51 protein-coding genes (2 of these 51 cut by a window edge) are annotated in these 57,671 nt (G+C 44.6%); 26 read left to right on the top strand and 25 right to left on the bottom strand.

Going from position 1 to position 57,671, the window contains the following annotated elements:
* Nucleotides 1-304 carry the beginning of a 1-acyl-sn-glycerol-3-phosphate acyltransferase gene (locus JRG66_RS08680; RefSeq protein ID WP_265162372.1) on the bottom strand. 839 nt of this gene lie to the left of the window's left edge, so the window shows 304 of its 1,143 coding nt (coding positions 1-304); the start codon lies at nt 302-304; its stop codon lies off the left edge, out of view.
* A 52-nt stretch (nt 305-356) separates the two neighbouring features.
* Entirely contained in the window at nt 357-1,124 is a 768-nt protein-coding gene (locus JRG66_RS08675; RefSeq protein ID WP_265162371.1) for a TatD family hydrolase, read from the bottom strand.
* A gap of 52 nt (nt 1,125-1,176) precedes the next feature.
* Between JRG66_RS08675 and JRG66_RS08670 the strand changes: the two genes are divergently transcribed.
* Entirely contained in the window at nt 1,177-1,614 is a 438-nt protein-coding gene (locus tag JRG66_RS08670; RefSeq protein ID WP_265162370.1) for a retropepsin-like aspartic protease, read from the top strand.
* A 246-nt stretch (nt 1,615-1,860) separates the two neighbouring features.
* Here JRG66_RS08670 and odhB read toward each other — a convergent pair whose 3' ends face one another.
* Nucleotides 1,861-3,147: a 2-oxoglutarate dehydrogenase complex dihydrolipoyllysine-residue succinyltransferase gene (gene odhB, locus JRG66_RS08665; protein ID WP_265162369.1), complete on the bottom strand. Its 1,287-nt coding sequence runs from the start codon at nt 3,145-3,147 to the stop codon at nt 1,861-1,863.
* Nucleotides 3,148-3,203: 56 nt separating this feature from the next.
* Entirely contained in the window at nt 3,204-5,999 is a 2,796-nt protein-coding gene (locus JRG66_RS08660) for a 2-oxoglutarate dehydrogenase E1 component (RefSeq protein WP_265162368.1), read from the bottom strand.
* 113 nt (nt 6,000-6,112) lie between these two features.
* Between JRG66_RS08660 and JRG66_RS08655 the strand changes: the two genes are divergently transcribed.
* Nucleotides 6,113-6,649 (top strand): alpha-ketoglutarate decarboxylase, encoded by a 537-nt coding sequence (locus JRG66_RS08655; protein WP_265162367.1) that lies wholly within the window; start codon nt 6,113-6,115, stop codon nt 6,647-6,649.
* A gap of 5 nt (nt 6,650-6,654) precedes the next feature.
* Here JRG66_RS08655 and JRG66_RS08650 read toward each other — a convergent pair whose 3' ends face one another.
* Nucleotides 6,655-7,629, bottom strand: coding sequence for a polyprenyl synthetase family protein (locus tag JRG66_RS08650; protein WP_265162366.1), 975 nt, complete (start codon nt 7,627-7,629; stop codon nt 6,655-6,657).
* A gap of 148 nt (nt 7,630-7,777) precedes the next feature.
* On the opposite strand from JRG66_RS08650, the gene JRG66_RS08645 reads away from it, so the two are divergent.
* The 10 genes from JRG66_RS08645 (at nt 7,778) to JRG66_RS08600 (ending at nt 21,338) form a co-directional block, all read left to right on the top strand.
* Nucleotides 7,778-8,386, top strand: coding sequence for a TetR/AcrR family transcriptional regulator (locus JRG66_RS08645; protein WP_265162365.1), 609 nt, complete (start codon nt 7,778-7,780; stop codon nt 8,384-8,386).
* Complete coding sequence (locus JRG66_RS08640; protein WP_265162364.1) at nt 8,383-9,744, top strand: TolC family protein; 1,362 nt, start codon at nt 8,383-8,385, stop codon at nt 9,742-9,744. The genes JRG66_RS08645 and JRG66_RS08640 overlap by 4 nt, the downstream gene beginning before the upstream one ends.
* A gap of 22 nt (nt 9,745-9,766) precedes the next feature.
* Nucleotides 9,767-10,939, top strand: coding sequence for an efflux RND transporter periplasmic adaptor subunit (locus JRG66_RS08635; RefSeq protein ID WP_265162363.1), 1,173 nt, complete (start codon nt 9,767-9,769; stop codon nt 10,937-10,939).
* A 1-nt stretch (nt 10,940) separates the two neighbouring features.
* Nucleotides 10,941-14,393 (top strand): efflux RND transporter permease subunit, encoded by a 3,453-nt coding sequence (locus JRG66_RS08630; protein ID WP_265162362.1) that lies wholly within the window; start codon nt 10,941-10,943, stop codon nt 14,391-14,393.
* 131 nt (nt 14,394-14,524) lie between these two features.
* Nucleotides 14,525-15,721: a glutamate-5-semialdehyde dehydrogenase gene (locus tag JRG66_RS08625; RefSeq protein ID WP_265162361.1), complete on the top strand. Its 1,197-nt coding sequence runs from the start codon at nt 14,525-14,527 to the stop codon at nt 15,719-15,721.
* A gap of 25 nt (nt 15,722-15,746) precedes the next feature.
* Nucleotides 15,747-16,526: a glutamate 5-kinase gene (proB, locus tag JRG66_RS08620; RefSeq protein ID WP_265162360.1), complete on the top strand. Its 780-nt coding sequence runs from the start codon at nt 15,747-15,749 to the stop codon at nt 16,524-16,526.
* 682 nt (nt 16,527-17,208) lie between these two features.
* Nucleotides 17,209-18,957, top strand: a complete 1,749-nt coding sequence (aspS, locus tag JRG66_RS08615; RefSeq protein ID WP_265162359.1) for an aspartate--tRNA ligase — start codon at nt 17,209-17,211, stop codon at nt 18,955-18,957.
* A 49-nt stretch (nt 18,958-19,006) separates the two neighbouring features.
* Entirely contained in the window at nt 19,007-20,800 is a 1,794-nt protein-coding gene (locus JRG66_RS08610) for a chloride channel protein (protein WP_265165428.1), read from the top strand.
* Nucleotides 20,797-21,042, top strand: a complete 246-nt coding sequence (locus tag JRG66_RS08605; protein ID WP_265162358.1) for a hypothetical protein — start codon at nt 20,797-20,799, stop codon at nt 21,040-21,042. The genes JRG66_RS08610 and JRG66_RS08605 overlap by 4 nt, the downstream gene beginning before the upstream one ends.
* A gap of 101 nt (nt 21,043-21,143) precedes the next feature.
* A complete protein-coding gene (locus JRG66_RS08600; RefSeq protein WP_265162357.1) occupies nt 21,144-21,338 on the top strand; it encodes a cold-shock protein in 195 nt (64 codons plus the stop codon).
* 66 nt (nt 21,339-21,404) lie between these two features.
* Here JRG66_RS08600 and JRG66_RS08595 read toward each other — a convergent pair whose 3' ends face one another.
* Nucleotides 21,405-22,358: an NAD-dependent epimerase/dehydratase family protein gene (locus JRG66_RS08595; protein WP_265162356.1), complete on the bottom strand. Its 954-nt coding sequence runs from the start codon at nt 22,356-22,358 to the stop codon at nt 21,405-21,407.
* 130 nt (nt 22,359-22,488) lie between these two features.
* Between JRG66_RS08595 and JRG66_RS08590 the strand changes: the two genes are divergently transcribed.
* Nucleotides 22,489-23,064: a hypothetical protein gene (locus JRG66_RS08590; RefSeq protein ID WP_265162355.1), complete on the top strand. Its 576-nt coding sequence runs from the start codon at nt 22,489-22,491 to the stop codon at nt 23,062-23,064.
* Nucleotides 23,065-23,091: 27 nt separating this feature from the next.
* Here JRG66_RS08590 and JRG66_RS08585 read toward each other — a convergent pair whose 3' ends face one another.
* The 5 genes from JRG66_RS08585 to JRG66_RS08565 are packed head-to-tail and all read right to left on the bottom strand — an operon-like array spanning nt 23,092 to nt 28,116.
* On the bottom strand, nt 23,092-23,412 hold the full coding sequence (locus JRG66_RS08585) for a hypothetical protein (RefSeq protein WP_265162354.1): 321 nt from the start codon (nt 23,410-23,412) through the stop codon (nt 23,092-23,094).
* Nucleotides 23,409-24,653, bottom strand: coding sequence for a hypothetical protein (locus tag JRG66_RS08580; protein ID WP_265162353.1), 1,245 nt, complete (start codon nt 24,651-24,653; stop codon nt 23,409-23,411). Before JRG66_RS08580 ends, JRG66_RS08585 begins: the two co-directional genes overlap by 4 nt.
* The gene (locus JRG66_RS08575; RefSeq protein ID WP_265162352.1) at nt 24,640-26,250 is read right to left on the bottom strand and encodes a DUF4396 domain-containing protein; all 1,611 of its coding nucleotides are present in this window, start codon (nt 26,248-26,250) and stop codon (nt 24,640-24,642) included. The genes JRG66_RS08580 and JRG66_RS08575 overlap by 14 nt, the downstream gene beginning before the upstream one ends.
* 12 nt (nt 26,251-26,262) lie before the next feature.
* Nucleotides 26,263-26,604: a hypothetical protein gene (locus tag JRG66_RS08570; RefSeq protein WP_265162351.1), complete on the bottom strand. Its 342-nt coding sequence runs from the start codon at nt 26,602-26,604 to the stop codon at nt 26,263-26,265.
* A 6-nt stretch (nt 26,605-26,610) separates the two neighbouring features.
* Nucleotides 26,611-28,116: an FAD-dependent oxidoreductase gene (locus JRG66_RS08565; RefSeq protein WP_265162350.1), complete on the bottom strand. Its 1,506-nt coding sequence runs from the start codon at nt 28,114-28,116 to the stop codon at nt 26,611-26,613.
* Between the two features lie 136 nt (nt 28,117-28,252).
* On the opposite strand from JRG66_RS08565, the gene JRG66_RS08560 reads away from it, so the two are divergent.
* The 5 genes from JRG66_RS08560 (at nt 28,253) to JRG66_RS08540 (ending at nt 34,842) form a co-directional block, all read left to right on the top strand.
* Nucleotides 28,253-29,767, top strand: a complete 1,515-nt coding sequence (locus JRG66_RS08560) for a peptidase associated/transthyretin-like domain-containing protein (RefSeq protein ID WP_265162349.1) — start codon at nt 28,253-28,255, stop codon at nt 29,765-29,767.
* A gap of 79 nt (nt 29,768-29,846) precedes the next feature.
* Nucleotides 29,847-30,341 (top strand): nuclear transport factor 2 family protein, encoded by a 495-nt coding sequence (locus JRG66_RS08555; RefSeq protein WP_371875307.1) that lies wholly within the window; start codon nt 29,847-29,849, stop codon nt 30,339-30,341.
* A 71-nt stretch (nt 30,342-30,412) separates the two neighbouring features.
* Complete coding sequence (locus JRG66_RS08550) at nt 30,413-32,476, top strand: M13 family metallopeptidase (RefSeq protein WP_265162347.1); 2,064 nt, start codon at nt 30,413-30,415, stop codon at nt 32,474-32,476.
* Nucleotides 32,477-32,772: 296 nt separating this feature from the next.
* Nucleotides 32,773-33,996 (top strand): MDR family MFS transporter, encoded by a 1,224-nt coding sequence (locus JRG66_RS08545; protein ID WP_265165427.1) that lies wholly within the window; start codon nt 32,773-32,775, stop codon nt 33,994-33,996.
* A gap of 165 nt (nt 33,997-34,161) precedes the next feature.
* Nucleotides 34,162-34,842, top strand: a complete 681-nt coding sequence (locus JRG66_RS08540; RefSeq protein WP_265162346.1) for a transposase — start codon at nt 34,162-34,164, stop codon at nt 34,840-34,842.
* Between the two features lie 11 nt (nt 34,843-34,853).
* Here JRG66_RS08540 and JRG66_RS08535 read toward each other — a convergent pair whose 3' ends face one another.
* Nucleotides 34,854-35,216 (bottom strand): YegP family protein, encoded by a 363-nt coding sequence (locus JRG66_RS08535; RefSeq protein ID WP_265162345.1) that lies wholly within the window; start codon nt 35,214-35,216, stop codon nt 34,854-34,856.
* 352 nt (nt 35,217-35,568) lie between these two features.
* Here JRG66_RS08535 and JRG66_RS08530 point away from each other — a divergent pair, with 352 nt between their 5' ends.
* A complete protein-coding gene (locus tag JRG66_RS08530) occupies nt 35,569-36,132 on the top strand; it encodes a DUF4256 domain-containing protein (protein WP_265162344.1) in 564 nt (187 codons plus the stop codon).
* A 70-nt stretch (nt 36,133-36,202) separates the two neighbouring features.
* Here JRG66_RS08530 and JRG66_RS08525 read toward each other — a convergent pair whose 3' ends face one another.
* Together JRG66_RS08525 and JRG66_RS08520 are read right to left on the bottom strand one after the other, a co-directional pair.
* Nucleotides 36,203-37,009, bottom strand: a complete 807-nt coding sequence (locus JRG66_RS08525; RefSeq protein WP_265162343.1) for an NAD(P)H-binding protein — start codon at nt 37,007-37,009, stop codon at nt 36,203-36,205.
* A 168-nt stretch (nt 37,010-37,177) separates the two neighbouring features.
* Nucleotides 37,178-39,490: a M20/M25/M40 family metallo-hydrolase gene (locus JRG66_RS08520; RefSeq protein ID WP_265162342.1), complete on the bottom strand. Its 2,313-nt coding sequence runs from the start codon at nt 39,488-39,490 to the stop codon at nt 37,178-37,180.
* Between the two features lie 128 nt (nt 39,491-39,618).
* On the opposite strand from JRG66_RS08520, the gene JRG66_RS08515 reads away from it, so the two are divergent.
* The gene (locus tag JRG66_RS08515; protein ID WP_265162341.1) at nt 39,619-40,086 is read left to right on the top strand and encodes a CBS domain-containing protein; all 468 of its coding nucleotides are present in this window, start codon (nt 39,619-39,621) and stop codon (nt 40,084-40,086) included.
* Here the strand turns inward: JRG66_RS08515 and JRG66_RS08510 are convergent.
* The 3 genes from JRG66_RS08510 to JRG66_RS08500 all read right to left on the bottom strand — a co-directional run bounded on the left by JRG66_RS08510 (nt 40,083) and on the right by JRG66_RS08500 (nt 41,792).
* The gene (locus JRG66_RS08510; RefSeq protein WP_265162340.1) at nt 40,083-40,430 is read right to left on the bottom strand and encodes a hypothetical protein; all 348 of its coding nucleotides are present in this window, start codon (nt 40,428-40,430) and stop codon (nt 40,083-40,085) included. The genes JRG66_RS08515 and JRG66_RS08510 overlap by 4 nt on opposite strands.
* 292 nt (nt 40,431-40,722) lie before the next feature.
* Nucleotides 40,723-41,253 (bottom strand): GNAT family N-acetyltransferase, encoded by a 531-nt coding sequence (locus JRG66_RS08505; RefSeq protein WP_265162339.1) that lies wholly within the window; start codon nt 41,251-41,253, stop codon nt 40,723-40,725.
* 65 nt (nt 41,254-41,318) lie between these two features.
* Nucleotides 41,319-41,792, bottom strand: coding sequence for a hypothetical protein (locus tag JRG66_RS08500; protein WP_265162338.1), 474 nt, complete (start codon nt 41,790-41,792; stop codon nt 41,319-41,321).
* 541 nt (nt 41,793-42,333) lie between these two features.
* On the opposite strand from JRG66_RS08500, the gene JRG66_RS08495 reads away from it, so the two are divergent.
* Together JRG66_RS08495 and JRG66_RS08490 are read left to right on the top strand one after the other, a co-directional pair.
* Nucleotides 42,334-42,666: a single-stranded DNA-binding protein gene (locus JRG66_RS08495; RefSeq protein ID WP_265162337.1), complete on the top strand. Its 333-nt coding sequence runs from the start codon at nt 42,334-42,336 to the stop codon at nt 42,664-42,666.
* Between the two features lie 28 nt (nt 42,667-42,694).
* The gene (locus tag JRG66_RS08490) at nt 42,695-43,039 is read left to right on the top strand and encodes a single-stranded DNA-binding protein (RefSeq protein WP_265162336.1); all 345 of its coding nucleotides are present in this window, start codon (nt 42,695-42,697) and stop codon (nt 43,037-43,039) included.
* A gap of 139 nt (nt 43,040-43,178) precedes the next feature.
* Here the strand turns inward: JRG66_RS08490 and JRG66_RS08485 are convergent, their stop codons facing one another.
* Nucleotides 43,179-44,081, bottom strand: coding sequence for a histone deacetylase family protein (locus JRG66_RS08485; protein WP_265162335.1), 903 nt, complete (start codon nt 44,079-44,081; stop codon nt 43,179-43,181).
* Nucleotides 44,082-44,137: 56 nt separating this feature from the next.
* Nucleotides 44,138-46,252: a methionine--tRNA ligase gene (metG, locus tag JRG66_RS08480; protein ID WP_265162333.1), complete on the bottom strand. Its 2,115-nt coding sequence runs from the start codon at nt 46,250-46,252 to the stop codon at nt 44,138-44,140.
* 112 nt (nt 46,253-46,364) lie between these two features.
* On the opposite strand from metG, the gene JRG66_RS08475 reads away from it, so the two are divergent.
* Together JRG66_RS08475 and JRG66_RS08470 are read left to right on the top strand one after the other, a co-directional pair.
* Nucleotides 46,365-46,952 (top strand): hypothetical protein, encoded by a 588-nt coding sequence (locus JRG66_RS08475; RefSeq protein ID WP_265162332.1) that lies wholly within the window; start codon nt 46,365-46,367, stop codon nt 46,950-46,952.
* Between the two features lie 73 nt (nt 46,953-47,025).
* Nucleotides 47,026-47,385, top strand: coding sequence for a YraN family protein (locus JRG66_RS08470; protein ID WP_265162331.1), 360 nt, complete (start codon nt 47,026-47,028; stop codon nt 47,383-47,385).
* Here JRG66_RS08470 and JRG66_RS08465 read toward each other — a convergent pair.
* Together JRG66_RS08465 and JRG66_RS08460 are read right to left on the bottom strand one after the other, a co-directional pair.
* Nucleotides 47,382-47,915 (bottom strand): DUF421 domain-containing protein, encoded by a 534-nt coding sequence (locus JRG66_RS08465; protein ID WP_265162330.1) that lies wholly within the window; start codon nt 47,913-47,915, stop codon nt 47,382-47,384. The genes JRG66_RS08470 and JRG66_RS08465 overlap by 4 nt on opposite strands.
* 23 nt (nt 47,916-47,938) lie before the next feature.
* Nucleotides 47,939-49,198 (bottom strand): DUF389 domain-containing protein, encoded by a 1,260-nt coding sequence (locus JRG66_RS08460; RefSeq protein WP_265162329.1) that lies wholly within the window; start codon nt 49,196-49,198, stop codon nt 47,939-47,941.
* 237 nt (nt 49,199-49,435) lie between these two features.
* Between JRG66_RS08460 and JRG66_RS08455 the strand changes: the two genes are divergently transcribed.
* Nucleotides 49,436-50,686 carry a cation:proton antiporter domain-containing protein gene (locus JRG66_RS08455; protein WP_265162328.1) on the top strand — a complete coding sequence of 417 codons (1,251 nt, stop codon included), beginning with the start codon at nt 49,436-49,438 and terminating at the stop codon, nt 50,684-50,686.
* Nucleotides 50,687-50,713: 27 nt separating this feature from the next.
* Here the strand turns inward: JRG66_RS08455 and JRG66_RS08450 are convergent, their stop codons facing one another.
* From JRG66_RS08450 to JRG66_RS08440, 3 genes are read right to left on the bottom strand one after another with little or no spacing between them, the layout of a single operon-like run.
* On the bottom strand, nt 50,714-52,276 hold the full coding sequence (locus JRG66_RS08450) for an NAD(P)/FAD-dependent oxidoreductase (RefSeq protein ID WP_265165425.1): 1,563 nt from the start codon (nt 52,274-52,276) through the stop codon (nt 50,714-50,716).
* A 42-nt stretch (nt 52,277-52,318) separates the two neighbouring features.
* Entirely contained in the window at nt 52,319-53,707 is a 1,389-nt protein-coding gene (locus JRG66_RS08445) for a DUF5689 domain-containing protein (RefSeq protein WP_265162327.1), read from the bottom strand.
* 3 nt (nt 53,708-53,710) lie between these two features.
* Nucleotides 53,711-56,509, bottom strand: a complete 2,799-nt coding sequence (locus JRG66_RS08440) for a carboxypeptidase-like regulatory domain-containing protein (protein WP_265162326.1) — start codon at nt 56,507-56,509, stop codon at nt 53,711-53,713.
* Between the two features lie 93 nt (nt 56,510-56,602).
* Here JRG66_RS08440 and JRG66_RS08435 point away from each other — a divergent pair, with 93 nt between their 5' ends.
* Nucleotides 56,603-57,664 carry an endonuclease/exonuclease/phosphatase family protein gene (locus JRG66_RS08435; RefSeq protein WP_265162325.1) on the top strand — a complete coding sequence of 354 codons (1,062 nt, stop codon included), beginning with the start codon at nt 56,603-56,605 and terminating at the stop codon, nt 57,662-57,664.
* Here the strand turns inward: JRG66_RS08435 and JRG66_RS08430 are convergent.
* A protein-coding gene (locus JRG66_RS08430; protein WP_265162324.1) for a hypothetical protein crosses the window boundary here: on the bottom strand, nt 57,661-57,671 show its final stretch. Its footprint extends 427 nt past the window's final position; the window shows 11 of its 438 coding nt (coding positions 428-438); the start codon falls outside the window, past its right edge — the gene reads right to left on this strand; its stop codon occupies nt 57,661-57,663. The genes JRG66_RS08435 and JRG66_RS08430 overlap by 4 nt on opposite strands.

Below are 57,671 nucleotides of genomic sequence, written 5' to 3'. Positions count from 1 at the left end.
GAACGATATCGCGGTGGTTGGAAATATAAAGATAAGATTCGTCTTTTTTTAGTAGGTCGAAACCTGAATAACTTAAACCTTCAGAACTTTTACTCAGCACTTTTTGAACGGTGTGGTAAATAATTTCAGTTTGAAAATCCCGTATGGAGTTGCACTTTACAACCTTCTCCTCTATCTTTTCAAAAGCAACATTCGGAAAAGTGTAGTTTAAAAGCCCCTTTATCATGGGGTGCCTTATATACTCTTTAAGAGCATCCTGCACTTCATCATCCTCATAAAACCGAATATCGTCGTAATTTGTCACTGTTTCATCATTAGAGTTAGCAAAAAAACAAAATTATAAGCACAAGTCTCTGCTATATCCCAAAAATCTCCCGGGAGTTGCGGGTAGTAACCTCGGCAACCTCTTTGGGGGTGGTGTTATAAACCTCTGCCGCTTTATTAAGCACTTCTACAATGTAAAGGCTCTCATTTCTTTTGCCCCTGTACGGCACTGGAGCCAGGTAAGGCGCATCGGTCTCAAGCACAATTTCACTAAGCGGAATTTTACTTAAAAACCGGTCAATTTTGCCATTTTTGAAGGTTAATACCCCGCCAATCCCCAGCTTCATGTTGTAAGAAAGAGCTTTTTGGGCCTGCTCATAGGTGCCGGTAAAGCAATGAAAGATACCAAAAAGTCCGTCGCCTTTCTCCTGTTCCAGGACTTCAAAAACTTCATCAAAAGCCTCACGGCAGTGGATCACAATTGGCAATTTATGCTTTTTTGCAAGCTGGATTTGATACCTGAAGGCTTCCTGCTGAATTTTTAGTGTAGATTTATCCCAATATAAATCAACCCCGGTCTCGCCAACGGCATAAAATTTTCTCTCCTCAAGCTGCTTCTCAACTATGGCCAGTTCTTCCATATAATTCTCCTTCACATGAGTGGGATGCAAACCGGCCATAAGAAAAATATGTTCCGGAAATGCCTTTTCCAGGGCGTACATATCCTGGATATATGCCGAATCTATTGCCGGAATAAAGAATCTTGTAATATTGGCAGCTATGGCTCTTTCAATCATTTCCTTACGGTCGTCATCAAAAGATTCGCTGTAGAGGTGCGTATGCGTATCGGTAATTGTCATGAGGGCAAAATTAATTTATTTTATACAGCTATCTTTGTCAAAAAAGAAAAGAATGGCATCCCTTAAGAAGTTACTGAAAGAAAAAGGATATAAAAAAATTCCACTAACCTATACAGCCACTCAGCATTTAGAATTAAAAGCGAAAATAAACCAGATAGAAGGAAATTTCATTCTCGACACCGGGGCATCCAGCACCTGCGTGGGGCTTGAAGCCGTTTCCCATTTTGAACTCCTGGCCGAAGACAGCGACATCAAAGCAGCCGGTGCGGGGGCTACGAATATGATGACCCAAATCGCCCAAAAAAACATTATTGAAATTAAAGGCTGGAAAAAGAAGAAGGTAGATCTGGTGCTTTTCGACCTGCGCCATGTGAATGATGCCCTGGTTAAACACAAAGCCGAAAAGGTACAGGGAATTATTGGTGCCGACATCCTTAAAAAAGGAAAAGCGATTATTGACTACAAATCAATGAACCTCTATCTAAAATAAGTAAAAATTGGGGGATTCCCCCCATATGGGAGCGGCAGTGTTTTTTCTAACTTACAGTTACCAAAAAAATCTACCGCTATGAATTTCTTAAACCTAAAGCACCTGCCGGTGTTTCCGGCTTTGATGGCAGTATTCATAATTTTTGTGCTGTTGCTCAACATCTACACCCTGTTGGCCTATTAGCACAAAAAAGAAAGGCAATGATTTTTGAAATCATTGCCTTTCTTTTTTACTATTTTAAAGACCCTAGAGCTCCAGAGCTCTTTTCACGTCGTTATCCATCAGCAGTTCTTCAGGGTTTTCAAGGGCTTCTTTTACTGCCACAAGGAAACCTACAGATTCTTTACCATCAATGATCCTGTGATCGTAGGAAAGGGCAACATACATGATAGGACGAATCTCCACATGCCCGTCAATAGCAACAGGGCGGTCTACAATATTGTGCATTCCGAGGATTCCGCTTTGCGGAGGATTGATGATTGGCGTAGAAAGCATAGATCCAAACACCCCGCCATTGGTAATGGTAAAGGTACCTCCGGTCATTTCATCAACAGTGATTTGACCGTCGCGCACCTTGATGGCAAGACGCTTGATCTCGGCCTCTACAGCCCTAAAGCTCATATTTTCGGCATTTCTCAAAACCGGCACCATCAAACCTTTTGGCCCAGATACGGCAATACTTATGTCTTTGTAGTCATACTTTACCTGGTAATCTCCATCGATCATTGAATTCACACCGGGATAAAGATCAAGGGCTCTCACTACCGCAAGAGTAAAGAAAGACATAAAGCCGAGGCTTACCCCGTGCCTGTCTTTAAATTCATCTTTGTACTGCTTGCGAAGCGAGAAGATCGCCGACATGTCTACTTCGTTAAAAGTAGTAAGCATAGCGGTTTCATTCTTAACATCTACCAAACGCTCGGCCAAACGGCGGCGCAACATAGACATTTTCTTGCGCTCTTCCCCGCGCTTACCATTACCCGGAGTACCCATGGAGGGTTTTGCATTTGCAGCATCTTCTTTGGTGATCCTGCCATCACGGCCTGTACCTTTAACCGACTTTGCATCCATTCCTTTCTCATCCAGGATTTTCCTGGCTGCGGGTGAAGGGCTGCCTGTAGCATAAGTATCCTGCTGTTGAGCCGGAGTACTTGGTTTTGAAGACGATTCGGTTTTGGCCTCCGCCTTTTTATTGTCTTTTTCTGAAGATTCAAGCTCTTCTTCTTTAGCTGAAGTTGCCTGCTTCTCTTCTTTTACCACTTCTTTAGAATCACTCTCTCCAACTCCGGGTTTTGGAGCATCGGTATCAATAAGGCAAACCACCTGCCCTACAGCTACGGCATCGCCTTCTTCTGCCTTAAGGGTGATGATCCCGCTGGCTTCTGCCGGAAGTTCAAGGGTCGCTTTGTCGCTGTCTACTTCGGCAATTGCCTGATCTTTTTCTACATAATCTCCGTCTGAAACCAGCCACTGTGCGATTTCTACTTCGGTAATTGATTCTCCCGGAGAAGGGACTTTCATTTCTAAAGCCATGATTTCTTCTTTTTTATTTTTATACGCCAACTACTGCTGACAAATTTTCCAATTATTTAAACAGTGACCTCTGAGGTCTTATCAAAAACAGATTCTATAACTTTTTCGTGACGCTTCTTGAACCTCACAGAACTTCCTGCCGCAGGCGAACCATAGAACTTCCTGCTGCACACCCTAAAGCTCTTTGCTTCATCCAAATGTAGTAACAAATGGCTATAAGCGCCCATATTTCTTGGCTCTTCCTGTGCCCACACCACGTCTTCGGCATTTTCATACTTCGCAAGCACTGCTCTTATCTGCTCATACGGCAAGGGGAACAACTGCTCAATGCGCACCAGCGCCACGTCATCACGCCCTAATTCTTCCCTGCGCTCAAGCAGGTCATAGTAGAATTTCCCGGTACAGAACACAAGGGATATAATCTTACTACTATTGGCAGAGGCATCGTCAAGCAGAGGCTGGAAAGTGCCATTTGCGAACTCTTCTTTTGTAGAGACAACTTTTGGATGCCTCAACAAACTCTTAGGAGTAAAGATAATCAAAGGTTTCCTGTAGTTCACCTTCATTTGCCTTCTCAACAGGTGAAACATGTTTGCAGGCGTGGTAACATCGGCAACAAACATATTGTCTTTGGCGCATAGCTGCAGGTATCGCTCCATTCTTCCCGAAGAGTGTTCTGCCCCCTGCCCTTCGTAACCATGAGGCAGGAACATCACCAATCCGTTCTGAAGCTTCCATTTATCTTCGGCTGCCGAAATATACTGGTCAATCATTATTTGGGCTCCATTGCTAAAGTCTCCAAACTGCGCTTCCCAAATAGTAAGACAGTTGGGGCTTGCCATGGCATAGCCATAATCAAACCCAACCACACCATACTCAGACAAAAGAGAGTTATAGATCTTAAGGTCACAAGACGAACCTTTCTTGGTATCGCAAATGGTGCCTTTAATCTGGTTAAGCAAGATGATCTCTTCTTCGCTGTCTTCTACCTTAACCACAGCGTGACGGTGAGAAAAAGTTCCTCTTTCCACATCCTGTCCGCTCATTCTTACATAGTAACCTTCTTTGATAAGAGTACCGTAAGCCAGTAATTCGGCCATACTCCAGTCAAGGCTGTTGTTTTCAAAGAACATGGTGCGGCGAAGCTCTACCAGTTTCTTTATTTTTCTAAGGAATTTTTTATCTGAAGGAAGTTCCGATACTGCCTGGGCTACTTCAGTAAGTACCTCCATATCTATGGTAGTATCTACATCTTCCATCATTCGGGACTCATCTACATGCTCAAAACCTTCCCATTCATCCTGCATAAATGGAGTGATCCTGGTTTTTTCTTCCTTACGGGAATCTTCCAGGTTCTCTTCGAGCTTAGCTTTGTATTCTTCTTCCAGCTTTTGCACATGAGAGTCATCAATAACCCCCTGCTCCTGCAACTTCTTGGCATAAATATCCCGCGGGTTACTGTGGCTGGCAATAGCCTTGTAAAGTTTGGGCTGGGTAAATCTTGGCTCATCCCCTTCGTTATGCCCGTATTTTCTATAGCCAAGCAGGTCTATAAACACATCTTTTCCAAACTTCATCCTGAAGTCGAGCGCAAATAACACGGCGTGCACCACAGCTTCAACATCATCGGCATTTACGTGCAGCACGGGAGATTTGGTGACCTTGGCCACATCTGTACAATATGTAGACGAACGCCCGTCAAGATAGTTGGTAGTAAACCCAATCTGGTTATTTACCACAATGTGAATGGTACCTCCGGTAGTGTAGCCTTCCAGCTGTGACATTTGCACAATCTCATAAACTATACCCTGCCCGGCAATTGCCGCATCCCCGTGAACAATGATAGGAAGCACGGCATCGGCTTTATTCTGGTAGTGACGGTCTTGCTTACCGCGGGTAATTCCCTGTACTACCGCCCCAACAGTTTCCAGGTGGGATGGGTTGGGCGCAATATTTATATTGATCTCTTTCCCGCTGTCGGTTTTGCGGCAGGAAGTCCATCCAAGGTGGTATTTCACATCCCCGTCAAAAACATCCTCCTCATAATCTTTTCCGTCAAATTCGGTAAAGATGTCTTTTGCACTTTTTCCGAAGATATTTGTGAGGGTACTAAGACGACCCCTGTGGGCCATTCCCATCACAAAATCTTTCACACCCAAGTCGGCCGCCCTTTCAATGATAGCATCAAGCGCCGGAATTAAACTTTCGCCTCCTTCCAGCGAAAACCTTTTCTGCCCGACGTATTTGGTATGTAAAAAGTTCTCAAATGAAACTGCTTCGTTGAGCTTCTTGAGAATATGTTTCTTTTGATCTGCAGTAAATGCAGGCTGGTTCTCATTAATATTCAGCCTGTCCTGTATCCACTTAACCTGTTCGGGGTTTCTAATGAACATGTATTCCACCCCAATAGAATCGCAGTACACCTTGCGCAAATGCTGTACAATTTGCCTGAGGGTAGAAGGGCCTAGGCCTAGTATATCTCCCGCATTGAACACGGTATCAAGGTCACTCTCCTCGAGATCAAAATTCTGAATATCCAGCGTGGGGCTGTATTTTCTTCTTTCCCGTACCGGATTGGTCCTTGTAAAAAGATGGCCGCGACTGCGATAACCTTCAATTAGTTTTACCACCCTGAATTCTTTGAGAACCTGATCTGACATTTCTACCGGCTCCCCGCTCTCGGGGTGTTCAATATAGGTTTGCCCATTTCCTGAAGTTTCCAGACCAAAATCAAATCCCTGAAAAAAAGCTCTCCAGCTTGGTTCTACACTGTCGGGATATTGTAGGTATTGATCATAGAGCTCAGCGAAATACGCTGTATGTGCGGCATTTAAAAATGAAAATTTATCCATAAGATGAAACTACCTGTTTCTTTTTTGTAAAACGTTACAAAAGTACAATTTTTAAAAAAGAAGCACAGGAGCATTTAATATATTTACCTTATACCTTAAAAACTTTTAACATTATGAACTTCTTTCTCCTTAACAAAAAGAAGCTTTTGCTTTTAATGTTGGCTCTTTATCCCACTCATTCATATTTGGTTGCACAGGTGAGGGAGGTGCCAAAAAGGGCATTTTGGGAAGATGTTCATTTTGGGGGAAGTTTGGGATTAAATGTTAATAATGGCTACTTCAGCGGATACGTGGCCCCAAAAGCCATCTACGATTTCAACGCTTTTGCTTCTGGCGGAGTTGGCCTCCTTGGCTCCTATAATAATACTTCCCGCCACTCTTCTTACACCATTGGCGGCAGCCTTATTGGTTTACTGCGGCCCGTAAACCCTTTACAGCTTTCCGCAGAATTTGAAGAACATTATGTTTCGCGGGATTTCAAACTTGACGGGGCAAATAAGACCGATTCCTACTGGTACCCGGGGCTTTTTCTGGGTTTGGGTTATGTCACAGGCCCTGTGAGCATAGGTTTGCGGTATGATGTGCTGCATGACGACGAGAAAAGTATTTATGCAAATGCCTTAATGCCGTTTGTCACTATATATTTTTGATATTTTTAAACCTGCCGGTTCATCAAACCTTTTCCAAAATTGTAGAGCGGTTTTTTTCTTTCCTCCGAAATTTGCAATTCCTCGAGCACCTCAAATGCCTTTGTGGTGTATTTCTGAATTTCTTTACGGGTAAGTTCAGCCGCACCACTACTCTCAAAAAGGCCTTTTACGGTCTCCACTTTTGCTGAAGGATCTGGCGGATTAATAGAATACAGATGTTCCAGCTGTGTCGCTTCTTTTGAAGCTGCCTGCTGTAAGGAGGTGAGGTACAAAAAGGTCTTTTTGTTCTCAATAATGTCTCCCCCCACCTGTTTTCCGAAGGAATCGGGGTCGCCAAAAGCGTCTAGATAATCGTCCTGCAACTGGAATGCGATTCCCAGCAACCTCCCGAATTCATAGATCCTGTCGCAGTTTTCTGCGGAAGCTTCAGCAACAATAGCACCCATCTTCAGGGAAGCCCCCACCAGCACAGCGGTCTTGTATTCTATCATTTTAAGGTACTCCTCAATGCTCACTTTTTCCCGCAGCTCAAAATCCATATCATACTGCTGCCCTTCACAAACCTTTATTGCAGTGCTCGAAAACAACTCGGCAAGCCGCCTGAAGGTTTCCCCGGGATAATTTTCGAACAACTGGTAAGCCTTGATGAGCATGGCATCACCCGAGAGTATCCCGGTATTGATATCCCAGCGCTCGTGCACGGTTTGTTCGCCACGCCTTAAGGGCGCATCATCCATAATATCGTCGTGTACCAGCGAAAAATTGTGAAAAACCTCAATGGCAAGTGCAGCATCAAGGGCTTTTTTGTAGTCACTGCCAAAAATCTCTGCCGCCATCAAAACCAGCACCGGCCTTACCCTTTTTCCTCTCAGGCCCAAAATGTAAACCATAGGATCATAGAGGTTTGCAGGTTCCTGTTTTGTGATATTTTGGGAAAGGTAATCTTCAAATTCCTGTTGATAGCGGTCTACTGAGAGCATAAATAGATTTTGTGCTAAAATACCAAAACAGGAATAAATATATAAACCGCGCTAAAATTTACTTTTTTGGGCATTTAGAAAACTAAGGAAACTTTAACTGTTTTTTAAGTTTCCGTTTTTATCTTTGCAGCTTCATAAGCGCAAAACCTTGAAAGATAAGATCGTAGAAAAGGCAGCCGATATGTTTATCAGCCTGGGCGTGAAAAGCGTTACCATGGATGAGATCGCTGCGGAACTCGGGATTTCAAAAAAGACCATTTATGCCCACTTTCCCACAAAAATTAAGTTGATAGACGCCACGGCCGACTTTGTATTTCAAAATATTGCTGAAGGGATTGAGCAGATTAAAGCTGAAGACAAAGATCCCATAGCCGAATTATACGCCATTAAAGAATTTGCCTGTACCCATTTAAAGCACGAAAAAACTTCCCCTCAGCACCAATTGCAGAAATACTACCCGAAGGTTTTCTTAAAAGTGAGGGAAAAGCAAGGGGAAATGCTCAAGGCTATTACAAGAGACAACCTTAAAAAGGGGATTGAAAAAGGCATTTATCGCAGTGAGCTTCCCGTGGAGTTCATTAGCCGTATTTATTTTGTAGGGATTCTGGGAACCAAAGATCACGAATTTTTCCCCGAACCTCAATTCTCCCCTCATCAACTCACAAATATGCATTTAGAATACCACCTGAGGGCCATTGTAAGCCAAAAAGGTCTCCAAAAACTGGAAAATTATTTAACCGCAAGCAGCACAACATGAAAAAATTGATATTCTTATTCAGCAGTCTGCTTTACCTCAACAGCCCGGCCCAGGAAACCCAGACGCAGCCCCTGGCCCTGTCGCTTGAAGAAGCTATCGCCATAGGCCTGGAGAACAACTATTCTTCCCTTAGGTCTGAAAAAGAAGTTGAAATAGCACTGGCCCAAAAATGGGAGATCATTTCACAGGGGCTGCCGCAGATTTCGGCCAACGCCGATTATCAGAACTTTTTGAAGCAGCCGGTGACGCTCATTCCGGGGGAGATTGGCGGAGGCGAACCCGGATCTTTTGTTCCGGTGCGTTTTGGCACCCAACAAAACCTGAGTGCCACGGCCACCTGGTCTCAACTCATTTTTGACGGTTCTTATATTGTGGGTGTACAGTCGGCCCGCACCCTGCTCCAAATCTCCAAAAATGCCAAAATCAAGACCGATTTAGAGGTGAGAAAAGCTATTATCAACGCCTACGGCAATGTGCTTATGGCCAGAGAAAGTGTAGAAATCCTTGAGGACAACCTGGAGAATGTGACAAAAAACCTCAACGATACCCAAAAGATCTTTGAGAACGGCCTTACCGAAGAGGAAGACGTAGAGCAGCTAAAAATCACCCGCCTCAGCCTGGAGAACAACCTGAACCGCAACAAGAGAATGCTCAACATCTCTTACCAGTTGCTCAATATGGCTATGGGCCTTCCGGTAGAACGGAAAATTATCCCAACAGATGACCTCAACACACTGGCACTTCAGTTTTATGATCTACAATTGCTGGAAGAAAGCATTCCGGTAGAAGAAAATATAGATGTGCGCATCGCTCAAAATTCCGCAGAAGCCGCCAAGATCTATGTGAGGCTTGAAAAGGCCAAGGCTTTGCCAAGCTTAACCGGCTTCGTAAACTACGGCACCACCGGCAACAGCGATTCTTTCACCTTCTTTAATGATGACCAGGTGTATTACCAACAGTCGGTTTTGGGGATAAGCCTTAACGTACCTGTGTTTAGCAGCGGGATGAGAAACTCGCGCACCAAGCAAAAACAACTGGAATACGAGCAGGCCATGCTGGAACTCGAGGAAACCCGCAACCAGATCTCTTTGGAAATTGATGCCGCAAAAGCCGACTACCGCTACAGCCTCGAAAATTTTGAAACCCGGCAGGAAAGCCTCGCCCTGGCCGAAAGAATTGAGAACAAGAACCAGATCAAATTCTTTGAAGGCCTTGCCAGCAGCTTTGAGTTTAGCGAGGCACAGCGGCAACTCTACACCGCGCAACAAGAGCTGCTACAGGCCATGCTTGAGGTGATCAACGCCAAAGTAGAACTGGAAAACGTACTTAGCACCAAAACTTATTCTGAAGAAGAATAATCAACAACGAATTGTCAAAAAAATGAAAAAGATAAACCTCATCCCCGTAATTCTCCTCCTCCTTGTTTCCTGCGGAAAAAGTGATTCTGTTGAAGGAATTATTGAAAATGGCGACCTGAGTGAGATAAGGGCCAAAAAAGCCGATTTAAGTGCCCGGCAAAGTGAGCTCTCCTCGCAAATCGCAAAATTGGATGCAGCCATCGAAAAACTGGCCGAAAATAAGGCTTATGCCCTGGTAAGCACTAAAAAGATCTCCGATTCTCTCTTCAAACACTATGTTGAACTGCCCGGGGACGTGGAAACCCGCCAGAATATCATTATTTATCCTGAATATTCGGGAATTCTTCAGAATATTAGGGTAGAGGAAGGCGACAGGGTTCAAAAAGGGCAAATTCTGGCAAGAATTGACGAAGGCGGCTTGTCGAGTCAGCTGGCACAAATGGAAGCCCAGGCAGCCCTCGCCAAAACCACTTTTGAAAGGCAGCAAAGATTGTGGGAACAAAATATAGGCAGCGAGATACAGTACCTGGAAGCAAAAACCAATTATGAGGCCCTGCAAAATTCGGTGAACCAGATGCGTTCGCAACTGGCAAAAACAGTGGTTAGGGCCCCTTTTAGCGGCGTGATAGATGAGATTTTTACAGAACAGGGAGAAGTAGTGAGCCCCGGGCAGAGCAGGCTTTTCAGGCTCATAAATTTGTCTGACATGTACATTACCGCCGCAGTACCCGAATCTTACCTGGGAAGCATTGAAAAAGGAACCGAAGTGATGGTAGACATTGCGGCTACCGGCACTTCCTTTACCAGCACCGTGCGCCAGGTAGGGAATTTTGTAAATCCCGACAACCGCACCTTCGAGATCCAGGTCGCAGTACCGCCCAGCCAGGAACAGGTAAAACCCAACCTCATCGCCACCGTTAGGATCAATGATTACACTTCCGAAAATGCCATTATTGTTCCTGAAAACCTGATCCAGAAAAATTCTGCCGGCGAGAATGTGGCTTTTGTGGTTGAAAAAGAAACCGACTCTACAGGCGTAGCTCAAAAGAGGGTCCTTAAAACAGGAATGGCGTATGACAATTCGGTGGAAGTACTTTCTGGCCTGCAGGCGGGAGACTTACTCATCACCAGTGGCGCCCGTGGCATTCAGGAAGGTGAAGAGGTAGAGATTGCTAATCCCAATGCATTGAACTAAGATGAAATTAGACAAAGAATTTAAACTTTCTTCCTGGGCCATTGATAACCGCATGACGGTGTATGTCATCGTCGCCATCATTTTTATTGGCGGCCTCATGTCATACTACAGCATGCCGCGGGAATCTTTTCCTGAAGTTGTGGAGACCAAGATCTACGTGAGCTCGGTAAACCCCGGTAATTCAGCCGAAGATGTTGAAAAATTCATCACAGAGCCGCTCGAAGAAGAATTCAACAATATTGCCGGGGTGCAGGATATTTCTTCAACTACCCTCCAGGATTACTCGCTGGTGATCGTTGAATTTGACGAAGATATTTCGGTAGATGCCGCAAAACAAAAGGTAAAAGACAAAGTTGACCAGCAAAAGGCAGCAACCACCTGGCCCACGCTCGACAATGGTGCCAAAGTAGAGCCTAACGTGTTCGACCTCAATATTTCCGAAGAAATGCCTATCCTCAACGTCAACCTTACGGGCGACTACCCGGTGCAAAAATTAAAGGAATACGCTGAATACCTGCAGGACAGGATTGAGCTTCTTCCGCAGATAAAAGAAGCTTCTGTGAGGGGTGCCGAAGAAAAAGAGGTGGAGATCGCTGTAGATATCTACAAGATGACGGCTTCAAAAGTGAGCTTCCAGGACATTATTAATGCCGTGAGCTCAGAGAACCAGACCATCTCGGGCGGCAATGTGGTAACCGGCGGTATTCAGAAGAATATCAGGATACTGGGCGAAGTAACCGATCCCGATGAACTCAGGAACGTCATTGTAAAAAGGGAAGACGGGAATGTCTTTTTAAGGGATATAGCCGAAATCAATTTCCAGGAACAGGAACCTACCACTTTCGCACGTGAGTACGGGCAGCCTGTGGTGATGCTCGATATCAAGAAGCGCGGCGGAAAAAATATGATCGAGGCCATTGAGAATATTAAGGCCATAGTTAAAGAAGAGCAGGAAACAAGCCTCCCCGACGATCTTCACATCTCTTACTCAAACGACCAGTCTACCACTACCAGGAATATGGTAGACGACCTGGTGAACAACATCGTTTTTGGGGTCATCCTGGTGGTACTGGTGCTCATGTTTTTCCTGGGCTTCCGCAATGCCCTTTTTGTGGGCTTTGCCATCCCGCTTTCTATGTTCCTCTCCTTTATCATATTATCGAGCATAGGCTTTACCCTTAACACCATGGTGCTGTTTGCCCTGGTAATGGGGCTGGGAATGCTGGTAGATAACGGGATTGTGGTGGTAGAAAACGTGTACAGCCTCATGGACCAGGGAGTGCCCAGGATCAAAGCGGCAAAACAGGGGGTGGGCGAGATTGCCTGGCCCATTATTGCTTCTACCGCGACGACACTTGCAGCCTTTTTCCCACTGGCATTGTGGCCGGGAACCATAGGAAAGTTCATGGTCTACTTCCCCATTACCTTATCTATTGTGCTGGGCTCTTCCCTCTTTGTTGCCCTTATCATCAACTCGATGCTGACTTCAGAATTCATGAAGACTGAAGAAAAGGAACTCACAAGGAAAAAACTTATCCGCATAAGCGCTATTTTGACGGGGGTGGGAATAATACTCCTCATTGCCGGGTTTGTACTTGACATGGGTGCTCTTAGGGCAGCCGGAAATCTCTCTGTACTCGCAGCCATTTTAATGTGGGCCTACAAATATTTTTTGAGCAGCTGGGTAGATTTCTTCCAGTACAGGGCTTTGAAAAAGCTGGAGAAAAAGTATGAAGCTACCCTGCGTTTTTCTCTCCGCGGAAAGAATTCTTACCTGGTTTTCTTCGGAACACTGGCCATGCTCATTCTGTCTTTTATCCTGGTGAGCATTGTACAGCCGAAGGTGCTCTTTTTCCCCGAAAATGAGCCCAACCAGATCATCACTTATATAGAACTGCCCGAAGGGACCGATATTGAAAAGACCAATAAGATCACCAAACAAATTGAGCAGCGGGTTTTTGACGTGATAGAGAAGTACGAGGACGAAGACGGTTACAATTTCATGGTAGAGTCGGCTATCTCACAAGTGGGTCGCGGTGCCGGAAATCCGCAAACCGATGGTGGCCAGCAAAATGACATGCCGCACAAGGGAAAGGTTACGCTCACCATGCGCGAGTTCAAAGACAGGCGCGGCGTGAGGAGCAGCCATGTACTTTCGGAGGTGCGTGATGCCGTGCAGGGTTTCCCCGGCGCTTCTGTAATCGTTGAAAAAGACGCTGCAGGGCCACCGGTAGGTTATCCTATCAATATCGAATTGAAAGGAGAAGATTATGAGCAAATGCTCATAACCGCCGAAGACCTGAGAAAGCATATCGAAGAAATGAACATCCCGGGTATTGAAGAGCTGCAAATAGACGTGAACAAATCAAAACCTGAGCTCAATGTGCAGGTAGATCGCGTGAAGGCAGGGCAACTTGGCGTCTCTACAGGTGCGGTGGGACAAACCTTAAGAAGGGCGATTTACGGGGAAGAAATTTCCACTTTTAAGGAGGGTGATGAAGATTACCCTATAAATGTGAGGTTCAATGAAGATTTGCGGTACAATGAAAATGCGCTCTTTAACCAGCCTGTCACTTTCAAAAACCAAAGCACCGGGAATATTGTACAGGTGCCTATTTCTTCGGTCACCAAAACCCAACTTACCTCTTCCTTTAGTGCAATTAAGAGGAAGGACCTAAAACGTGTGATCACGCTTTACTCAAATGTCCTGGAAGGCTACAACGGAAATGCCATTGTAGAGCAGCTTCAAAAAGAACTCGCTTCTTATGAACTACCCGAAAACATTTCCCTGGAATTTACAGGAGAACAGGAAAAGCAACAGGAAAATATGTCATTCCTGCTCAAAGCCCTTTTAATAGGCCTGGGCGGAATTCTCCTCATCCTGGTTGCCCAGTTCAACTCCATTCCAAAACCATTGATTATTCTCATAGCCGTATTCCTGTCTTTGGCAGGAGTGTTCTTTGGGCTGGTTGTTTTCCAAATGGATTTTATCATCATTATGACCATGATGGGTATCATCTCCCTCGCGGGAATTGTGGTGAACAATGCCATTGTACTGGTAGATTACACCCAGATTCTTATTGACCGCAAAAAAAACAGTCTTGGAATAGACGACAAGGACCTACTGACAAAAGGCCAGTATTTTGAGATGATTGTGGAGGGAGGCAAGTCAAGATTGCGGCCTGTGCTTTTAACTGCCATTACGACAGTTTTGGGCCTTATCCCCCTCGCAATAGGACTAAACATAGATTTCTTCTCCCTTTTTACAGATTATGCCCCCCAGGTCTATATTGGAGGGGACAACGTAATCTTTTGGGGGCCACTGGCCTGGACGGTTATCTTTGGCCTTATTTTCGCTACCTTCCTAACCCTGGTGGTGGTTCCGGCCATGCTTTACCTTGTGAACAGAGGTCGTGTAAAAGTGCGAAACAGGAGGGAAAAATCGTCTTCCTAAAATGCCATTTTTGAGCCTTAATATGGGAAACCTCCAGATAAAACTGGAGGTTTTTTTATATATAGGCAGTCTGGCAAAGTGTTTGGACACTTAAGGGCAGAACAATTTAATTATTAATTAAAATTCAACGAATGAACACTCAGTTAACCATTGATGAACGTAACGCAGTTTTGGTCTCAATGGCAAATCTTGTGGAAAAGGAAAAAGACAATATTTTAAAAGCAAATAAGATCGACCTCGACAGTTATTCGGGGGATGATCTGGCCATGGAAGACCGGTTAAAAGTTGATGATGCCAAAATTGAAGGCATGATAAGCTCTTTAAAGCACCTGGCTTCCCAGGAAGACCCGGTAGGAGTGGAAAGATTCAGCTTTAAGCATGAAAACGGCATGCAGGTTTACAACAGAACCGCATCTTTTGGAACCGTAATGATCATTTATGAATCAAGGCCCGATGTAACTGTCGAGGCTGCAGGGATTGCCTTTAAATCGGGCAACAAGATCCTTCTTAAAGGAGGAAAAGAATCCCTTAATTCAAACCTGGAAATTGTAAAACTTTGGCACCAGGCCCTTGAAGAGAACAATATTTCTCCAAACTGGGTAGAATACCTTCAGTTTGACAGAAAACAGACTCAGGAGTTTCTCGCCAACCCAAATCAGCAGGTAGACCTTGTGGTACCACGTGGGGGAGAACGCCTTATTAAATTCGTTAAAGAAAATTCTTCGGCACAGGTGATAGTGAGCGGACGCGGAAACAACTTCGTTTACATCCACGAAAATGCCGATACCAATATTGCCCTTGATGTGATCTTAAACGGTAAAACAGGAAAAATTTCGGCCTGTAACGCCGTAGATAAAGTATTGATCGATTCAAGGCTTCCGAATAAAAAAGAGTTCATAAATGAGCTTTTAGACACCCTGAAGGAGCACAATGTAGAGATTATTGCCGACAGGTCTCTTGAAGATCTTGACGGAACAAGACCTCTTAAGAGCGAAGATGAGTGGTATGAGGAATTTCTCGACTATAAAGCATTGATAGGGGAAGTAGATTCGGTAACTGAAGCTATTGCCAAGATCAACAAATATTCTGGCGGGCATTCGGCTTCCATTATTTCAAAAGACGACAAGGCTGCGCAAAAATTCATGGAAAATGTAGATAACGCAGCAGTTTACCACAATGCTTCGACCAGATTTACTGATGGCGGACAATTAGGACTTGGTGGAGAGCTTGCCATTAGTACAGATAAACTACACCAGCGTGGGCCCATTGGCCTTCAGCATTTAGTAACCAATAAATGGTATATTCACGGAAATGGACAAACTCGATAAAATTTTAGAACAGAATAATATACAAATGGAAACTCCAAAGAAGAAAAAGAGGATACTTTTAAAATTAGGTTCTAATACGCTAACCAGAGAAACCGACCATATTTCGAGAGGAAAAATTGAGGATATAGGCCGGCAGATTGCCGCCTTAAAAGACGATTACGAGTTCGTGATCATCAGTTCGGGGGCTGTAGCTGTAGCCAAGCAATTTGTGAACCTTGAACGCAGCGGCGAGAATATAGATGTAAAGCAGGCTTTGGCCTCCATTGGGCAGCCGCACCTCATGCGAATTTTCCAGGAAAGCTTCAGGGAACTTGGATTGCTAATAGGCCAGTGTTTGCTGTCGCCCAACGACTTTAGCAATGAAGATTCCCGTCAAAACATCATTAACACCGTAAATGTGCTGGTGAAGAACGACTACATTCCAATTATAAACGAGAATGACACCTCTTCTACCGATGCCATCAAGTTTGGTGATAACGATAATCTTGCTGCACAAACAGCAGCCTTGCTCGATGTAGACCTTTTTATCATTGCGACAAACACGCATGGGGTTTACAAAAAAGGTACAATTGAGGCAAAAACCCCGGAGACCATCCGCAAGGTGAGCGATTTGGAAGAGCTTAAGAAAGAAGTGATGAGCGAAACCAAATCCACCCACGGTACCGGCGGAATGGAATCAAAAGTTTCGGCTGCCGAAATCACCCAGAAAGCCAAAATTGAAACCTGGATCGTGAATGGTCTTGACGAGAATTTTATCCTTAATGCGATTAACGATAAAGTACATTTTACAAGAATCCATCACTAAGACTAGAAATAAATTTGAAGAAAAGCTGCGCAGCGATGTGCAGCTTTTTTTATGCTGAAATTTTAGCTGAAGAAATCAGTTCACACGTGGTAAAAATGAAATACCCAAGCACCAAATTCCAATTTACGCCTGTTTGGCAGGGAGGAAATTGAAATTCCCAGGTAAAAAACATCTGTGCATCTGTGGCAGGGATTTACAAAAACTTCAGAAAAAACATTCGTGGATTTGTGGCAAAAACTAACACACGTGATAAAAATGAAATATCCAAGCACCAAATTCCAATCTGCGCCTGTTTGGCAGGGACGAAATAGAAGTTCCCAGGTAAAAAACATCTGTGCATCTGTGGCAGGGATTTACAAAACCTTCAGAAAAAAATTCATGGATTTGTGGCAAAAACTAACACACGTGGTAAAAATGAAATATCCAAGCACCAAATTCCAATTTACCCCTGTTTGGCAGGGAGGAAATTGAAGTTCCCAGGTAACTGTGGCAGGGATTTACAAATCCTTCAGAAAAAACATTCGTGAGTCGTGGTAACTCCATTTTTAATATTCCCTTCCAAAAATGCCATTTTTGACCCTTCTTCAAATTTAGTTTTAAATTTTATCGATTACTTATTCCATTCTTCTTTCAATCCCGTGAGTTCTTCTTATTTTTGCCCCTCTAAAAGATCAAAACCACTATGTACAGAAGTCATACCTGCGGGGAATTAAGAATTGAAGACCAAGGAAAGCAAGTAACCCTCTCGGGATGGGTGCAAAAGACAAGGGATAAAGGCTTTATGATATGGGTTGATCTACGGGACAGGTATGGTCTTACCCAGCTTATTTTTGACGAGCAGCGAACTCCCAAAGAAATCATGGAGAAAGCCACACAGCTGGGTAGGGAGTTTGTGATTCAGGTTAAGGGGGAAGTGATAGAAAGGGAATCGAAAAACCCAAACATGCCAACAGGGGATGTGGAGATCCTGGTTTCAGAATTAACTATCCTCAATTCGGCTCAACTTCCGCCGTTTACCATAGAAGATGAAACTGACGGGGGCGAAGACCTCAGGATGAAATACCGCTACCTTGATATAAGACGTAACCCGGTAAAGAACAAGCTCATCTTCCGAAGTAAAGTGGCTATGGAAGTACGCAAACTTCTATCAGAAAAAGAATTTATTGAAGTTGAAACGCCGGTTTTAATAAAATCGACGCCCGAAGGTGCGAGAGATTTTGTGGTTCCCAGCCGCATGAACGAAGGGCAGTTTTACGCCCTGCCCCAGTCGCCACAAACCTTTAAGCAACTGCTTATGGTAGGCGGAATGGATAAATATTTCCAGATCGTAAAATGTTTTAGAGACGAAGATTTGCGTGCAGACAGGCAGCCGGAATTCACACAAATTGACTGTGAAATGGCTTTTGTGGAGCAGGAAGATATTTTAAACACTTTTGAAGATTTTACACGCAGGCTCATCAAAGCAGTGAAAGGCGTTGAGATTACTGAATTCCCACGCATGACTTACGAGCAGGCCATGAAGAAATACGGAAATGACAAACCCGACATTCGCTTTGGAATGGAATTCGGTGAGCTGAACGATCTTGCAAAGCACAAAGGCTTTAATGTTTTTGACCAGCAGGAACTGGTAGTGGGAATCGCGGTTCCGGGTGCGGCTTCGTACACAAGGAAAGAGATCGATAAACTGATTGAATGGGTAAAAAGGCCCCAGATTGGTGCCAACGGACTGGTTTGGGCAAAATACAATGAAGATGGCACTTTAAAATCTTCGGTTGACAAATTTTATTCGGAAGAAGACCTTAAAACCTGGGCAGAGAGAACAGGAGCAAAAGCCGGTGACCTTGTCCTGGTAATGGCCGGTGATGCCGATAAGACCCGTACCCGGTTAAGTACACTGCGCATGCACCTGGGTAATGAACTGGGCTTAAGGAAAGCCGACGAGTTTGCGCCCTTATGGGTGGTTGATTTTCCCCTTTTAGAATGGGATGAAGAAACAGGGCGATACCACGCCATGCACCACCCGTTCACTTCCCCAAAACCTGAAGACATCAAATTACTTGACACCGAACCTGGCAAAGTACGGGCAAATGCCTACGACTTGGTTCTTAATGGAAATGAGATTGGGGGAGGTTCAATAAGAATTCACAATAAGAATACCCAGGCCATGATGTTCAACCACCTTGGATTTACTCCCGAAGAAGCGAAGGCACAGTTCGGTTTTCTCATGGACGCTTTTCAGTATGGGGCACCCCCGCATGGAGGAATAGCTTTTGGTTTTGATAGGTTAGTTGCTATCTTAGGTGGCCAGGAAACCATACGCGATTATATCGCTTTCCCAAAGAATAATTCGGGCCGGGATGTAATGATCGATGCTCCGGCAAGAATAAGCGAAGACCAGCTGAAAGAGCTAAACTTAGAAGTTATAAGTTAACACTTAAATAAAATGTCCTGCAGTGCAGGACATTTTTGTCATTATTGATATGAATGCTAAGAGCAGGAACCCTTTATTTACAAGGTTTTTGATTTGGAGAACCAAACACCTTTCTTTGCAGCAGTTCGTAATGATACTGGCGGCACTCATAGGCTTTACCGCCGGGCTGGCAGCGGTATTGATAAAGAACCTCACCCACTTTATTCAGCGTTTGCTTGAAGGGGAGTTGATTGTTAACTATCACCACGCATTCTATTTCATCTTTCCAATTGTAGGGCTTGCACTTACCCTGCTTATAGTGAGATATGGAATAAGACAGCCCATTGGGCACGGCATCCCTTCTACTTTATACGCTATCTCCAAGAAAAAAGGGCTTATGAAGCCCATGCAAATGTATGCCTCGCTTCTTACAGCCCCTATCACAGTAGGTTTTGGAGGGTCTGTGGGGTTGGAAGGGCCCACGGTGGCCACCGGTGCCTCCCTGGGGTCAAATATTTCGAGAGCATTTAACATGAACCAGGCCACCCGCACCCTGCTTATTGGTTGCGCGGCAGCCGGAGCCATGTCAAGCATCTTTAAAGCTCCTATTGCGGCTATCATTTTTGCGATTGAAGTGTTCAGCCTTGACCTTACCCTGGCCTCGCTCCTGCCCTTATTGCTGGCTTCGGTTTCTGCAATCCTCACTTCGTATTTCTTCTTTGGATCAGATATTATTCTGCCTTTCAGCCTCAAGGACAGTTTCGAGATGAGCGATGTGCCTTACTATATCCTTCTGGGAGTACTGGCAAGCCTCTGCTCCATCTATTTCACAAAAGTTTACTTCTGGATTAATACACAATTTAAACGTTTAGAATCTCCCTTTCACCGGCTACTTGTTGGAGGAGGAGCACTGGGTGTGCTTCTGTTTCTTATTCCGCCACTGTATGGGGAAGGTTATAACGTGATCAACAATTTGCTGCAGGAAGATTATCTCGAAGCTTTGGGGAGCAGCCTTTTTAATGAATATCTTGATAATTTCTGGGTGATTATTGCCCTTCTGGCCGGCCTGGTGATCTTTAAAATTGTAGCGACCTCGCTCACTTTTAATGCCGGAGGGATTGGCGGCATATTTGCACCTGTTCTTTTCATGGGAAGCACCATGGGGCATTGTTTCGCCTTGTTCATGAACCACATCAACGTGTTAAAAAATCCACTTTCGGTAAGTAATTTTACCCTGGTGGGAATGGCAGGGCTTATGGCAGGAGTGCTGCAGGCGCCCCTTACTGCTATCTTCCTTATTGCTGAACTCACTCACGGGTATGAACTTTTTGTACCCCTCATGATCACTGCAGCCATATCTTTTATGATCACAACCCGGTTCCTGCCACATTCAGTATATACAAGTGAACTGGCTAAACGCGGGGAATTGATCACCCATAATAAAGACCACGCCGTGCTCACCCTTATGAATATTAAGCAGGTCATAGAAAGAAACTTTATTCCTTTAAAAACAGGCATGACCCTGGGTGAGATTGTAAAGGAAGGGGTGGTAAAGTCTTCGCGGAATATTTTTCCTGTAGTTGACAGCGACAATAATTTTATGGGAATTCTTTTGCTTGATGACATAAGGCCCATCATGTTTGACAAAAAGCTCTATGACATCGTGAAGATTGAAGAGCTCATGCAGGCTGCACCCGATATTATTGATGAAGAAAAAGACAGCCCAAAAACAATCATGAAAAAATTCCAGGAAAGTGATGCCTGGAACCTTCCGGTAGTGCGAAAGAATAAGTATCTTGGGTTTGTATCTAAATCTAAACTCCTTACAGCATACAGGAGGAAATTAATAGAAGTAACCGTATGAAAATCTTATCAATTCTCACGCAGATAGTAGCCGTTTTAATTGGAATCTCCTTTTTAGTGGGGTTCTACATCATGCAGGATGACCAGGCATTGGGAGACAGGATTATCGGGCTCTCTGTTCTTGCCACTGTTTTCTTTCTTTTGCCCATGTTCCTGGTGCTTCGCTGGCGCGGAAAAAAATTGAAAGATTACACCCTTTCCGAAGAAAATTTGAAAAAAATGAACGATCGGAAAAAGAAGTAACTTCCACGTTTTAAAATTTTTAGAAATAAATAACAATTTGATTAACTCCTGTTTCAATAATTCACCTATGTTTGTACTTTATTAATTATTATTTTTTTACAATGGAAGGTACAGTTAAATTTTTCAATGAATCAAAAGGTTACGGATTCATTACTAACGACGAGACAGGAAGAGACATCTTCGTACACGTTACAGGTCTTAATGGGGAAACCATTAACGAAGGTGACAAAGTCGAGTACGTTGAAGAAGAAGGAAGAAAAGGATTGACCGCAACCAGAGTGCGCGTGATCAACTAATTATATATAGTATATTAGTTTTATTCAACCAAAAAGTCCTGCACGCTGTGCAGGACTTTTTTATTTTTATACCTGGTGAACTTCTTTAATGCCCTCGAGCATCTGGGAAGTCATTTTCTCAAGGTCAAATTCATGATCCCAGCCCCAGTCTTCACGGGCGGCAGAATCATCTATGCTTGAAGGCCAGGAATCGGCTATGGCCTGTCTAAAATCGGGAGCATAAGAGATCTCAAATTCCGGAACATGTTGTTTTATCGAAGCAGCCAGTGTATGGGGAGTAAAGTTGAGGGCAGAAAGATTATAGGAAGACCTTATCTTAATATTTTCTGCCGGCGCTTCCATAAGGGAAATAGTAGCTCTAATGGCATCATCCATATACATCATTGGCAGCTCGGTATCTTCTTTCAGGAAAGAAGTGTATTTTCCTGTTTTTAAAGCCTCATGATATATCTCAACAGCATAGTCTGTAGTACCTCCACCGGGAAGGGTTTTATAACTTATCAGGCCCGGGTAGCGAATGCTTCTCACATCAACCCCATATTTTCTGTGGTAATACTCACACCAGCGTTCTCCCGCCTGTTTGCTGATTCCATAGACGGTAGAAGGTTCCATAACGGTGGTTTGTGGCGTCTCCTGCTTGGGTGTGCTAGGTCCAAACACAGCTATACTTGAAGGCCAGAAAACCTTTGCTATTTTTCCCTCTTTTGCCAGGTTAAGCACGTGGAACAGGGAATCCATATTGAGAGCCCAGCCTTTCATGGGAAATTTTTCGGCGGTAGCACTAAGCATGGCTGCCATTAAATAAACTTCATCAATCTCATATTGAATGACCAGGTCTTCAATCTGGTGGTAATTGGTAGCATCGGCGATCTCAAAAGGCCCCGACGCCATTAACTCCGCGCTTCCTTCCCTGATATCACAGGCAATTACGCTGTCTTTCCCCTGCTTTTCCCGCAAGGCCATGGTAAGTTCGGTTCCTATTTGCCCGCAAGCACCAATTATCAATATCTTTGAAGCCATAAATGTTCCTTTTTTAAGTAGCAGCAAAGATATTCAATTCAGGAAAGATGAGAAATTCCCCGGTCTTAAAAACCTGGGGCGTTTGCCGAATAATGGCTTAAAAACTGCGTGAAAAGCATACCTTTAGAAAATGAGAAAAATTTTTATCATCCTCAGTCTGGTCTTCTTCTTTTCCTGCGGGGAAAAACAGGAAGCACAGGTTCCTACAATTACTTCTGAAAAATCATTTTTAGATCCGCTAGAGGTGAATACCACCCGGGTAGTAAATCTATCTCCACAAGCCCGGGAGCTTGCGGGAGAGTGGCTGGCTTATGCCACTGCACAAAATGAAATACAGGCATTGAAAAACAGCACAGGCCAGGAAATAGTAACTTCTGCCAATAATCTTGTACAGATCATGGACAACTTACGCTCTACCATTCCTGATTCTTTGCAGAGTACGGCTGTAGAAGCACGCACAAATGTACTTTACACCAAAGCCCAGGTACTTCACCAACTCTCAAACAAAAAACAAAAAAACCCCGACGAGATCTTTGATCTTGCTGAAGACATGGTCACCGAGTTTGAAAATTTTAAGCTGCAGCTTAACGAACTTTTCCTGAAGACCCCCGAAAATTTTGAAACAGAGCTCGACCGTGAGTTTGAAGAGTCCCTGGAACCCGACAGCACCGGAACCATTCCACTCTTTAGGGACAGCGGAATTTAATCCCACCCCACCCTTATAATTTTTAACTTAGTATTTACGGCTCTTTTTATGTTCCCTCAACATTCTGGAAAGACCGTAAAGCCCCCCTATTAATCCACCCAATGCCATTCCCACGCCTCCAAAAGTGACAGCTGTGGTACCCGGAAATGGGGCCGAGATTTGCCCCAGGTCTACAATTGCCCAGGTACCGTTTGCAATAAGGTATCCTGCAATGGCCAGAACAACGCCAAATATTAGAGCCCCAATAAGAGCAGCATGCAAAATAACAGGCCGGTAAACTACTACCTGTGGCCCTTCATTGGTATATCCGGCTTTTAAATCTTCTTCTCTCCTGTTTGTCTCTTTCATTGTTCAAGATTTAGATTAGTGCTGTCGGTAACTACTACCTGTCTCTCTCGCAATGGGAATGGGGACAGATAACTGTCTATTTGCATTTGCAGGTCTCGGGTTAATATTTGATCATCTCCTATTATCCAGCCAAAATTCAGAATAGTCTCCTGCGGATTTGTGGGAAATGGTTTTACCATCTCCAGGTAACTCTTCACTGCTCCCGGCATATTATCTTCTTCTACCAGCAGGATGGGGCCGTGTTTTCCCATATGCCCCAACACAGCCGCAGGGATGGTTCCCAGCACATTTTCTGCATTTGAAAAAATATAATTATGGCCTGCCTGGGCAATTCCCCAGCCAAAATCACGAGCTACCCAATCCCAGCCCCAGCCAAAATTCCTTCCGTAGTCTTTGTAACCGGCATTCACCGTACTGGAAGCAAATACAGTGGGTCCTGCAATACGCCGAACCAGTCCGTAACGGCCTAATTCCTTCACCACTTTGTCTGAAACAACATTAGAATTGCCGGTCACGTACATATAAGCCCCATGGTCTCCAAACCTTCTTTTGAGGATCTCTTTGGTGGCTGCCGGAATACTGTCTTTATATACCCAGGCAAAGCCCTTACCCATGTGGGCGTTCCACCCCATAGCTCCCATACCGTGCTTAATACCATCCTCATGATCAATAGCCGAGATCAAAACCTCATCGGGGTGGTCTGATTTTAGGGCTGCCTGCCACCGGTCAAGCAATTCGGCCAGAAGAATAGGATCTTCCTCATTGAAAGTCCGCACTTTATAGTTAAGTTCTTTTCTAATCCGTTCAACCTCAGCTGTCGGCACGTTTACTGCATAAACCTGGTTTCGGCCATCGGGCATTACCCCGTCGGGCTTGAGACGCTTCAATTCTTCAAAAGTGGCATCAGATATTTGCCCGTTGCCGTCAAGATACAGCATTGGGGCATTAACGGGCATATGGGTCACCCTGTGCATGGCAGTAAAGGCAATTTCTTCATCCTGTGGCACCAAAATAACAGCGCCCACGGCATTATCTTCCCTTGTGGCTGCATACACGGTCTGGGATAAAATAATAGCCTGGGTTTCGGGATCACTACCGGGCAGCCTTACCGTATATGCCGTTACACTGGCCTCTTCCTGTAATGGAAAAGCCGAATCTACCGGCGGACCTTCAGATTTTCCGCAGGAAAAAATGAAAATCGAAATAAAGGCGATCAAAATTGGATTTCTAGCGATTACCATGTTTAATATTGTTTCTTATCATTAGAGAATTTAAGGGCCAGGCCACCAGGAATCCTATAAAAGAAGCTATCCACATCGTACCAAACCACAAGATGTCATCTTCTTTGGGCATCATGGGAATATGCACCATCATCATCCACCAGCTCATGCTCATCATTCCCAAACTCACGGCAGTCATGCTCAAAAATGCCACTTTTAACCCCTTCCATAGCAGCATGCCATCTTTAAGTTCCATCATAGCATTTTTCATGGGATACTGCACGAGAAATATCACAAGCAACAAGGCTCCCAGGTACATCCCGAACATCATTATGGGCATTCCTGCTCCTGCCCAAAAGAGGGTGTCATTTATTCCTTCAGAAAAGAATATGGGAAAGCCAAAATAAGCAAAGAGGTATGCCACGGCAATCATGGCGGGAGCACCGTACCCAAAGCCCATCATTGTTGCCGCGGCAGCCTGAATTCCCGGCGGCCTTAACCAGCGGGTCATCATTCCTTCAAAGTAAAAAGGGCGGCGATAGGCATTAAAATAAAGTACAACCCCTAAAATGGGTAAAAATGCTGCACCCTGGGTCCAGGCTATTTTAATTGGCGACATCACCCCCGGCAAGGTATAAGCGGAATGGATTAGGATGAAAATTGCACCCGCAATTCCCAAAGCCATAAATATTATAACTATGGCTTCCATAGGGCCAAGTGCCACCGCACCCATGTCGGCATAGGGAGCTTTTTCTACCGAGAAATCGAGCCTTCCAAAAGCTTTATAGCTCATTTGCTTTGTCACCACCCAAAAATGCCGAAAAGGTCCTTCGGAAGGAGTAGTGAACCAGTCGGCACGCTGTGACCAGATGTAAGAATCGGTTATTGCAGGCAGGCCGCCATTATCACCTGCATACAATAGTGCAGCGGCATTCGATTTTGCCAGCGGTAAGGCTGCAAGGCCTTTCAAAGCCTCAGATGGTGTGGTTACCACATAGTGGAAGTACCCGTTGCGCCGGCCGTGGTTTCTCCCCCAGCCAACCTCCGTCTCTTCATCACGGTATTTTGCGAGTTCTACAGCCAGTTCTGCCGGACTTGAAGCCGTAATCTGAACTACATTTTCCAGCCCCTGCAGGTGTTCAAAATTCCCTGGGCCCACGGCAAAGATCTTTTTCCCCTCCAGCCGCTCAGCATTGCGCTCCACTTCATCAGTAAATAAAAGCGGAGAGTTGTGGTATTTCGCATAGAAAATAGCCGGAAGTGCCCACTGCAGTGCCTCCTGCTCTTCGGCTGATATAACTACTACGTGTTTCGCCTGCGGATTGGCTGTAATACTCTGTTTTACAAATTGCTTCCAGTTTTGCTGCGTAGGAACAAATGCTGCCGATTTTGCCTCTTCAAACTGAATACTCTCTTGTAATTGTGAAAAGATTTCGGCCGTATTCCCTCTTATATGAGTAGTATTTTTAAGGTGCATGGTAAGCCTGCTCTTCTCTGGATTGTGATGAGGTTCAACAAGTCCGGCCACTTCCACCCCCTCCTTTATGGTCAGAAGGATTCCAAAGCTTAGTACAAGAAGTATAAAAAGAGCAAAAACAGGATAGGTCCAACGTATCATTTATCAATATTTTTAATGCAGAACATGAATAAGTATCCAGGCTAAACCTCCCAGGCCTACAGCCCCGTGAACCACAGCCAGCCATTTGGGAACCACCTTATGTCTTAGATCACGGGAAAAAAGATAAAGCCCTACCACAGCAGCAGTAGCAAAGATCACCAGGCTGTCCCAGTGTTTGTGATGCTGTTGCGTGGTGAGCGCAAAGATGAGCAGTATTATTATTCCTAAAACTGCCGCAGTACCATGTGCTATGGCTATACCCTTGGGAGGGATTTTTTGCTGAAGTACGTAACTAAGCAGGTATGCACCTAAAAAAACAGCAATCCCAATTAAGATAACAGCGGTAATGACCATCTCAAATTACTTTTTAGGGTTCATACTTCTCTTGTCCAGTGGTGAAAAAGCAGGACCTTCAATCACTTCTCCCGTCGCCTTAAACCTGCTTCCGTGACAGGGACAATCCCAACTTTTCTCGGCATCATTCCAGTCTACTATACAATCCATGTGAGTACAAACGGCCGACTGGCAATGCACCTGCCCAGTATCATCTTTAAATACCGCCCACTTTTCATTATCTACTTCCACCACCTTTCCCTGCCCGGCAGCAATTTCATCAAATGAACCGGCTTCGGCCTTTCCCGGCAGGTCCTTAATATATTGTTTGGCGACATTAAGGTTTTCATTGATAAAATTCTTTGCCGATTTGACTGGGGTAAACCTTGAAGCTTTGTAAAGATCGCTCCACTCGTTTTTTCTGCCATTCAGCAAATCGTCGAGTATCATGGCCGAAAGCACTCCATAGGTAAGCCCATCTGTAGAAAAACCTGTGGCGATGTAAATATTGTCATCTGAACTTTCACCTATATATGGCAGCCCATCGGCAGGCTTATAATGCTGTGCACTCCACTCATAGGATATTTCGGAAACATCAAAATATTTTCTCGCCTGCTGTTCCAGTTTCCTGAAGAAACGGCTGTAATCATCCTCCTGGCCCACCTTGTGATGGCCGCCCAAAACCAGCACAAAATTATCTCCTCCCTTGCTGTAGGTACGCATTGAAGTATGGAAATCGGCTTCGGTATCCCAATAGATTCCGTCAGGAAAGTCACCCGAATTAAGCTTTGCCGCAATGGCATATTCGCGGTAAGGATAAAGTGCGGTTTGCAGGCCATAGATGCCTTTGGGCGTATGGGTGGCTAAAATGACCTTTTTGGCAGTCACTGTCCCGGTGATGGTAGAGAGCACCAGCTCTTCCTCTTTTTGAATGTGATAAACTTCTGAATTCTCATAGATCTGGCAGTTCCCATCATCAATTTTTTCTGCCAGCCCCCTCACAAAAGCCGCGGGATTGAACTGGGCCTGGCCTTCTACCTTTATGGCCTTGCTCACCTTTACCGGAACCGGCAGCTCCTGCAGCTCTTCAACCTTAAGCCTGTAATTGGCAGCTGCAGCTATTTCCTTCTCTATGGTCTCATCTTTCTGATCTGTTTCACTGAACAGGTACCAGGGCACCCGTTTAAAACTGCAATCTATCTGGTATTTATTTACCAGCTCCTCAACAAGGTCTACCGCTTCCCCACGCGACCGCGCAACATTGGCTGCCGTCTCCTCATCCCATTTGCTTTGTATGTGATGCAGCCGCTTATCTACCATTGCATAAAGGTTCCCGGTAGAATCTCCGGTGGTCCCGCCGCTAATGGTTCCGGCTTCGAGCAGTACTACTTTCTTACCCGACTTTGCCAGGAGGTAGGCCGTTGTAACTCCCGTAATCCCCCCACCAATTATGGCTATTTCAGTATTAATATGTTCATTTAAACTGGGAAAATTATTTTTTGGATCGGTTGATTTCCAGATAGATCGTGTCATAGAAAAGGTCTTTTTAATAAAGTTAATAAGCCCTTTTCCTGCTGCCAATTGTTTTAAGTTAGTATTTTGTTAATCCTGAAGTTCCATTTTTTGTAACGTTCTCTTCAGAAGCTCGTCTATAAATTAAACAAGTTCAATGAAATTCCTCTTTACTCTTACTCTGTTGTTCCAGGCAGCATTGGTTCAGGCCCAGGAAATTAAGGCGCGAGTGCTCGATGCATCTACAAAACAATCTATCCCTTACGCCAATATCATTTTTGCTGAAAACCACGGCCTGGTCACCAATGAAGAAGGCTTCTTCAGTTATAATGCTGAAGAAGGCAGGCTTCCGGAAATTATCAAAATCTCTTCCCTTGGCTATGAAATAACAGAAATTGCGCCCGCTGATATTTCCGAAGGAATTGTTTACCTGAAGCCGGCTTCTATAGAACTCGGCGAGGTATTTCTTTCCAGCAAAAACCTTTCAGCAAAAGAGATCATTGAAAAAGTAAAAGAAAAGGTTAGTACCAATTACAACTTTGACAACAGCAAAAAGAGGGTCTTCTTAAGACAATCGGGCACCAGCCACGTGCGCCGCTTTGACCTGGAGGTCGATAAAAGTACCATTGCCGGGATAGACCAGCACCTTATGGATGAGATCTCTGAAAAAATCCCCAAAACCTCCGACTCCTACAAGGAAGTCCTGGCCGATATGTACGGCAATTACGACAACCAGAAGGTCAATATCATCAAAGCAGCAAATCTCTACAACCCGCAAAGCATGAAAAACCTTGAGGAAGTGACCCAGCATTTTAATACTATCTTCATGAACACCATAAAAGAGCGGTCTTACCTCAAGATTAAATCGGGCATCATCGGGTTTAAGGTAGATGAAGATGAATTGCAAGAAGGCTTGATGATCACTACCGAAAATAAAGAAAAGACGCCCCAGGAAAAAGAAAAAGACAGCATTAAGAGCAGGAAATATTTACAGGAGAGCTCTGGCAAGCACGTAAAAAGGCTTTTGAACGGCATGTTCTGGAAAGAAGACATCACTTTTAACCTTTTTGACAAGTCAAATAAATACAAGTATGAGCTCAACGGCTATGCCTACATTGACAACAGCACAGTGTACGTGATTGACTTTGAACCCAAGAGAGGAGCAGATTTTAAAGGCAGGCTCTATGTGAACACTCTCGATTATGGAGTGCACCGTTTGGAATACGAGAATGTGAAGCCTTTGAAGAAATTCCGTCTCTTCGGAATAAGTACTGCCGATGATGTTTACCGCGGAAAAATGATCTTTGTGAAAGACGAAGCCGGAAAATACAACCTTAGTTACCTTGAGCGCGAAACCGGGGAAACCGTGGGCATAAAAAGGCCGCTCACCATTATTGAAAAGAACAAGCACGTTAAAGGCCGCCGCAAACAAAATGAACTCGACCTTGACCTCAATCTAAGGCTGAGCGAGGTAGAAAAGCTGCAGCTGGTAGTCTACAAAACCGAAGCCATGGGTGCCGGCAGCCTCGATAATATTCCAGCCATCCAAGATTTTGAATACAAAACCTTTAAAACCTACAACGCTGATTTCTGGAGCGGCCACAATATCATTGAACCCAACGAGGCCATTAAAAATTTCGTTGCGCTTGATGCCGAAAAGAAAAATTTATAAAAACTTAATTTTATCCAATCTCTATCAGCTATCCTACCAGCTACAAACTACAGACTACAGACTAAAAATTTAAAAATCTATGCGTAAAATGCCATTTTTGACACTCCTGTTTTTCTTCGGAAGCTTTGCTTTTGGGCAAACTCCCCAAACTCAGGTGAACCAGTTACTGGAGCACTGGCACGCCGCGGCTGCCCAGGCCAATTATGAAGACTACTTCAGCTTAATGGCTGATGAATCTGTTTTTATAGGGACAGATCCTACAGAGAACTGGAACAAACAGGAATTCATGCAATGGTCAAAGCCATATTTTGACCGCGGGAAGGCCTGGAGCTTCTCAACCCTGGAACGCAATATCTTTTTTGCTGAAGATGGAGAAATTGCTTGGTTCGATGAACTCCTGGACACCCAAATGGGCATTTGCCGTGGGAGTGGGGTCGCTGATAATGAGTCGGGCAAATGGAAGGTCAAACATTACGTCCTATCCATAGCTATTCCAAATGAGAATGTAGATACCGTTACCTCTCTAAAAGCCGATTTTGACAGGAAATTAATGTCTCATTTAAGAGCTCAATAAGTAGCTGTGGCAGAAGCTAAATATTCATTCCTTTTCACTAATTTTCGCCACAATTAAAATTTACCAAAATTATGAACAGAATAAGTAAAGGTTTTCTCCTTTCTTTTATGGCTACAGCAGCTTTCACCAGCTGTAAGAACGACAAAGAAGTTGAAGCCGAAGAACCACGCGGGATCAATCTTGCCTACATGGACACTACCGTGACTCCGCAGGAAAATTTCTTCAGGTACGTGAACGGCCGTTGGCTGGATACTAACGAGATCCCTGAAGACAAAACCGTATGGGGAAGTTTTAACGAACTTCGCGAAAAGACCGATGCCGATGCCCTTGCCCTTTTAGAAGGTGCAGCAAACAGCGACAGCCTTGACGGCAACAGCGACCAGGCTAAGGCAGTTTACCTCTACAAAACTATCATGGATACCGTGGCCCGTAACGAGCAGGGCATTCAGCCTATTCAGCCTTACCTCGACAAGATTGCGGCTATCAGGACCAAAGAAGACGTGCAGAATTATCTTGAAGAAATGCAAATGTATGGCGGCGGCGGATTCTTCAGCTTTGGCGTGGGTGCCGATGCAAAGAATTCCAACATGAACGCGGCTTACCTGTCACCGGGAGGTCTTGGCCTGCCAGACAGGGATTATTACATTGCTGAAGATGCAGATTCTAAAGAAAAGCGTGAGAAATATGTAGCTCATGTTACCAAAATGCTTCAGTACTTAAGTGATTCTGAAGAAGAGGCTGCAAAAAAGGCAGAAACTATCCTCGAGTTTGAAACTGCGCTTGCGCAACCTATGCTGGACAAAGTAGAGCGTCGTGACGCCCGAAATACTTATAACCCAATGACCGTTGCCGAACTTCAGAATAAAGTTCCGGCAGTAAACTGGAACAGCTATTTTGAAGCCATTGGTGTTACCGGCGTAGACACTATTATTGTGAGCCAGCCCCGTTACATGGAAGCCGTTCAAAAGACATTGGCTTCTCAAAATGTGGAGGATTGGAAAGAATATCTTAGATGGTCCCTTTTCAACGATGCAGCAGGAATGCTGACTACCGAAATTGAAGATGCCAACTGGGAATTCTATGAAAAAACACTTCGCGGTGCACAAAAGCAACTTCCGCGCAACGAACGTGCCCTTGCCACAATCAACCAGACTGTGGGAGAAGCTCTTGGAAAACTATATGTAGAAGAGCATTTCCCGGCTGAAGCAAAGCAAAAAGCTGAAGAAATGATTGAAAACGTGGTAAAAGCCTTCGAGAACAGGATTGACAATCTTAGCTGGATGAGCGACAGCACCAAGGTAAAGGCCAAGCAAAAACTGGGCACTACCCAGATCAAGGTAGGTTATCCCGATGAGTGGAAAGACTACAGCAGCATAGAGATCAAAGAACCTGCAAATGGAGGGTCATACTTCCAGAATATGCTCAACATCGCCAAATGGAGCGTTGAAGAAGATATCGCCGAACTTGGAAAACCTGTAGACAAGAGCGAATGGTTTATGGCGCCACAAATTGTGAACGCTTATTACAACCCGCTTTACAACGAGATCGTGTTCCCTGCGGCCATTCTACAACCACCTTTCTACGATTATAAAGCCGATGCTGCTGTGAATTACGGCGGAATTGGAGCAGTGATTGGCCACGAGATCTCTCACGGCTTTGACGACAGTGGTTCGCGTTTTGACGCCGATGGCAACCTGAACAACTGGTGGAGCGAGAAAGACCTTGAGCAGTTTGAAACCCTTGGCGGAAGACTGGCCGATCAGTACAGCGCCATTGAAGTACTGGATTCAGTTTATATCAACGGAAAATTCACTTTAGGTGAGAATATTGGTGACCTTGGAGGAGTGAACGCAGCTTATGACGGACTCCAGATCCACCTGAAAGAGCATGGAAATCCCGGAAAAATAGACGGATTCACCCCCGAGCAGCGATTTTTTATGAGCTGGGCTACCGTTTGGAGAACCAAGATGAGGGAAGAAGCTCTTAGGAACAGGATCAAGACAGATCCACACTCCCCCGGAGAATACAGGGCTTACGTGCCACTTCAGAATATTGATGCTTTCTATGAAGCCTTCAATATCCAGGAAGGAGATTCAATGTACGTAGCTCCCGAAAACCGGGTGAAGATCTGGTAATACCTTTAAAAAATGACATTTTAAGCCCCTCTTTCCGGAGGGGCTTTCTTTTTTCCGCAGAAAAAAGAATATTAATCCCGCAGGGATTAAAAATAATTCCGCCAGGAATTATTCAAAAAAAGCTACAGACGTTGCATGCAACGTCTCAGCAGCCACACCATCTCCCAGCCAAACTCTCAAAAAACGGCATTCACCCTCTTTCTTTGCAGAAACTTTCATTTTAAACAATTCATATTTAAATTTCCTCCCAACCAATCCATTTTTAATTTAATTTCAGCTTTTATTTTTCAGCAATGTTGCAGCGATTATTTAAGGCTTATATTGGCTCTTTTAGTGACCTGAGGCGGGAAGTATGGCTCCTGGCATTCATCACCTTCATCAACAGGGCAGGCACCATGGTGATCCCATTCCTGTCGCTGTATTTGACCAAAAACAGGGGCTTTGCACTTGAAGAAGTAGGCTGGATCCTCACGTTCTTCGGCCTGGGATCTGTGGCCGGATCCTGGCTGGGCGGGAAACTGGTCGACCAAATTGGCCATTATAAGACCATGGCTTTTAGCCTGCTAATTTCAGGAGTCTTATTTATCTTTTTGCAGTTCCCCACATCTTTTTGGGGGATTTGTGCCGGTATCTTTATCGTAATGCTGGTAGCCGATACCTTTAGGCCTGCAGTTTTTGTGGCTATCAACGCCTACAGCAAACCCCAAAACCGAACCCGATCTATCACCCTCATAAGGCTCGCCATTAACCTCGGATTTTCCGCAGGGCCCGCCGTTGGCGGTCTCATCATTGCTGGTGCCGGCTACAGCGGACTCTTTTGGGTAGACGGCATTACCTGCATCACGGCGGGATTTTTACTGCTAAAACTGCTCCACCCAAAAAAAGCCGTGGAAAACCCCAAAGAGATCCTCAGCATTCCAAAATCTATGATGAAAGACAAGCCATACCTTGTTTTTATAGGTGCAATGATCCTGTTCGGTTTTGTGTTCCTGCAATATTTTTCAACCATCCCGCTTTATTATGCCGATGTACATTTCTTGACCGAATTTGAAATAGGAATTTTGCTGGGCATTAACGGCTTCCTCATCTTCCTGTTTGAAATGCCGCTCATTAAATATTTGGAAGGGAAAATCCGTTCCCCGCTTTTCCACGTCATCACGGGAACTATCCTGGTTGCCATAAGCTTCCTGCTTATCAACCTCACAGGATGGGTGGGCATTTTACTTGTGGGAATGATCTTCTTGACCATTGGGGAGATGATCGCATTTCCGTTTTCAAACAGCTTCGCCCTTAAAAGAGCCGAAGGTGGAAAACAGGGCTCCTACATGGCATTATACAGTATAGCATTCTCTATAGGACATATTTTTGGCCATAATTCCGGCATGCAGATGATCAATAATTTTGGGTACACCCTTACCTGGAATTTAATGATCCTGCTTTCGCTCATTGCCTGTAGACTCCTCATTTACGTCGTTTTCCTGGTGAAAAAAGAAAGTGATGCCCCTGTTCTCGAAGCTTAATCCTGAATTTTCTGCGGAAAAGATTTTTACGACCATTTTAAGCAATTATTTTTGCTGAAGTTATTTATAAATAATTGATATTTAATTTTTTATATCTTGATACTTCTTCGGAAGAAAATTTACTCCCCCCGAAATTAGCCACATAATCACTCATCCCATGCACCAATGGCCGATCTTTTTAAGAACAAATACCGGATAAAATCTGCCCGATTGGAAAACTGGGATTACAGATGGAATGCAGCTTATTTTATCACCATTTGCACTGCCAACAGGAAACACTACTTCGGGGATATCAAAAACAAAAAAATGGAACTCTCCCCCACAGGGGCGATTGCAGATATTTTATGGCATGACCTCCCCCAGCATGCACCAACCTTGCAATTAGGAAATTTCATCGTGATGCCCAATCACATCCACGGAATCCTAATCCTCAACAATCCTTACCTCCCAAAAGAAGAAAAAGAGGAAGATAATATAAAAGAAAAGGGAGAAGAAAGAAGAGAAAATGAAGATAAAATTCAAGAAGTACAGACGTTGCATGCAACGTCTCCACAGCAACCATCCCCACAGCAACCATCTCCACAGCAACCATCCCCTCAGCAACCATCCCCAATCCCCAAAAATCTCCAAATGGCAAACATTTCCCCCAAACCAAATTCAATCTCCACCATCATTAGATCATATAAATCGGCTACCACAAAACATGCCCACCGACTGGGATTTGAATTTGAATGGCAAACCCGCTTCTACGACATTATCATTAGGGATGATAGGGCCTTCAGGAATATTTCAAACTACATTAAAAACAATCCGATGAACTGGAAAGAAGATAAATTTCATTTATAAGAAAGAAAACATCATTCTTCTGCTTCAACTTCAGCAAAAACATCTTCATTCAAAGAAAAATCCAGCGTCTCAGCTTCCGGAACATATTTCATGAATTGATCAATACCTTTTTGGAGCATCAATTCCGTTGAGAATTTTCGGCTGGTGGCCAGCACAAATCCGCCGCGGGTAAGCCTGAAAAAATACTTTCCCGATCCCGTTCTGGCCTTCCTAAAGGTGAACGCATCCAGTTCGGCCTGGATGGCCTCTATGATCTTTTCGCAATCAGATTTTTCCCTGCAGGCAATGCTGGTGAAGATAGTTTTTCCCTTGCGGGAGGCAAAAGTGAATTTATAATTTCCATTGTCTCTTTTACTTATCACAAATGCACTCATAGGCTGTCCTCAAATTTTTCAAAACCTCAAATCTAAAAAAACCGAAGTATGAAGCCACCCCATAATCTCAAAAAGTTATCAAGATTAAAATACCAGTTCATAAACCCAAAAACTGGCACCATATTTCAAATGAGCAACAAAACTGAGGGTACATGTTTGCAGTACATGCCAGGCTTTTAATATTTAAATTAAAAGCCTTTTTGATCAATCAAACCTTCAGCAGCAAAAATTCGTGAAAACTAACTACAGGGTGTCAAAAATGACATTTTTAAGAGCTCTTTTTACAGGTAAGTCCGGTGAAATAAATTTATTATCTTCCTAACTTGTTTGAATATAACTTTTAAGCTCACCAATGGCAACGAACAGCAAATTAAATGCAGAAGAAACTGCGCACCTTCTGCAGAAACTTAAATCAAGGTTTGAGGAGCATACTTCCCGCCACCAGAAGATAAAATGGGAGAAGGTGGAGAAAAAACTCAGTGCTAACCCAAAAAAACTATGGTCGCTAAAGCAAATGGAAGACACTGGTGGGGAGCCAGATGTGGTAAGTCTTAATGAACAATCGAGTGAATATGTTTTTATGGATTGTTCAAAGGAAAGCCCTGAAGGCCGCAGAAGCCTCTGTTATGACCGCGAGGCACTAAATTCCAGAAAGGCAAACAAACCCAAGCACAACGTAGTGGATCTTGCTTCCGAGATGGGAATTGAACTTCTAACTGAAGAAGACTACCACCACCTGCAACAGTTTGGCGAATTTGACACCAAAACCTCCAGCTGGTTAAAAACCCCTCAGGGAATAAGAGATTTAGGAGGAGCTATTTTTGGCGATTTCAGGTTTGGCAGAGTGTTCATATATCACAACGGCGCCCAATCTTACTATGCCGCACGGGGCTTTAGAGGCATGTTGAAGGTGTAGCACCCCAATTTTTAAAATTTAAAGGTTTGCCAAACTCTATGGCCCGGGTTTATAATTATTGCCGAAGCTTTTAAATTCCGGCGCCAAATTCCACTCCCAGCTCGCGCATTACTTTGGAAGCCGAGATCACTTTCCCTACAGAAGGCAGGTAATGATCAAACTGCGGAAGCTCCAATCCCATCTCCCGGGCTTTTTGCTGGTAATAGCGCTCTTTTGGCGGGTTAAGCGGAAACACGGCATTGTACACCTCTCCAAAAATGGCATTTTCAAGCAGTTTTTTAATCACCAGCAGGCAATCTTCCAGATGAATAAGGTTCACCGGCCCCATCGGGTTCGCAATGGCCTTTCGGCCGGCAAGATATTTGACCGGGTGCCGCCCCGCGCCCATAAGTCCGCCAAAGCGAATCACCGTGGTGTCAAAAATGGCATTTTCACGCAGGATTTTTTCTGCGGAAATAATCTCCTTCCCCGAAGCTGAAGTGGCGTTTGGCAGAGTGTCTTCTGTATACATCGGAAAGCTTTCAGTCTCTTCATAAACCGAAATTGAGGACACAAAAATCAGCTTTTTGACACCTGAAGCTTCAATTGCTTCAGCCAGTTTTTTTATGGCTTCAGAATAATGTATTTCCGGGTTTTTTCGAAGTCCCGGCGGAAAATCGATAATGAGAATATCTGTTTCTGAAAGAAATTCTTCAATCTTCCCCTCAATTCCTTCCGAAGTAACTTTTATTTGAAAGGCATCTATACCTTCAGTCTTCAAAAATGGCATTTTATGGGCCGAAGTGGTGGAGCCTTTCACTGAAAAGCCTTCAGCAAGTAGCATTTTTGCAAGCGGCAGTCCCAGCCAGCCCGTTCCGAGTATTGTAATATTTTCCAAATTATGAAAAGTTAGATTTTAGAAGTACGAAGTTGGAACAGAGGTGAGACGTGAGACGTGAGACTTGAGACTTGAGACTTGAGAAAAAAAATATTTTACGATCGATGACATTATTATCTATAATTTGTTTTAATCTATTTTGGATTTTGGTGCTTGAAATTTGGTGCTTTACTTTAAAATAAACGTTTTCTTCACCACAACAGCATCATTTAGCACAAAAGGTCGGGGGATCATCTCTTTTTCTCGCGCTGGCACCTGCAACTGCGGATGCTCGTGCAGATTATATGAGGCCTCTAAAAGGGTAATTTCGGGCTGCACTCCCTCTTCAACGGTCATTTGCAGGCGCAGGGTATCTTTACTCACGGCATAATAAGACAACAACCTGTCCCACCACCTGTTTTTGTGCACGTGAAGCTCACTTTCGCCGGGCTGAAGATATCCCGCTTCGAGGTTATTAGCTCTAAAAGATTTAAAATTCACCGTTTTATCGGCAAAAAGAGCCATACGATTGATCTCCCTATTGGGGGCAATTTTCACGTGGTAAACATCTTCGCCTTCAGCTTCAACCTCAGCTTTTTCCACAGAAATATACGGCTCCGGAAGCATGATTTGTGGCGCCGGCGCAGTTTTGCTGAAGCTGCTGCCATTCTTACTGCCAAACCAATACTTTTGCTGCGCAGGCACGGCATCTTCAAAATAAGCTTCGGTATAAGAATCGAGCGCATAATCGTAAGTGTTCCAGGTGGCAATATTTTGATCTTTATCGGCCACATAGACCAGGCTGTTGGGCCGGGGATGAGCTTCGGTGAATTCAGATTTAAAATGAGCAACGACAAAGAGCATTATAAAAATGACAAAACTGAGAAACCCTAAAAGCTGGTTATTTCTAAAAGTTGCAAACACGGGCCAAAGCAGCACGAACAACAACACGACAAGAACAGCCGCAAAAAAGAGCATTTTGAGGCCCAGGGCCACCGGAAATGAAAGGATGAAAGGCATTAGAATAAAGATCGCCGGAAGGCTGAGAAGGGCCAGCAAAGGCAACTTCCACTTTAGATCGACGATTAAAAGGAATAACTGCAGAATTCCAAAAATTAATGGAATTACAAAGTATGCTGCCCCTTTTAAGTACACTGCGGCCAGGGCACTTATGAGCCACCATAAAACAAGCGGTGCCATGAGAAGCTGGTGGCAATTTTGCGGTTTTCTAAACCTGTGATAGACGTAAAAACAAATGGCCAGGGCCAGGAAGATCACTGCAGCCAGGTACCAGTAGCCGTTGTAGGTAAAACCGTGTTCCATTTCCCTGTACTGCGGGTAAAACCAAAGGGCAAATTCCCAGAATAAATAACTCGCCAGGCCGGCCAGGAAAAGCGATAGCAGCAATGGCAAAAAGCCTTTTAGCATTGGTTTCACTTTCAGCTTTTTCTTCAGCATTCCAAAGATAATTAGGGCAAGCAGCATGAGGAGTGATACCAGCAGCAGCGGGAAAATCCATGAGTACGGATAATTGATAAGGCTTAAGCCCGGAACATCAAAAAACAGTACATCTTCAGAAGAATCAAGGCTACTGAGTGGGGCTTTAGCCGAATACCTGAGCAGGGGCATCAAGTAACTGCCCTGGTGTGCGAGCGTTCGGGCATCCAGGTTCTTGGGGATGTCGGTAGCTGTGTGATAGTCAAAATGATCGTCTATGAAAGCAAAATTGAGCCCGTTAATATTTCCCTGCTCTCGCAGCACAGTGAGATCGGTGTCATTTGGCAGCATTTTATAAACGCTGTAGGCCAGCGAATTGGTAACCGGATAAGGCACTCTGGCTTCAGAAAAGAGATCAATAAGCGCTTTATTCCCCCCGTTGGTTTCCAGCAGCATAAAGGAATTTCCTCCACTGCCGCGAGATTCGAAGTTGAGCGCCAGGCCAACATCTGCAGACCACGGATGTTCTTTTACAAACAATTCGGCACCGTTAAGGCCCAGCTCTTCGGCATCTGTAAAAAGCAGGATGATATCATTTTGAGGAATTTCTTCTGAAGCCCTGTAAGCCCTAACAGCTTCGAGAATAGTGGCCACGCCGCTGGCTGCATCGCTGGCCCCGGGTGAAGAATGCATGGCACTGTCATAATGCGACATGAGCAGCAAAGCCGCGCCCTCTCCAGTCCCTTTAATGCGTGCAAGGATGTTTTGGGAGCGCACGAGAGTGCCGCCTTTATTGAGTGAAAAACCTTCCTGCATTTCTACCAGAAGGCCCAGGGCCTCCAGTTGATCTACAATGTAATTTCGGGCACGTGAATGCGCAGCACTGCCCACGTAATGAGGCTCCTGCGCCAGGGCCTGCACATGCTCAAAGGCCCGGGCAGTCGAAAATTCATTGGCCGGTACTTCTTTGTCAAGGTCTACATAAGGACGGGTGCCAATGATACTCCAAATAACACCCGAGAACAGAATAAGGATAGCAATAAGCACCTGAATATTTTTTGCCATCTTCAAATATATCCAAAAGCAGTTCAACAACTAAACTGCCTCCCTAAAAATCTTAAATTATTGCCAACTCTCTTCGGAATATTGTAAGAATTTTATATTTTAAGAGCTAACAATCAAACATTTACGCTATGGGAATCAAGAGTTTTCAGGGAAGAAGGGCCGAGCCGGAAAAAGCTGCAAGTACACCTATTTGCGTGAAAGATTATATGTCTACCGACCTCATTACCTTCAGGAAAAACCAGACCGTGATAGAAGTTATGGAGCAGCTTATGCAACACAAAATTTCGGGCGGTTGCGTGGTTGATGAAGATAATAACCTGCAGGGAGTGATCTCTGAAGGGGATTGCATAAAACATATTTCAGACAGTAGATACTACAACCTGCCCATGGACGACAATCTTGTGGAAAAGCGGATGACCTGCGACGCCATTACAATTGATGCCGATATGAATGTGCTTGATGCAGCAAAAAAATTCATTGAACACCGGTTTCGCCGGTTTCCCATAGTGAGCAACGGCAAACTTGTGGGTCAGCTAAGCCAGAGTGATGTTCTGCGGGCCGCTCTTGCCCTTAAAGGTCAAAACTGGGGCTATTAAATTCGTTTTACAAGGGCGAAAAAATCTCCTTCCAGCGGCAGGTATCCCTGATCATACACAAAATAGTAGATATTCCCGGTCTTGGTGGTGTAAATGCTTGTGAAATAATCAAAGTTGAAGCCTTTGGCAAGAAGTTTTGATTTGGATAGCTTGATCTTGCCATCGGGGTTTAATTCCTCTAGAATACGGTAATTTTTGCGCAACTGGTTATTTACGTTGCGCACCATATTTTTGCTGTCTTTGTTGAGGTTATTATTGTAAGAATTGCGGCAGTAATCGCTGCAGAACTTTTTATCGGTTCTCCCCACAATTTTTTCCCCGCATTCAAGACAGCTTTTTTCCATATTATTAAAAATAGCAATTTTTTAATAAAATTTTAGGGCGAGGATTTTTGGAAATAAATACACAGATAATTTCTATTGTAGTGAACTTTTCATTCAGACCTCCTTTCTCCTGTTGATTGTTTATTGATAATTGTTCATTGAAATAAATGGCCACAAATTCCTTTAGGTTAGCAATTGAAAAATAATATGTAATTTTTTCTTTGTGTTCTTACTCAGAACCCTCACTCATGTGTGACTTTTCACGAAGAACACAAAGCTAAAGTCAAGCTCACAGAGAAATTTCAGTTTTTGTTTACTGCTCATCGATTAGTGAAAAAACAGCAACACTTATAAACCTGCCGTTCTTAAATTCTGAATCCCTCAAAATCCCTTCCTGCTGAAAATGGCATTTTTTGAGGGTATTTTGGCTACTGATGTTTTCAGTTTCCACAAAAGCTTCAACGCGATGAAGCCTTAAATCCTGAAAAGCGTAATCGAGCACCGGCGCCATCGCTTCCTGTATAAATCCCTTTCCCCAAAACTCCGGAAGCAGCCAGAATCCCAGTTCGGCTTTTTTGTGTATCGGGCTTATGTTGTGATACCCAATGGCCCCACAGAAAATGTCATCTTCATCAGAAATTATTGCCCACCAAATCCCGCTGCGGGTCCTTTCCAGTTCCGCATACCACGCCAGCTGTTCTCGGATGGCATCGAGACTGCTGTAATTGACTCTGTAGTATTTAATCACCTCGGGATGTGAAAGCCCCGAATAAATATTTCCCAGATCTTCTTCTGTGATTTGCCGTAACTTCAGCCGTTCTGTTTTTAAATTCGGAAAATCCATAGTTCAATTAGCAAAATCAGTTACTAGTTTATTATTTTTCATTCCTGATTTCTCAGTACTTAATACTACTTAAGTTTATCCAGTTCAAGATTCAGGTCGTACTGCAGGTCTTCGTGCAGCTTCTCCATATTCTTTTTCGCCAGGTCCAGCTGCCGTTCATAAAGACTTTTCAGGATCTTATTACGACGGATAGCAGGTTTGAAATCATTCATCTTCTGAAGAAAATAGATCAGCAATTCTACTTCGGTTTCCTTTTCCCCCGAATATCGACTGTATTTTTTGACATTTTTGAGGATCTTACGAATACCTTTCTTGGTGTAATAAGCATTGCTGCGATTAATTGCGGCAAATTCTGAATCCATTTCAGTTTTTACCTTCAGTTTATATTCTTCTTCATCCTGAGCTTCAAAAAGCAGATAGGTGAGCAGCTCCTTGTTCTCTTTCTTGAATCGTGACAGCCGCAGCACAATTTGCAACAGCTCTTCCCGGTCCTGGTGCTTTAATTCGTCTCTTATTTCTTTAGCCGAAGCTGGTTTCATTGCTTTCTCAATTTTAATTATTCGTGTGGGGCCAGGCCCTGTTCGTTTTTTACAGGCAATAGAAAAAGGAAAAGCAGGAGGAAAAACGCTGGCATACAGAAAAGGTTACACACCCAGACTTTCTTCAGAAGGAATCTTTTGGAAAATCTGAGGTTGTAGTACAGCTCATATTCTTTTTTCCTGAAGGTTTCAAAACCCTGATACCCAATCAACATTCCGAAGCTAAGAAAATAAACCTGTCGCTTAGCACTCCAAAGCACATCCCCGAGATCACAGAAAAAATGAGGTTGAAAAAATAAAATCCCGGTAATATTTCCAAAAGGCTCTTTGATTCATCCTGATTTTATCTATAAGGCCTGGCAACACTGCACTTTTGTAATAATACAAAAATTTATTCTGCAAAAATTATTCGTTTACAAACACTTACAAACGAATGTAAACGAAAACAAATCAGTATCAACCGAATAACATGTAAGACCGGCAGTAGGTTTGTCTCGTTGAAATGAACAAATGATTTTCAGCTAAAACAAATTATAGCATCATGAACACACTAAGAAACAAAGTACAGCTTATTGGACACGTTGGGAACGCACCAGAGATTTTAAACATGGAATCGGGTAAGAAGCTTGCCAAATTTTCTATCGCCACCAATGAAACCTATAAGAACAACAAAGGCGAGAAAGTGACCGACACCCAATGGCACAACGTGGTTGCCTGGGGCAAAACCGCCGAGCTTATTGAGAATTACGTACCAAAAGGAAAGGAAATAGGCGTGGAAGGTAAGCTTACCAGCCGCAGCTATGAAGATAAGGAAGGCAATAAAAGGTATATTACTGAAGTGGTTTGCAATGAAGTACTGCTTTTCGGAAAATAAGGATTTAACAACGATAATTCACAGTATTATGAACACCCTTAAAAATAACGTACAGCTGTCGGGCAACGTGGGAAAAGCACCCGAGATCATCACCTTAAGCACCGGTAAAAAGCTGGCAAAATTCTCACTTGCCACCCGGGAAACTTACACCAACCAGAAAGGTGAAAAAGTGACCGATACCCAATGGCACAATATTGTCGCCTGGGGTAAAATGGCCGAAATGGTGGCACAGCAAGTTCCCAAAGGCAGGCAAATTGAAATTGAAGGAAAACTCAACAGCCGAAGCTATGAAGACAGGAACGGCAACAAAAAGTACATCACCGAAGTTGTATGCAGGGAATTGTTCCTGCCGCAAATTACCAGTCAAAAATGACATTTTTGAATACCGGGGGCTGCTGAAAAAACACGGGATTAGGCTGAAATAATTCTCTCAACATAATTCTCTCCTGATGGTGTATTCACTGGAAGAGAAGAAAGTATATTTCAGGAATAATTTCGCAGCTCCGGTATTTTTAAAAATAGATTTCCTGTGCCAGGCGAAAAGTGTTGGCGTGGGCTTCAACTATATTTTTAATGTGAGGAGAGTAACCGCCACCCATGCTCACCTCTACGGGAATATTCAGATCATAGCAGGTTTGCAGCACATATCTGTCCCGTTCTTTACAACCGGCCTGGGTGCAGCCAAGTTTGCCCAGTTTGTCGGTGGCAAGAATATCAACTCCGCTCAGGTAGAAGATGAAATCAGGTTCTTGTTGTTCAATTAAGCGAGGCAGTGTTTCTTTCAGGATCTTTAGATATTCTTCATCGCCGGTATTGTTCTCCAGCTCAATATCGAGATCAGATTTTTCCTTTTTGAAGGGGTAATTATTTTTACCATGCATGGAAAAGGTGAAAACCGAAGCATCGTTTTGGAAGATTTCTGCCGTTCCGTTCCCCTGGTGTACATCAAGATCAACGATGAGGATCTTTTGTGCAAGCTTTTTCTTTTGCAGCCACTTTGCCGCCACCGCCTGGTCGTTGAACATACAAAAGCCTTCTCCCTGATTTGTATAAGCATGGTGTGTGCCACCGGCAATGTTCATAGCAATGCCATTTTTCAGAGCGTATTCAGCAGCCATCATGGTGCCCGAGCTAATCAAAAATTCCCGCTCTACCAGCTTTTTAGAAAGCGGCAGACCTATTTTCCTGGCTTCGCGGTAGCTTAAAGTCTCATTCTTCAGCGAGTCTACGTAATCTTTATCGTGAACTGCAAGTATATCTGCCTCATTGGGAAATACAGGTTCAAAAAAATTTTCTTCAGTACAAGTGCCTTCGTGAAGAAGTTGCTGCGGCACCAGCTCATACTTTTCCATTGGGAACCGGTGACCTTTGGGCAAAGGCAAAACATAAATGGGATGGAAAGCGATTTTGAGCAAGAGAGAAAATTTAAAACCTAACAGGTTTTAAAACCTGTTAGGTTTGTTGTCGTCCATTAAGAAATCACAGTACCCTCTTTCACTCCGTCTTCATCGGGATTGACGAAGACGAGTTTCCCTTCTTTGTTCTGGGTCATTAAGATCATACCTTCACTCTCCACGCCACGCAGTTTACGCGGTGCAAGGTTAACCAGTACGGTGACTTTCTTCCCTACAATATCTTCAGGTTTAAAACTTTCGGCAATACCCGAAACTATGGTGCGCACATCAAGGCCGGTATCTACTTTCAACACTAAAAGCTTGTTTGCTTTTGGCATTTTTTCAGCCTCCACTATGGTTCCCACCCGCAGGTCCATTTTTGAAAAATCTTCAAAAGTGGCAGTTTCCTTCTGGGGTTCGGCTTTTTTGTTATCGGCTATATTTGCGGCTTTTGTGGCTTCAAGTTTTTCCAATTGCTTCTGAATTTGTTCGTCTTCTATTTTTGAAAAAAGGAGTTCGGCTTTTCCAATAGCATGACCGGGTTCCAGAAGTTCCTTCCCCGAGCTGATATTGTCCCACTCACTTTCCTCCTGCCCTTCTCCAAATACCACTCCGCTGGTGTTAATTACAGCCTCCGAAGTTGAGCGGCCATAATCTAACATGCTTTTCAGCTTTTGTGAGCTGAATGGAAGAAAAGGTTCGCTAAGGCTTGCCAAAGCCGAAGCTATTTGCAAGGCTACATACATGATGGTTTTTACCCTCTCCTCATCGGTCTTGATAAGCTTCCATGGCTCTTCATCGGCCAGGTATTTGTTTCCGAGGCGGGCTACGTTCATGAGCTCGCCCTGGGCTTCCCTAAACCTGTAGCGCTCAATAGAACTGGCAATCACGGCTGGATAAGCCTTTAATTCGGCTAATGTTTGTTCATCAACTTCAGAGAATGCTCCGGGTTTTGGCACTATTCCGTCGTAATATTTGTTGGTAAGCACTACCACCCGGTTAATAAAGTTCCCAAAAATGGCAACCAGCTCGTTGTTATTTCTTGCCTGAAAATCTTTCCAGGTAAAATCGTTGTCTTTGGTCTCCGGTGCGTTTGCTGTTAAAGCATACCTCAACACGTCCTGCTGACCCGGAAATTCTTCGAGATATTCATGCAGCCACACGGCCCAGTTCTTTGACGTGGAAAGCTTGTTGCCCTCCAGGTTCAAAAATTCGTTTGCAGGCACATTTTCAGGAAGTATATAGCTGCCTTCGGCCTTGAGCATTGCCGGGAAAATTACGCAATGGAAAACAATATTGTCTTTCCCGATAAAGTGCACCAGCTTGGTATCTTCATCTCTCCAGAACGGCTCCCAGTCCCTTCCGGTTTTCTCTGCCCATTCTTTGGTAGACGAAATGTAGCCGATAGGCGCATCAAACCACACATACAGCACCTTGCCCTCGCCGCCTTCCACGGGCACGGGGATTCCCCAGTCAAGATCGCGGGTTACCGCACGTGGCCTTAGCCCGTCGTCTATCCAGGATTTTACCTGCCCGTAAACATTGGGTTTCCAGTCTTTCTTATGCCCTTCCAGGATCCACTCCTTAAGCCAGCTTTCGTATTGATCTAACGGCAAAAACCAGTGCCGGGTTTCCTTTAACACGGGAGTAGAGCCGGTAATGGCCGACTTTGGATTAATAAGATCGGTGGCATTATGGCTGGTCCCGCATTTTTCACACTGGTCGCCATAGCTCTCTTCAAAACCACATTTTGGGCAGGTACCCACCACAAACCTGTCAGCAAGGAATTGCTCGGCTTCAGGATCGTAAAGTTGCTGTGTGGTTTCTTCAGTAAACTTTCCGGCGTCGTACAGCTTTTTAAAAAATTCTGAAGCTGTTTTATGATGTACTATAGCTGAAGTTCTCGAGTAATTATCGAAAGAAATTCCGAAGTCTTCAAAGCTCCTTTTAATGATCTTGTGGTATTTATCTACCACATCCTGTGGAGTAACACCTTCCTTTTTGGCCTTTATGGTAATGGGCACCCCGTGTTCATCGCTCCCGCACACAAAAGCCACCTCGCGCCCCTGCATGCGCATAAAGCGGGCGTAGATATCGGCAGGCACATAAACGCCTGCTAAATGTCCAATATGTATAGGGCCGTTGGTGTACGGCAGGGCAGCCGTAATTGTATATCTTTTTGGTAGTTCCATTCTCAAAATTAAAGGCTGTAAAGTTAAGCAAGTGCAGGGGATTACACGTTAAATTTTAGTAAAAGGCAGTGCCGGTGCGACAAATCTTCTGCATTTTAGTAAAAAAGTAGAAATGAAGAAACTTCTTATACTGGCACTTATAATTTCAATTGCAGGGTGTAAAAGCCGAAAACTCCAGGCTAATTCTGCGGAAAAGTTTCAGCTTGAAAATTTAGCTGAAGTAATAAGCCAAAACAGGCTGGAAGCCATTTATCCTGAAGCACAAATTTCTGAAGGGGTTGATCTTTTTGACGAAGGTACCGTAGAGCGTGCCTACAGCATTTTATACCCCGAAACTAAAGATGAGCTGCTTATCATCTGGGAAGACAGGACCCAAAACCGGCCGCACCAGATTTATGTGGAAAAAAACGGCCGCTGGCAAACCCGCAACGGAATTAAAGTTGGCACCCGCTATGAAGACCTGGTGGAGGTTAACAAGGGCCCCATAGATTTCTACGGATTTGGCTGGGATTACAGCGGTGCAGTAGACTGGAAAGGCGGAAAAATGGAAGATTCTAACGTGAGAGTATTTTTAACCCCCGTAGAAGCACCTCCCAAAGGTTTTTATGGAGACCACATCATAGAAGCCAACCCCCAGGACATCATCAACCTTGACCTTAAGGTAAGGGCCATGGTCTTTCAAAATGACAGCAGGTCTTAGTAACGAATTCACCCTCTAAAGGAGTTTCAAAAATGGCATTTTTGACACTCCTTTAGAAGTAGTATTTAAGGATATGGCACAACACAATGAACTGGGAAAAAGAGGCGAAGAACTCGCCGTAACCCATCTTCTAGCTTCGGGCTATAAAATTGTGGCCAGAAACTTCATTTACCAAAAAGCCGAAGTTGATATCATTGCCCGAAAAGGCAATATTCTGGCGGTTGTGGAAGTAAAGACCCGCAGTACGCCAAATTTTGGGGATCCGCAGGATTTTGTGAAGAAAAAACAGATCAATCAACTGGTCAAAGCCATAGATTACTTTGTAAACGAACACCATCTCGATGTAGAAGTGAGATTCGACATAGTCGCTATTATAAAAAACAAATCCGGCACCAGGTTGGAGCACATCAAAGACGCCTTTTTGCACTTTTAAAGATCGGCTTGCTCCACCAGCTCCTGAAAAGTGGAATTTTCCCCTTCCTTTGATTTCCCGATGACCGACAGGCTGGCGTCAATCTCAAGAATTACTGCGGAAACATCATCCATACTGCCAAAGCCTTTTTTGCGGGCTGCCCCAATAATTTTACTTTTATCGAGCCTTTCCTTGTGCAAATTCTTCTGAATAAATTCCCCGTTGTAATACAAAAGCGTAGGGGTAGAATTAAAAATGCGCTTAAAAGTACCTGATTTGTTCTCTAAATATGCAAAAATGAACTGTAGCAGCGCCAGCAGGGCAAAGGCAGTTACAGCTTCAGAGATTGAAAGATCTTTGGCAGTAAGTGTGCGGCCAAAGACCGCCCCAATGGTTACCGCTATCACAAAATCGAAAGCACTCATACTGGCCAGGGTCCTCTTGCCGGAGATTTTCAGAATAAGAACAATTGCCAGATAGGCTGTAACCCCTACCAGCACGATCCTTACCAGTGGCTGGATGCCGTTCCATAGAAATGTAGTGTCGTCCATACTTCTTGGTGTTAGAATATTTTCTAATCTTCAGCTACATTGACCTGGTAGACTTCATAAATATTGTCATCCTGGTATTGCAGGTTCTCCTTGAGATACTCAATGATCCTTTTTTTGAGCACTGCTTCAGAAATAGTGGTATCCCTGGGAAGAACGCTAATGGTATAACTCACTGTAGGATTTCCATTGATCTTGGTGTTGGTGAAGCTCACATCTTTATTGATCACTTCAATGAAGTCGAGCTTGTTGAGTTTTTTGTCGAGCTCTTCGGTGAGTTCGGTATTCATGCTGGCCTTCCGAAGAAATGGTGGCTGGCTGTATTGCCAGAACATCATTCCCCCAATAGCCAGGGCTACAATGCCCGATGTGATGTAGGTAAGCATTTTATTTCCTTTTAAGAACCGCACTCCGCTGGGGGTGATTTTTCCGAAGAAATAAAACACCAGGGTAGCCGAAAGATGTATGCCCAGCAGCTGTAAAATAATCCTGAACACGCTGCTCGAAACCACTTCCCAATCTAACAAATAGATGCCCGCACCAATTAGCCCAACCGGCGGCGCCAGGGAAGCTGCTACCAGGATTCCCACTGCCGCGCCCGACACCAGGCTGTCCCTTTCTGACTGGATGATGTTGATTGCCCCCGCAAACCCAGAGATAAGCGGAAGAAAAATTGCCACTTTTGACACATGGCTAATTTCTACCATAAGCGGTGTCAAGGTGTTTAGCGGGAAGATAAGGGTCATCAACAAACTGGCAATTACGCCTGTGCCAATGGCAATCCCGTAGCGTTGCAGGCTGCTTTTAAGCAGGGGTTTCTTCCCGGCAGCTGTGGCCAGGGCAGCGTTCATGGCCGGCCCGGCAAATGGTGCCACCAGCATGGCCGCCACCAGCAGGTAGACGGTGGTGGTGTAAAGGCCAATCCAAACGAGCAGCCCGGCGGCAAAAGAGTAGCCAATTAGCCCTTTTACAGAGCCTACACTTTGTATACCACCCAGGTAAATTTCCAGCGAACTTTTGGGTTGCACATCGGCCACCTGGTCGGGAGATTCAGATGCGGGAGGGTAAAGGGTGATGACACCCCGGGGAATGAGACTTATTTCGGGCTCCTCAAATTCGTCTATACGTTTCAGGAAGTTGTTCACTTTCCTGTTAGGCAGGTAAATGATAAATACGTCATTTTCTTCATTGGGCAGAAAAATGGAGTTTTTCCCTTCAAATTCTTCAACTATTTCAAGAACTTCATCTTTATGCCCCTTGGAAATTTTAAGAATAAGTTGTCTCATCGTGTAACAGTTCGGGTTTTGGTGGGGGAACAAAGCCAAAAATCAAAGGCCTGATATACAAGATAATTGAAAGCAACTAACTGTGCCATGCCATTAAGGGAACTTTAAGGGTTCAGCAGGAAACTCAGCAATAAAGGGAGCCTGTTATCTTCAGATTTTAAAAAATTCTTAAGAAAATAGCAGCAGGAACTGTTTACCTTTAAAAACAAGCACTAAATCAGGAAACCTATGGATTCGATGACGCTCATATTTTTTATCAGCTTACTGATCATCCTGGCAGGTGCATTTTTTAAAAAAATACAGGATATTTCGGTAACCGAGCCTCTTCTTGCCCTGTTCCTGGGCGTGCTGCTGGGGCCCGATCTTCTCAATGTGATAAAAACCTCCAATGCTCAAACTGAATTCCACATCCTTGAAATCGCCTGCCAATTCACTATTGCCATGGCTTTGATGGCAACAGCTTTGCGGCTTCCGAAGCATGTTTTCAGAAAAAATGCCACCACGCTCTCTATCCTGCTGATCTTTGGGATGCTGCTCATGTGGATATTTGCCAGCGGAATCTTTTATCTGCTGATGCCAAATACCGGCATTTTTCAATGCCTCCTGCTGGGCGCCATTATTGCCCCTACCGATCCTGTGGTAGCTTCTACGCTGGTTACCGGAAGGAAAGCTGAAAAATTCCTGCCTGCAAAACTTAGAAATACACTCTCTTTTGAAGCCGGTGTAAATGACGGGCTGGCCTTTCCCATTGTCTTTCTGGCCCTTTACCTGCTAAACGCCGAAGGCAGTGGCGACCTGGGGCAATGGTTCGTAAAAATTCTATTGTACGAGAGCATTCTTTGTGCAATTTTGGCCTATGGCGTGGGCTACGCCTGCGGTTACCTCCTTAAAAAGACCCACAAGGCCGGCTACCTGAACCGCAAGACACTTTTGTCATTTTCAACAGCCGTGGCCCTGTTGCTTTTAACCGGTTTTGAACTCCTTCACATGAACCCTATTATTGCAGTTTTTGCCGGCGGCTTTGCTTTTGCAAAAGATATTACGGCCGCTGAAGACCTTAAAGAAGAGAGGATACAGGAAACCATGGAGAGGATAACCACCGTGCCCGTGTTTTTCATTCTGGGGCTCATGCTGCCGTGGCAGGACTGGTACAACCTGGGCTGGACAGCAGTCTTGATCGTCGTTCTTATTCTCTTTTTAAGGCGTTTGCCGGCACTGCTCATCCTAATGCCTTTTATGCCCCAGTTCAGGAAGAAAATTTACAGCGTCTTGATCATGGGCTGGTTTGGGCCCATTGGAGTTGCCGCACTCTATTACGCAGTATTGGCGAAAGAAAAAGCCCATTTTGAAGATGCCTGGATCATTCCCAGCCTGGTGGTCGCAGCTTCAACCGTAGTCCACGGATTGACCAGCGTGCCCCTGGAAAAACTGTATCACAGCACTTCGGAAGGAACAAACGAAAGGGAAAACCTCGAAAATAGAACCTGAAAGCGGAGGTTAACCATTGAATATTGTTTATTGTTTATTGTTTATTGCCAACACCGCTTTTTCAGCACATTTTTCTCCATCTACGGCTGCCGAAACTATTCCGCCGGCATAGCCTGCACCTTCGCCACAAGGGTAAAGGCCTTTTATTTGCACGTGCTCAAGAGTCGCAGGATCCCGCGGAATACGCACGGGAGAGGAAGTTCGGGATTCGGTAGCATGCACAACGGCTTCATTGGTAAAATAGCCCTTCATGCTTTTCCCAAATTCCACAAATCCCTTCTGAAGGCTTTTATGAACAAATTGCGGAAGCACTTCCCCCAGGTTTACTGAAGTAATTCCGGGTTTATAGGAGGTTTGCGGAAGCTTGCCCGAAGTTTTTCCATTACTGAAATCTACCAGCCTTTGTGCAGGGGCGGTTTGGGTTTGTCCGCCGGCGAGCCAGGCTTTTTTCTCTACTTCCTGCTGAAATTTAAGGGCTGCCAGGGGTGAGGTTCCAAAAATGGCAAAATCTGAAGGTCTTATCTCTACCACGATTCCCGAGTTTGCAGTGGCCTGGTCTCTCCTGCTGGGAGACCAGCCATTGGTCACGATCTCACCGGGAGAGGTGGCACAGGGGGCAATGATCCCGCCCGGGCACATACAAAAGGAATAAACTCCCCGGCCTTCCACCTGTTTTACAATGCTGTAGGATGATGGTGGCAAAAATTCTCCCCGGTGCGGGGTGTGGTACTGTATCTGGTCAATAAGGCTTTGTGGATGCTCCACCCTCACGCCCAGCGCAAAAGGTTTTGCTTCTATATAGATCTTTTTGTTGTATAGCAGCGTGAAAATATCCCTGGCTGAATGCCCGGTGGCTAAAATGACTTTTTTAGCGGCTATTTTTCTTCCGTCGAGCAATTGCACGCCCTCGATTTCGTTATTTTTCACCTCAAGATCTACCAGCCTGGCATTGAACAGCACTTCCCCCCCATGCTCAATTATCGTTCTGGTAATATTCTGGATAATTGCAGGTAATTTGTTGGTGCCAATATGCGGATGCGCCTCCACCATAATTTCGCGGGTAGCTCCAAAAGCAACAAAAAGTTCCAGGATCCTGTTAACATCACCTCGTTTTTTACTTCGGGTGTAGAGTTTTCCGTCAGAATAAGTGCCGGCACCTCCCTCTCCAAAACAGTAATTGGAGTCTTCGTTTACAAGGTGTTCTATATTCAGCTTTTTGAGGTCACGGCGGCGGGCACGCACATCTTTTCCGCGTTCAATGACAATGGGTTTCTTACCCAGCTCTATACATCGCAGCGCAGCAAATAAACCGGCGGGGCCGGCTCCCACGATGATCACGGGTTGGGCGGCCGAAACATCCTTATATTCCGGTTTATTGATATTCTCTGCTTCAAAATCCTCCTGCAGGTAGAGCTGAACCCGTAAATTCACCTTTATCTTCTTTTGCCTGGCATCAATGCTCCTTTTCACAACTTCGATGTGCCTTATTTCAGAAAAAGGAATCCCCTTTTCCCGGGAGAGATGATGTTTTAAGGCATCGGTACTTGCGGCAGTTTCAGGAGAAACCTGCAGATTAATTTCTTGTTGCACCCGTTTTAATTTTGACACAAAGATATGTTTTCTGCAGTTGAATTATTCCGCAGTAATCATAACATCATCAAGTTCATAAACACCATTGTAATAGGAATGGTCACTGCCGGTATACCTGAAGGCTATATAGCCTTTCCCCGCAATGCATGAAAGATCTACCAGCCCCGAAGAGATCCAATCGCCAAAAAAGTCATTTTTTGCTGCTATTTTTGCCGCCGACAGGATCTGCCATTCTGCTTTCAAAAGGTTTTCTTCGGAACCATCCCAATCCGTAGAAATTAGCACTTCCATAAAACTGCCGTTTGCCAGGCTGGTAGAAGTTTTAAAGCTGAGTACTTCTGCGGAATTTGCATCGAAATTGATCTTTGGGGTGATAAGCCAGCTAAGGCTTCGGGAATCACCCGAACCTGCCGGTCGCATCCTGGCCGACCGGCCCAGGGAAGCGTTTGCGCCCGTGGCAGTAAAGGCTTCCCATTGCCTAGAGCCTTCCTGAACGATATTTTTCCAGCCTTTTCCATCAACAGGTTTATTATTCTTTTGCAAGCTGAAATCATCTTCAAAAAGGATCTTACCTCCCCTGGAAGTAGCCAGGCCGCAGCTGGAAGTTGCAGGGTCACAGCGCGAACTATTGCTGAAGCTGATGTCTTCGGGAAGGTTCATATAAAGGGTATAGATTTCATCATAGAAATCCCTGGTCAAAATTCCCTGCACGTTACCCGAACCGGCGGGCAGCTTTAAAGCAGCAAAATCGGCATAGGTACTGGTGCTAATTATAAAGGGGAAATCTCCCGTGCAGCTTTCCACCAGCCTCTCACCGTCAAACTCATCATTTTCTTCTGCCGCATAAGTTGCAGGGTTTTGCGCTTGTACCAGTAATTTATTGAACTGCACATCTTCAATTTTAACGTACAGGTTTTCTAGCGCATCACTAAATTCCGAAGCTTTTATGAGCCTGGGAGTGATTGCGGCCACCTCTGCACTTCTGCTTATGTGAAAAGCAACCTGCGATTCGGGGATATTTATGATCTGGTTTCCTTCGGCCACACCAAGAGTGGTTACGCCATTCACCTGGCCAAGGCTAAGGCCGTTAAGGTGGATGTATACTTTTCTTCCGAAGTTATAAAACTGGTAATAGGAAGCCATGTTCAGCCTGATATTTATACCGGCCACTGGCTGCTCTGGTTTGTCCTGCACCACCAGTTCCTTATAAAAATTTCCGGCTTCATCGCTGGAAACCACATAGGCCTCAAGCACCAGGTCTCTGTCAAAAGTCAAGAGCCTTTCCTGATCCTGCATAAACATTCCCACCACGGCCTGTAAATCTATATTGGTTGCTACAGGGCTAAGCGTCACCCCGGGTGTTGTAAAATCATCTTCAGGAGCACAGGAAAATAAGACCAACAGGCTCAAAAATGGCAAAATTCTCTTCATTTTTTAAAATCTTAAGTAAACGTGAGCGTAATAAGTAGTGCCGGGGCCAAACCAGTATTTAGGGCCAAAAAGGGGCTTGTCCCTCTCCATATCGGCCTTTAGCAGGGTGTAATTCACATTGCGGGATTGTTCATAACCTCCGGTTGTGTAGGTGGTGTCGAGGATGTTGTTGAGGCTGGCAAAAACGCCCAAAAACCTGTTCTTAATTTTCCAGGATTTACCTCCGGCCACATTGACCAGCATGTAGCTGTCAAATTCTTCCTGCCGCAGCAGTTCTTTTGCAATATTTTCGTCAAAATTCAGCAGCGGCAGGCCATCAAGATCGGTTTGAAAATTACGGGTCCTCGTGAGAGGGGCCACATCGATAAAGGACTGCGAAAAGAAGTTGGCCGAAGCCGAGATCCACCAATACGCAGGATCCCGATATTCAAATCCGCCCTGTACTGCTCGCTGCGGACCACCCGGAAGACTGTATCCCTCCAGGATAGTCTGCCCCATGTGCCTGGCTTCAGTAAAATCATCTGAAGTGAGGTAGATGTTGGGGTTACTGTGGTAGATGTATTCACCAATCGAACCTGCAGAACGTATTTTAAGCGTAGGCGTAAGCGGAATTTCCAGTCCAAACTCAACCCCTACATGCCGCTTATCTATACCTGTCATGATTTCCTGAACAAAGGCATTGGTAACGTCCCTTCCTGAACCTGCAAGCCCGTCGGCATAATAAAATGAGACTTCGGCAGCATCTTCAAAAAGGCCATAAAATCCGGTGATTCTTCCGGTAAGCCATGGGGTACGGACCTGGTAACCGGCATCGGCAGTCATTATTTTTTCACTCGTGAGGCCTAGAACAAGGTCATTGTTTTGCCGTGCATTGGAGAAGCTGTTTCGCAAGGCCGGTGGTTTGGTGAACCAGGAAAGATTGGTGCTCAGATAATTCCTGCCATTCAATTTATAGGTGAGCCCGGCCTTCGCACCGTAATTCCCGAAGTTGATCTCTTGGCTTTCTCCCAGGGAATTCTCGGGGAAATTGCCATTCTGAAAATGCCCGGTGCGCCGGTAAGTTGTAGCAGAAGTTTCGACAGCCAGGTAAGTCTCTGTTTTTGAAAGCTTGAATTCTGCCTGAAGGAATCCGCCGCCTTTTGTGGCATTAAAGCTGTAATGGTATTTAAAAATGTCATTTTCGGAAACTAATTTGTTGGGGTTTTGCAGGTCATTCTGCGCCTTTGATCCTGTTGAAAAGGCATCTACATCAAGAAAAGAAGTGGCCCCGAAAAGATCGAGTACCAATGCAAAATTTTCACTCTCTAATTGCCTGAAATCCACACCACCCGTTAAAGCGAATTGAGCGTTGAGCTCGAACCTGAAATTGGAGGCTGCGGAAAATTGCCGGTCATCGGTCCTGTCTTCATAAAGAGCATAGATTGCATTGCCTCCCGCCGCAGTAGCCGACTCATTTGCCAGGTAGAACTCGTCCCAATTGATTTGCCCAAAGCTCCGGAATTCCTGCTCTGCCAGGTAAGCCTCCCGGAAATGGGGAGCATCTGAAAACCTCAGAAAATAAGAAGGCAGCTTTTGATAATAGGCAGGATCGGGGTTGCTGCCCCCGCCCAGAAAGATATCTTCGGCGCCCTCGCGATATAACCGGCTACCGCCATATTCAATCCTGCTGTTCCCCATCTTCCCAAACTGGTATGCCACAGCGGTATTAATTTCAAGAGCTTTGTTCACATTCCAGGCGTGGTTGAGCATAAACACGGGCTCCTCGACAAGCTGCACCCGTGAATTCCTGATCTCCCCCTCCTGCCAACCCCAGTAAGAATTGTAAGTGTTCCCCTTCAGATCAAAAACTTCCCGGGTGTTTGGCGAATTTCGGCCGCGTTTGTTCGGGGTGTAGAACCCGGTGAAATTCAGGCTGTGAGCCTCACTAAATTTCTTTTCTACGGAAGCAAAAATTGAATTGGCGTCATAGATAGTCCCTTCCACAAAACTTTCTTCAGCAAAACGCCTTGCCACTGAAAAAGAATATGCCCAGCCTGATGCGAGCAAGCCACTGTGATAGCTGCCCATAGCCCTCCCGGAGTAGGACCTGTTGGCCACCGCATAAGAAAATTTACCGCCATGGGTATATTGAGAAGCACGCATAATGATGTTCGTGGTACCGGCCGGGCCTCCAAATGATACTGCCGAAGGGCTTGTACCGGCAGAGAATTCCTGGTGGCGTTGCACATCGTTTAATCCGCCCCAATTGCTCCACAAAGGCCTTCCGGAGAAGATTTTATTCATTTCTATGCCGTTGATGAGTACTTTCCCATATTCACTGTCGTAACCACGCGGCCGAAAAAAGGTGGGACTAAAATCGAAAGCAGCCGCATTCAGAAAAACATCTTTGGAAGCCTGCAGGAGCCCCGAAATATTTGAGACACTTTGCTCTTCGTCCAGCTCGTGATCGCCCAGGGATATAATTTCGGTTTGCCGCTGCATTTCGGGCAGGTTGGGCACTAAAGGGATCTGGCCGAGCTTGATATCTTCAGAAGTAATTTTAAGCGGAAAATGTTTGCTGAAAAAGCCATTTTTGGAGAGTGTAAGAATTTGTTCACCCTGCGGAAGCCCTTCAGAAAAAACAAAAGTTCCGTCAACGTCTGTAGATTTCTCAACGACAGCATTAGATATGGTTACTGTAACGCTACTGAGAGGCTCTCCCGAAACCTCATCTATAACAAGACCGCTAACCTGCTGCCCAAACGCAGCTGCAGACAAAAACAGGAAAGAAAACAGGATCCTCCCAAAAGAAAATATTTCCATAAAACACTAGAGGGGAGGCATTTATGGCACAATAATACATTTTTTATTCTATCTTTAATCTGATTCCCATCATTTTTAACAAAAGAAAATCCGGTGTTTCAAAAAGCCTTTAATTTACTGATCCTCAGCATCTTTGTTCTTGCTTTTCAACTGGCAGAAGCACAGGAAAAAAAGGATTATAAAGCCTATAGTATAGGTTTTTATAATGTTGAGAACCTATTTGATATTTATGACTCCCCAAATACTTATGATGAAGATTTCACGCCTTCGGGCAAGTACAGATGGACCGCCGGGCTATACCAAAAGAAGCTGGAGAACCTGGCGCGGGTGATAAGCAGCATGGGAAGGGAGGAGCTAGCCTCACCCCCAGCAATTGTGGGGCTGTGTGAGATCGAGAACCTTCAGGTGCTGGAAGACCTCGTAAAAATGCCACTTTTGGCACCCTATAATTACCAGATCATACACAGCGATTCCCCCGATGAAAGAGGTATTGATGTCGCCCTCTTATACCGGGCCAATGCCTTTAAATTGAAGGACTGGAAGAACCATGAGCTCTTGATCTACGAAGCCAGGAACACTTCAAAAAGGGATTTTACCCGGGATCAACTGGTAGTGAGCGGTTCTATAGACGGCGAGGATATTCACTTGATTGTAAACCACTGGCCTTCTCGCAGTGGCGGGGAAAAACTTAGCAGCTATAAGAGAGCAGAGGCTGCCAGGCTTAACAAACGGATCATAGATTCGCTACAAAAGCAGGATCCTTATACCGGGATTGTAAATATGGGAGATTTTAATGATGATCCTGCCAATGCCAGCCTGAACAGAATTTTGGGAGCCAGGGCAAAGAAGGAGCAGGTAGGATTTGGAGGATTATACAATCCTTTTGCTGCAATTGCTTCGGAAGGCAGAGGAACTTCGGCATATCGCGACCAGTGGAATTTGTTTGACCAGATTTTGGTTTCAAAATCTTTAATAGAAAAAAGCCCCAAAAAATTCACATTTTTCAGGGCTTATATTTTCAATCCGCCGTTTCTTATTACCTCTAAAGGGGCTTATAAAAATTATCCTTTTAGAAGTTTTGGACAGTCAGGATTTACGGGTGGTTTTAGTGATCACTTTCCGGTGTACATCATCTTAACCAAACAACTGAACTAGAACCAGG

Source organism: Salinimicrobium tongyeongense, from assembly GCF_026109735.1.
Lineage (GTDB): Bacteria > Bacteroidota > Bacteroidia > Flavobacteriales > Flavobacteriaceae > Salinimicrobium > Salinimicrobium tongyeongense.
Note: the sequence above shows the minus strand (reverse complement) of the source record. Positions and strands in the feature narration are given on the sequence as shown.

Bases quoted from the DNA above. Each gene is read 5' to 3' on its own strand.
- JRG66_RS08675 (WP_265162371.1), bottom strand. From the start codon at position 1,124: ATGACAATTACCGATACGCATACGCACCTCTACAGCGAATCTTTTGAT.
- JRG66_RS08670 (WP_265162370.1), top strand. From the start codon at position 1,177: ATGGCATCCCTTAAGAAGTTACTGAAAGAAAAAGGATATAAAAAAATT.
- odhB (WP_265162369.1), bottom strand. From the start codon at position 3,147: ATGGCTTTAGAAATGAAAGTCCCTTCTCCGGGAGAATCAATTACCGAA.
- JRG66_RS08660 (WP_265162368.1), bottom strand. From the start codon at position 5,999: ATGGATAAATTTTCATTTTTAAATGCCGCACATACAGCGTATTTCGCT.
- JRG66_RS08655 (WP_265162367.1), top strand. From the start codon at position 6,113: ATGAACTTCTTTCTCCTTAACAAAAAGAAGCTTTTGCTTTTAATGTTG.
- JRG66_RS08650 (WP_265162366.1), bottom strand. From the start codon at position 7,629: ATGCTCTCAGTAGACCGCTATCAACAGGAATTTGAAGATTACCTTTCC.
- JRG66_RS08640 (WP_265162364.1), top strand. From the start codon at position 8,383: ATGAAAAAATTGATATTCTTATTCAGCAGTCTGCTTTACCTCAACAGC.
- JRG66_RS08635 (WP_265162363.1), top strand. From the start codon at position 9,767: ATGAAAAAGATAAACCTCATCCCCGTAATTCTCCTCCTCCTTGTTTCC.
- JRG66_RS08630 (WP_265162362.1), top strand. From the start codon at position 10,941: ATGAAATTAGACAAAGAATTTAAACTTTCTTCCTGGGCCATTGATAAC.
- JRG66_RS08625 (WP_265162361.1), top strand. From the start codon at position 14,525: ATGAACACTCAGTTAACCATTGATGAACGTAACGCAGTTTTGGTCTCA.
- proB (WP_265162360.1), top strand. From the start codon at position 15,747: ATGGAAACTCCAAAGAAGAAAAAGAGGATACTTTTAAAATTAGGTTCT.
- aspS (WP_265162359.1), top strand. From the start codon at position 17,209: ATGTACAGAAGTCATACCTGCGGGGAATTAAGAATTGAAGACCAAGGA.
- JRG66_RS08610 (WP_265165428.1), top strand. From the start codon at position 19,007: ATGAATGCTAAGAGCAGGAACCCTTTATTTACAAGGTTTTTGATTTGG.
- JRG66_RS08605 (WP_265162358.1), top strand. From the start codon at position 20,797: ATGAAAATCTTATCAATTCTCACGCAGATAGTAGCCGTTTTAATTGGA.
- JRG66_RS08600 (WP_265162357.1), top strand. From the start codon at position 21,144: ATGGAAGGTACAGTTAAATTTTTCAATGAATCAAAAGGTTACGGATTC.
- JRG66_RS08595 (WP_265162356.1), bottom strand. From the start codon at position 22,358: ATGGCTTCAAAGATATTGATAATTGGTGCTTGCGGGCAAATAGGAACC.
- JRG66_RS08590 (WP_265162355.1), top strand. From the start codon at position 22,489: ATGAGAAAAATTTTTATCATCCTCAGTCTGGTCTTCTTCTTTTCCTGC.
- JRG66_RS08585 (WP_265162354.1), bottom strand. From the start codon at position 23,412: ATGAAAGAGACAAACAGGAGAGAAGAAGATTTAAAAGCCGGATATACC.
- JRG66_RS08580 (WP_265162353.1), bottom strand. From the start codon at position 24,653: ATGGTAATCGCTAGAAATCCAATTTTGATCGCCTTTATTTCGATTTTC.
- JRG66_RS08575 (WP_265162352.1), bottom strand. From the start codon at position 26,250: ATGATACGTTGGACCTATCCTGTTTTTGCTCTTTTTATACTTCTTGTA.
- JRG66_RS08570 (WP_265162351.1), bottom strand. From the start codon at position 26,604: ATGGTCATTACCGCTGTTATCTTAATTGGGATTGCTGTTTTTTTAGGT.
- JRG66_RS08565 (WP_265162350.1), bottom strand. From the start codon at position 28,116: ATGACACGATCTATCTGGAAATCAACCGATCCAAAAAATAATTTTCCC.
- JRG66_RS08560 (WP_265162349.1), top strand. From the start codon at position 28,253: ATGAAATTCCTCTTTACTCTTACTCTGTTGTTCCAGGCAGCATTGGTT.
- JRG66_RS08555 (WP_371875307.1), top strand. From the start codon at position 29,847: ATGCGTAAAATGCCATTTTTGACACTCCTGTTTTTCTTCGGAAGCTTT.
- JRG66_RS08550 (WP_265162347.1), top strand. From the start codon at position 30,413: ATGAACAGAATAAGTAAAGGTTTTCTCCTTTCTTTTATGGCTACAGCA.
- JRG66_RS08540 (WP_265162346.1), top strand. From the start codon at position 34,162: ATGGCCGATCTTTTTAAGAACAAATACCGGATAAAATCTGCCCGATTG.
- JRG66_RS08535 (WP_265162345.1), bottom strand. From the start codon at position 35,216: ATGAGTGCATTTGTGATAAGTAAAAGAGACAATGGAAATTATAAATTC.
- JRG66_RS08530 (WP_265162344.1), top strand. From the start codon at position 35,569: ATGGCAACGAACAGCAAATTAAATGCAGAAGAAACTGCGCACCTTCTG.
- JRG66_RS08520 (WP_265162342.1), bottom strand. From the start codon at position 39,490: ATGGCAAAAAATATTCAGGTGCTTATTGCTATCCTTATTCTGTTCTCG.
- JRG66_RS08515 (WP_265162341.1), top strand. From the start codon at position 39,619: ATGGGAATCAAGAGTTTTCAGGGAAGAAGGGCCGAGCCGGAAAAAGCT.
- JRG66_RS08510 (WP_265162340.1), bottom strand. From the start codon at position 40,430: ATGGAAAAAAGCTGTCTTGAATGCGGGGAAAAAATTGTGGGGAGAACC.
- JRG66_RS08505 (WP_265162339.1), bottom strand. From the start codon at position 41,253: ATGGATTTTCCGAATTTAAAAACAGAACGGCTGAAGTTACGGCAAATC.
- JRG66_RS08500 (WP_265162338.1), bottom strand. From the start codon at position 41,792: ATGAAACCAGCTTCGGCTAAAGAAATAAGAGACGAATTAAAGCACCAG.
- JRG66_RS08495 (WP_265162337.1), top strand. From the start codon at position 42,334: ATGAACACACTAAGAAACAAAGTACAGCTTATTGGACACGTTGGGAAC.
- JRG66_RS08490 (WP_265162336.1), top strand. From the start codon at position 42,695: ATGAACACCCTTAAAAATAACGTACAGCTGTCGGGCAACGTGGGAAAA.
- metG (WP_265162333.1), bottom strand. From the start codon at position 46,252: ATGGAACTACCAAAAAGATATACAATTACGGCTGCCCTGCCGTACACC.
- JRG66_RS08475 (WP_265162332.1), top strand. From the start codon at position 46,365: ATGAAGAAACTTCTTATACTGGCACTTATAATTTCAATTGCAGGGTGT.
- JRG66_RS08470 (WP_265162331.1), top strand. From the start codon at position 47,026: ATGGCACAACACAATGAACTGGGAAAAAGAGGCGAAGAACTCGCCGTA.
- JRG66_RS08465 (WP_265162330.1), bottom strand. From the start codon at position 47,915: ATGGACGACACTACATTTCTATGGAACGGCATCCAGCCACTGGTAAGG.
- JRG66_RS08460 (WP_265162329.1), bottom strand. From the start codon at position 49,198: ATGAGACAACTTATTCTTAAAATTTCCAAGGGGCATAAAGATGAAGTT.
- JRG66_RS08455 (WP_265162328.1), top strand. From the start codon at position 49,436: ATGACGCTCATATTTTTTATCAGCTTACTGATCATCCTGGCAGGTGCA.
- JRG66_RS08445 (WP_265162327.1), bottom strand. From the start codon at position 53,707: ATGAAGAGAATTTTGCCATTTTTGAGCCTGTTGGTCTTATTTTCCTGT.
- JRG66_RS08440 (WP_265162326.1), bottom strand. From the start codon at position 56,509: ATGGAAATATTTTCTTTTGGGAGGATCCTGTTTTCTTTCCTGTTTTTG.